Annotated in this window: 59 protein-coding genes (2 of these 59 cut by a window edge); 36 read left to right on the top strand and 23 right to left on the bottom strand. The window is 53.7% G+C overall.

Going from position 1 to position 57,671, the window contains the following annotated elements; genetic code table 11:
* The 9 genes from HS100_07475 to HS100_07435 form a co-directional block, all read right to left on the bottom strand.
* Positions 1-1,314, bottom strand: partial view of a hypothetical protein gene (locus tag HS100_07475; protein MBE7433741.1) — the 5' portion only. 693 nt of this gene lie to the left of the window's left edge; the window shows 1,314 of its 2,007 coding nt (coding positions 1-1,314); the start codon lies at positions 1,312-1,314; the stop codon falls past the left edge of the window.
* Positions 1,315-1,364: 50 nt separating this feature from the next.
* Positions 1,365-2,186: a class I SAM-dependent methyltransferase gene (locus tag HS100_07470; protein MBE7433740.1), complete on the bottom strand. Its 822-nt coding sequence runs from the start codon at positions 2,184-2,186 to the stop codon at positions 1,365-1,367.
* 49 nt (positions 2,187-2,235) lie between these two features.
* Positions 2,236-3,876, bottom strand: a complete 1,641-nt coding sequence (locus HS100_07465) for a hypothetical protein (GenBank protein MBE7433739.1) — start codon at positions 3,874-3,876, stop codon at positions 2,236-2,238.
* Positions 3,877-3,927: 51 nt separating this feature from the next.
* Positions 3,928-5,217 carry an ABC transporter ATP-binding protein gene (locus HS100_07460; protein MBE7433738.1) on the bottom strand — a complete coding sequence of 430 codons (1,290 nt, stop codon included), beginning with the start codon at positions 5,215-5,217 and terminating at the stop codon, positions 3,928-3,930.
* Between the two features lie 34 nt (positions 5,218-5,251).
* The gene (locus tag HS100_07455; protein MBE7433737.1) at positions 5,252-5,614 is read right to left on the bottom strand and encodes a four helix bundle protein; all 363 of its coding nucleotides are present in this window, start codon (positions 5,612-5,614) and stop codon (positions 5,252-5,254) included.
* A 63-nt stretch (positions 5,615-5,677) separates the two neighbouring features.
* Entirely contained in the window at positions 5,678-6,523 is an 846-nt protein-coding gene (locus tag HS100_07450; protein ID MBE7433736.1) for an ABC transporter permease, read from the bottom strand.
* A gap of 107 nt (positions 6,524-6,630) precedes the next feature.
* The gene (locus HS100_07445) at positions 6,631-7,602 is read right to left on the bottom strand and encodes a GDP-L-fucose synthase (protein ID MBE7433735.1); all 972 of its coding nucleotides are present in this window, start codon (positions 7,600-7,602) and stop codon (positions 6,631-6,633) included.
* A gap of 113 nt (positions 7,603-7,715) precedes the next feature.
* Positions 7,716-8,726, bottom strand: coding sequence for an NAD(P)-dependent oxidoreductase (locus HS100_07440; protein ID MBE7433734.1), 1,011 nt, complete (start codon positions 8,724-8,726; stop codon positions 7,716-7,718).
* Positions 8,723-9,199: a winged helix-turn-helix transcriptional regulator gene (locus HS100_07435; protein MBE7433733.1), complete on the bottom strand. Its 477-nt coding sequence runs from the start codon at positions 9,197-9,199 to the stop codon at positions 8,723-8,725. The genes HS100_07440 and HS100_07435 overlap by 4 nt, the downstream gene beginning before the upstream one ends.
* A gap of 197 nt (positions 9,200-9,396) precedes the next feature.
* Here HS100_07435 and panB point away from each other — a divergent pair, with 197 nt between their 5' ends.
* Positions 9,397-10,257 carry a 3-methyl-2-oxobutanoate hydroxymethyltransferase gene (panB, locus tag HS100_07430; protein ID MBE7433732.1) on the top strand — a complete coding sequence of 287 codons (861 nt, stop codon included), beginning with the start codon at positions 9,397-9,399 and terminating at the stop codon, positions 10,255-10,257.
* Between the two features lie 12 nt (positions 10,258-10,269).
* Positions 10,270-11,166, top strand: a complete 897-nt coding sequence (locus HS100_07425; protein MBE7433731.1) for a 2-dehydropantoate 2-reductase — start codon at positions 10,270-10,272, stop codon at positions 11,164-11,166.
* 88 nt (positions 11,167-11,254) lie between these two features.
* Here the strand turns inward: HS100_07425 and HS100_07420 are convergent, their stop codons facing one another.
* The 3 genes from HS100_07420 to glgP form a co-directional block, all read right to left on the bottom strand.
* The gene (locus tag HS100_07420) at positions 11,255-12,850 is read right to left on the bottom strand and encodes a DUF4173 domain-containing protein (GenBank protein MBE7433730.1); all 1,596 of its coding nucleotides are present in this window, start codon (positions 12,848-12,850) and stop codon (positions 11,255-11,257) included.
* A gap of 448 nt (positions 12,851-13,298) precedes the next feature.
* Entirely contained in the window at positions 13,299-13,643 is a 345-nt protein-coding gene (locus tag HS100_07415) for a sulfurtransferase (protein MBE7433729.1), read from the bottom strand.
* Entirely contained in the window at positions 13,633-15,810 is a 2,178-nt protein-coding gene (gene glgP, locus HS100_07410) for an alpha-glucan family phosphorylase (protein ID MBE7433728.1), read from the bottom strand. Before glgP ends, HS100_07415 begins: the two co-directional genes overlap by 11 nt.
* A gap of 274 nt (positions 15,811-16,084) precedes the next feature.
* Between glgP and HS100_07405 the strand changes: the two genes are divergently transcribed.
* The 6 genes from HS100_07405 (at position 16,085) to HS100_07380 (ending at position 21,901) form a co-directional block, all read left to right on the top strand.
* Positions 16,085-17,065 (top strand): fasciclin domain-containing protein, encoded by a 981-nt coding sequence (locus HS100_07405; protein MBE7433727.1) that lies wholly within the window; start codon positions 16,085-16,087, stop codon positions 17,063-17,065.
* 149 nt (positions 17,066-17,214) lie between these two features.
* Positions 17,215-18,690 (top strand): hypothetical protein, encoded by a 1,476-nt coding sequence (locus HS100_07400; GenBank protein ID MBE7433726.1) that lies wholly within the window; start codon positions 17,215-17,217, stop codon positions 18,688-18,690.
* A gap of 77 nt (positions 18,691-18,767) precedes the next feature.
* Positions 18,768-19,370, top strand: coding sequence for a hypothetical protein (locus HS100_07395; protein MBE7433725.1), 603 nt, complete (start codon positions 18,768-18,770; stop codon positions 19,368-19,370).
* 6 nt (positions 19,371-19,376) lie between these two features.
* Entirely contained in the window at positions 19,377-19,826 is a 450-nt protein-coding gene (locus HS100_07390) for a hypothetical protein (protein MBE7433724.1), read from the top strand.
* 3 nt (positions 19,827-19,829) lie between these two features.
* Complete coding sequence (locus tag HS100_07385; protein ID MBE7433723.1) at positions 19,830-20,858, top strand: sulfotransferase; 1,029 nt, start codon at positions 19,830-19,832, stop codon at positions 20,856-20,858.
* A 47-nt stretch (positions 20,859-20,905) separates the two neighbouring features.
* Complete coding sequence (locus HS100_07380; protein MBE7433722.1) at positions 20,906-21,901, top strand: Gfo/Idh/MocA family oxidoreductase; 996 nt, start codon at positions 20,906-20,908, stop codon at positions 21,899-21,901.
* A 29-nt stretch (positions 21,902-21,930) separates the two neighbouring features.
* On the opposite strand, the gene HS100_07375 is transcribed toward HS100_07380, so the two are convergent.
* Entirely contained in the window at positions 21,931-23,535 is a 1,605-nt protein-coding gene (locus tag HS100_07375) for a hypothetical protein (protein MBE7433721.1), read from the bottom strand.
* 148 nt (positions 23,536-23,683) lie between these two features.
* On the opposite strand from HS100_07375, the gene HS100_07370 reads away from it, so the two are divergent.
* The 14 genes from HS100_07370 to HS100_07305 all read left to right on the top strand — a co-directional run bounded on the left by HS100_07370 (position 23,684) and on the right by HS100_07305 (position 34,762).
* Positions 23,684-24,541 (top strand): VOC family protein, encoded by an 858-nt coding sequence (locus HS100_07370; protein MBE7433720.1) that lies wholly within the window; start codon positions 23,684-23,686, stop codon positions 24,539-24,541.
* 10 nt (positions 24,542-24,551) lie between these two features.
* The gene (locus tag HS100_07365) at positions 24,552-24,950 is read left to right on the top strand and encodes a hypothetical protein (GenBank protein ID MBE7433719.1); all 399 of its coding nucleotides are present in this window, start codon (positions 24,552-24,554) and stop codon (positions 24,948-24,950) included.
* A complete protein-coding gene (locus HS100_07360; protein ID MBE7433718.1) occupies positions 24,951-25,112 on the top strand; it encodes a hypothetical protein in 162 nt (53 codons plus the stop codon).
* Between the two features lie 135 nt (positions 25,113-25,247).
* Complete coding sequence (surE, locus tag HS100_07355) at positions 25,248-26,012, top strand: 5'/3'-nucleotidase SurE (GenBank protein ID MBE7433717.1); 765 nt, start codon at positions 25,248-25,250, stop codon at positions 26,010-26,012.
* A gap of 81 nt (positions 26,013-26,093) precedes the next feature.
* Positions 26,094-26,375 (top strand): hypothetical protein, encoded by a 282-nt coding sequence (locus tag HS100_07350; protein ID MBE7433716.1) that lies wholly within the window; start codon positions 26,094-26,096, stop codon positions 26,373-26,375.
* A 144-nt stretch (positions 26,376-26,519) separates the two neighbouring features.
* Positions 26,520-27,215 (top strand): hypothetical protein, encoded by a 696-nt coding sequence (locus HS100_07345; protein ID MBE7433715.1) that lies wholly within the window; start codon positions 26,520-26,522, stop codon positions 27,213-27,215.
* Positions 27,205-28,725 carry a hypothetical protein gene (locus HS100_07340; protein ID MBE7433714.1) on the top strand — a complete coding sequence of 507 codons (1,521 nt, stop codon included), beginning with the start codon at positions 27,205-27,207 and terminating at the stop codon, positions 28,723-28,725. The genes HS100_07345 and HS100_07340 overlap by 11 nt, the downstream gene beginning before the upstream one ends.
* 49 nt (positions 28,726-28,774) lie before the next feature.
* Positions 28,775-30,289, top strand: coding sequence for a hypothetical protein (locus HS100_07335; GenBank protein ID MBE7433713.1), 1,515 nt, complete (start codon positions 28,775-28,777; stop codon positions 30,287-30,289).
* 12 nt (positions 30,290-30,301) lie between these two features.
* Positions 30,302-30,667 (top strand): MGMT family protein, encoded by a 366-nt coding sequence (locus tag HS100_07330; GenBank protein ID MBE7433712.1) that lies wholly within the window; start codon positions 30,302-30,304, stop codon positions 30,665-30,667.
* Positions 30,668-30,676: 9 nt separating this feature from the next.
* Positions 30,677-31,066: an MGMT family protein gene (locus HS100_07325; GenBank protein ID MBE7433711.1), complete on the top strand. Its 390-nt coding sequence runs from the start codon at positions 30,677-30,679 to the stop codon at positions 31,064-31,066.
* A 76-nt stretch (positions 31,067-31,142) separates the two neighbouring features.
* The gene (locus HS100_07320; GenBank protein MBE7433710.1) at positions 31,143-32,039 is read left to right on the top strand and encodes a CPBP family intramembrane metalloprotease; all 897 of its coding nucleotides are present in this window, start codon (positions 31,143-31,145) and stop codon (positions 32,037-32,039) included.
* An 18-nt stretch (positions 32,040-32,057) separates the two neighbouring features.
* Complete coding sequence (locus tag HS100_07315) at positions 32,058-32,336, top strand: MGMT family protein (GenBank protein MBE7433709.1); 279 nt, start codon at positions 32,058-32,060, stop codon at positions 32,334-32,336.
* A gap of 53 nt (positions 32,337-32,389) precedes the next feature.
* Entirely contained in the window at positions 32,390-32,998 is a 609-nt protein-coding gene (locus HS100_07310) for a hypothetical protein (GenBank protein ID MBE7433708.1), read from the top strand.
* Entirely contained in the window at positions 32,999-34,762 is a 1,764-nt protein-coding gene (locus HS100_07305) for a hypothetical protein (GenBank protein MBE7433707.1), read from the top strand.
* Between the two features lie 13 nt (positions 34,763-34,775).
* Here the strand turns inward: HS100_07305 and HS100_07300 are convergent, their stop codons facing one another.
* The 5 genes from HS100_07300 to HS100_07280 form a co-directional block, all read right to left on the bottom strand.
* Positions 34,776-35,237 (bottom strand): rhodanese-like domain-containing protein, encoded by a 462-nt coding sequence (locus HS100_07300; GenBank protein ID MBE7433706.1) that lies wholly within the window; start codon positions 35,235-35,237, stop codon positions 34,776-34,778.
* 105 nt (positions 35,238-35,342) lie between these two features.
* The gene (locus HS100_07295) at positions 35,343-35,747 is read right to left on the bottom strand and encodes an STAS domain-containing protein (GenBank protein ID MBE7433705.1); all 405 of its coding nucleotides are present in this window, start codon (positions 35,745-35,747) and stop codon (positions 35,343-35,345) included.
* A 12-nt stretch (positions 35,748-35,759) separates the two neighbouring features.
* Positions 35,760-37,037 (bottom strand): ferric reductase-like transmembrane domain-containing protein, encoded by a 1,278-nt coding sequence (locus HS100_07290; GenBank protein ID MBE7433704.1) that lies wholly within the window; start codon positions 37,035-37,037, stop codon positions 35,760-35,762.
* 67 nt (positions 37,038-37,104) lie between these two features.
* The gene (locus HS100_07285) at positions 37,105-37,518 is read right to left on the bottom strand and encodes an STAS domain-containing protein (protein MBE7433703.1); all 414 of its coding nucleotides are present in this window, start codon (positions 37,516-37,518) and stop codon (positions 37,105-37,107) included.
* A 30-nt stretch (positions 37,519-37,548) separates the two neighbouring features.
* Positions 37,549-38,796, bottom strand: a complete 1,248-nt coding sequence (locus HS100_07280; GenBank protein MBE7433702.1) for a ribonuclease H-like domain-containing protein — start codon at positions 38,794-38,796, stop codon at positions 37,549-37,551.
* Between the two features lie 46 nt (positions 38,797-38,842).
* Here HS100_07280 and HS100_07275 point away from each other — a divergent pair, with 46 nt between their 5' ends.
* Positions 38,843-40,270 (top strand): MFS transporter, encoded by a 1,428-nt coding sequence (locus tag HS100_07275; GenBank protein ID MBE7433701.1) that lies wholly within the window; start codon positions 38,843-38,845, stop codon positions 40,268-40,270.
* Between the two features lie 47 nt (positions 40,271-40,317).
* On the opposite strand, the gene HS100_07270 is transcribed toward HS100_07275, so the two are convergent.
* The gene (locus tag HS100_07270; GenBank protein ID MBE7433700.1) at positions 40,318-41,997 is read right to left on the bottom strand and encodes a methylmalonyl-CoA mutase family protein; all 1,680 of its coding nucleotides are present in this window, start codon (positions 41,995-41,997) and stop codon (positions 40,318-40,320) included.
* A gap of 138 nt (positions 41,998-42,135) precedes the next feature.
* On the opposite strand from HS100_07270, the gene HS100_07265 reads away from it, so the two are divergent.
* Positions 42,136-42,663 (top strand): DUF3090 domain-containing protein, encoded by a 528-nt coding sequence (locus tag HS100_07265; GenBank protein MBE7433699.1) that lies wholly within the window; start codon positions 42,136-42,138, stop codon positions 42,661-42,663.
* A 90-nt stretch (positions 42,664-42,753) separates the two neighbouring features.
* On the opposite strand, the gene HS100_07260 is transcribed toward HS100_07265, so the two are convergent.
* Entirely contained in the window at positions 42,754-43,869 is a 1,116-nt protein-coding gene (locus tag HS100_07260; protein ID MBE7433698.1) for a substrate-binding domain-containing protein, read from the bottom strand.
* Between the two features lie 82 nt (positions 43,870-43,951).
* On the opposite strand from HS100_07260, the gene HS100_07255 reads away from it, so the two are divergent.
* From HS100_07255 to HS100_07220, 8 genes are all read left to right on the top strand, one after another.
* Positions 43,952-44,707: a hypothetical protein gene (locus HS100_07255; protein MBE7433697.1), complete on the top strand. Its 756-nt coding sequence runs from the start codon at positions 43,952-43,954 to the stop codon at positions 44,705-44,707.
* A 21-nt stretch (positions 44,708-44,728) separates the two neighbouring features.
* Positions 44,729-45,145: a nuclear transport factor 2 family protein gene (locus HS100_07250; protein MBE7433696.1), complete on the top strand. Its 417-nt coding sequence runs from the start codon at positions 44,729-44,731 to the stop codon at positions 45,143-45,145.
* Positions 45,146-45,174: 29 nt separating this feature from the next.
* Complete coding sequence (locus HS100_07245; protein ID MBE7433695.1) at positions 45,175-45,597, top strand: nuclear transport factor 2 family protein; 423 nt, start codon at positions 45,175-45,177, stop codon at positions 45,595-45,597.
* A 164-nt stretch (positions 45,598-45,761) separates the two neighbouring features.
* A complete protein-coding gene (locus tag HS100_07240; protein ID MBE7433694.1) occupies positions 45,762-46,832 on the top strand; it encodes a hypothetical protein in 1,071 nt (356 codons plus the stop codon).
* Between the two features lie 100 nt (positions 46,833-46,932).
* Positions 46,933-47,703 (top strand): hypothetical protein, encoded by a 771-nt coding sequence (locus HS100_07235; GenBank protein ID MBE7433693.1) that lies wholly within the window; start codon positions 46,933-46,935, stop codon positions 47,701-47,703.
* A 56-nt stretch (positions 47,704-47,759) separates the two neighbouring features.
* Complete coding sequence (locus tag HS100_07230; GenBank protein MBE7433692.1) at positions 47,760-48,602, top strand: hypothetical protein; 843 nt, start codon at positions 47,760-47,762, stop codon at positions 48,600-48,602.
* Positions 48,603-48,624: 22 nt separating this feature from the next.
* Entirely contained in the window at positions 48,625-49,332 is a 708-nt protein-coding gene (locus tag HS100_07225; protein ID MBE7433691.1) for an SCO1664 family protein, read from the top strand.
* Between the two features lie 69 nt (positions 49,333-49,401).
* The gene (locus HS100_07220) at positions 49,402-50,448 is read left to right on the top strand and encodes a homoserine dehydrogenase (protein ID MBE7433690.1); all 1,047 of its coding nucleotides are present in this window, start codon (positions 49,402-49,404) and stop codon (positions 50,446-50,448) included.
* Between the two features lie 45 nt (positions 50,449-50,493).
* Here the strand turns inward: HS100_07220 and HS100_07215 are convergent, their stop codons facing one another.
* Both HS100_07215 and mutL read right to left on the bottom strand, forming a co-directional pair.
* The gene (locus HS100_07215; protein ID MBE7433689.1) at positions 50,494-51,459 is read right to left on the bottom strand and encodes a GGDEF domain-containing protein; all 966 of its coding nucleotides are present in this window, start codon (positions 51,457-51,459) and stop codon (positions 50,494-50,496) included.
* A gap of 80 nt (positions 51,460-51,539) precedes the next feature.
* Positions 51,540-53,321 (bottom strand): DNA mismatch repair endonuclease MutL, encoded by a 1,782-nt coding sequence (gene mutL / locus HS100_07210; GenBank protein MBE7433688.1) that lies wholly within the window; start codon positions 53,319-53,321, stop codon positions 51,540-51,542.
* Here mutL and HS100_07205 point away from each other — a divergent pair.
* From HS100_07205 to HS100_07190, 4 genes are all read left to right on the top strand, one after another.
* Positions 53,300-53,977, top strand: a complete 678-nt coding sequence (locus HS100_07205) for a pyrimidine 5'-nucleotidase (protein ID MBE7433687.1) — start codon at positions 53,300-53,302, stop codon at positions 53,975-53,977. The genes mutL and HS100_07205 overlap by 22 nt on opposite strands.
* Before the next feature lie 3 nt (positions 53,978-53,980).
* Positions 53,981-54,223 (top strand): hypothetical protein, encoded by a 243-nt coding sequence (locus HS100_07200; protein MBE7433686.1) that lies wholly within the window; start codon positions 53,981-53,983, stop codon positions 54,221-54,223.
* Positions 54,224-54,376: 153 nt separating this feature from the next.
* Complete coding sequence (locus tag HS100_07195) at positions 54,377-55,645, top strand: S41 family peptidase (GenBank protein MBE7433685.1); 1,269 nt, start codon at positions 54,377-54,379, stop codon at positions 55,643-55,645.
* 14 nt (positions 55,646-55,659) lie between these two features.
* Positions 55,660-56,352, top strand: coding sequence for a zinc metallopeptidase (locus HS100_07190; protein ID MBE7433684.1), 693 nt, complete (start codon positions 55,660-55,662; stop codon positions 56,350-56,352).
* A gap of 242 nt (positions 56,353-56,594) precedes the next feature.
* Here HS100_07190 and HS100_07185 read toward each other — a convergent pair whose 3' ends face one another.
* Positions 56,595-57,671: the 3' portion of a (Fe-S)-binding protein gene (locus tag HS100_07185; protein ID MBE7433683.1), read on the bottom strand. It continues 249 nt past the right edge of the window; 1,077 of the gene's 1,326 nt are visible here — the last part of the coding sequence; its start codon lies off the right edge, out of view — the gene reads right to left on this strand; its stop codon occupies positions 56,595-56,597.

Here is a 57,671-nt window from a genome sequence, read left to right as displayed (position 1 = left end):
GCCGGGGGATGGATAATGAATCACAAGCGTCGCGCCGGGTCGAAGCGCAGGCGCACGCCAACTCACCTGCCGCCAGAAATTTTGCAATGCCTTTATCTCCGTCACAGCATTCGTCGCGATCGAAAAATGTGAAAGGACCGCAAAGCCGATGAGTGCATACAGGATCGTTGTCCGCACGCGTTGAAAGGAGATCAATTCGATAGCCGCTGCCATGAATACCGCCGCCGCAAGCGATGCGGGCAGACCATAATGCGAGAAGCCGGTGATATCGACATATCGATTCGCCATTACAACCGGGAGGACCCCGAAGACCATCCCCAGCCCGCCGAGGAGCAACGCTTCTTTCACGGTTTGAGTTTGACCGTCCTCCGTCGGCACTTGCTCCGCCGAAAGTTTAATACGTCTTTCCGCATAAACAACAAACAGGACTATCACGGCAACAAGCAATAGTCCAAACGCAATATCACGCTGGCGCATGGATTGAACGAATGGCGGAAATTGATCGATCCACGCAAGCACACTGAGATTCAACAGGCTTTTATAAGCCTGGAAGAACCAATCCACAGAGGCGGCAACCGGGTTGGCAATGAACACACTTAACTGTCCGCCTATATCCGTCGCTTTGCGTTCGTTGGCGAAAAAGAAGATGCGCCAGATCGCAATGCCCAGCGGAATGACAACCGTCCATGCCCAGGCTTTGATTGCATTCCAAAAGGCGTTTTTCGAATCGCGTTTCATTAATAAATATACCGCGATAAACCGAAATGCTTCCATGCCGATTGCATAATCCACAAGAGCGATGTAACTCCAACCTGTCAGGACCGCGCCGGTCCCATATGCCGCTCTTTCAGCGCCTTTTTCTGACTGTACCGCTTTCAATGTGAAATAGATCGAATACACCTGCAACGCCAAACTTGCGATCATCGGCTGGTACTCGATGGCGCTGATCCACCAGAAGTAACCTGGGTAGATCGCAAAGAGCAATGCGGCGATGAAATTGAATTTTCGATTTTCTTTCCAGAGGAGGTTGAAGATCCACAATGCGCCGATTGCAGCTAATGCCCGCCAAAAGAAAGCAAAGAGATGCCACGGCAAGGGATTTGGACCGAAACGGCTGTAAGCCCACTCGAAGAAAAAACCGCGCGCCGGGCGGTCGATGCGGAACATCTCATGGAATATCTTCGCCCCGCCCAGCATCCCATCGTAGATGTAATACCAATCATCCTTGTAATAGGTCAGGCTGCCAATGTGCGGAAGGAACACAAGGGCGGAGATGAGAAGGAGAAAAATACCGGGCTGGATGTTCTTTTTCATGGAGATTGGAGATTTGAGATTGGTCTCATGCAACAACCAATAATCATCTACTATTTATGAATTACGATCAACGGATACTGCCCATTCTCGGCGAAGAACTTCGGAAAGACGCCTTCCAGCCAGAAGACAAATCGCAGGAAGGTCCGCCCGCCGAAGGGGCGCACGAACCAGCGCATGATGCGGGTGCTCATGCTGCGCCACGGTCTGATATCGATGGTCATCTTCGAACCGACCTCTTTCTTCAACCATTCCGGCGTCATCTTTTGGACGAACGTCCCGGCGGGGTCTTCTTCGCTCAGCCATTCCTTCTTTTTCTTCTCGGAACGTCCGGACATCTTGCGCATCAACCCGATCAGCGGCTCTGCCATGCGGATCAGAAGCGGATTGTGCCAGCCGTTGACGATGGCAGCCGTCCGTCCCGGCGCAAGGACACGGTGGATCTCGGCATAGGCTTTGGGATGTTCAGGTAAAGCGAGGTGATGGATGGCGTGCATCGAAACCGCGCCGTCGAAAGAATCTTTCTTGAAGGGCAGATTCGCCAAGTCACCAACGACGAACAGACCGTGGTCACCAATGCGCGTCCGCGCCTCGCGTACCGCCTGAATGGAAATATCCAAACAGACGCGTTTTTCGTAGCCTGCGGAATAGGTCTTGTACTCTTCATATTGGACGGGACCAGACCCGGCGTCGAGAATGAAGCGACCGGTAGGGACGAGTCCATTCATCACGCGCAGGCGCGTCTTGTGGATGTATTCGCGCGAGACCGGGCGTAAGTCTTCATAACGGGCATTCTGGTAATGCCCGTCGTCCTCCTGCATCCAGCCGATATCATCATAAAACTCGCGGACTTTTTGTTTGGTGTCGTTGGTCATTTATTTTCTTCCGTAGGGGCGAAGCATGCTTCGCCCCTGCATGAGATAATTATTTCCAAGTAAAAGCCCTGCCCACAAGAAAATCGAATGTATCCTTGAATTGCGCCATGCCTTCGTCGCTCAATACTTTTCCGAGCGGATGCTCGGCAAGGTCATCCCAAAAATTCATCAAACGCCAGGGGAAGGGGCGCGGATATTCGAAAAAGAAGCGGTAGGCATAATTCCAGGCAAACTCGATCTGCTTGTCATTTAACCGATGCGAGGGAATATCTGCCAGGACTTGATCCAACACGGATAAATATTCATTCCACGTATGTACATCGAGCGTGAAACCGCGCCCGCGGTAGTGGGTCTGTCCGCACGAAATGACGGGACGCCCGTTCATCGCGGTTTCAAGACCAACAGTGGTGGTGTATGCCAATCCAACATCGGCAATCTCGATCAAATCATAAGTGTTGATCTTGTCCAATGCGCCAATAATGTGAACATGGCTTGGCAACTCAGGCAGCGCCTCTTTCACCACCGCAGCCATCGACTTGGCTTGCGGCACCAATTTTTCACCGGGGTGAACTCGGATGACCAGTTGCACATCTGTCCGCTTGGCAAAATATTGGACGGTCCTGGTGATCCACTCTGTCATGGATGAGGCGAAGATGTCACGCCCGAGGGTCAGGCTGTCGCCGAGCACGTTTGCGGCGAGCATGACGACAGGGCGGTTATCCAGCCCAAGCATATTGCGAGTCGTGTCCGCACCCTGCGATGAGACATACTGCCACAGTCGCTTGGACTTGCCCCACACCCTCGCGCCGCGGCGGGCATTTTCGAGGTCAGCTACGCGTTCGAACATCGCTTCGGTGACGGGAAGCCCGCAGCGCGCTTCAACGAGGTAATCCGTGTCCTGCTGCATGATGGACGAGTTCTGCGCCAGCCAGATCTGTTCGCGCTGGTCATTGAATTCGTAGGTTACAGCGTCAATGCCGAGATAGCGCGCCACGCGGAAGACAATACCCATTTCGAGGATCAATCCATTTGGGATCAAAACCACATCGGGCGTGTTCGCCTGCATGTATTGAAGAGCCGCTTTGGCGGCGAAGGTATTGCGTTCGACACGTAAATCATACAACGCGCGGTCAGACGGGTCGTTCATGTCCACTTCTTCACGCATCAGGGTGTATTGCACATCCCAAAGAGAAATTTCCTTGATGTCGGCTTGAATTATTTCGGGCAAATCGTTCGCCGCATGAGCACGCAGAGTTCCATGCGCCGCACGAGAAGAGGATTGCATATCCATCATCGAAACATGCTTCACCAGGGGAGACAACACCTTCAGCGCATCGTGGGTATGAAGAATGCGCTGGCGTTGTGTGAACTTGTCTTTTTCTTTGTGCCATTCAGAGTAGGGCAGGGTCAACAACGTAACATTGTGCCCCATGCCTGCCAACACCAAACCAAGATACGCCGATTGCTCGATCCAATAGTGCAGGGTGGCAAAGAACAAAACCTTCCTGCCTTTTGGAGCCTTTTCAGCATACGGTCTTACGACCTCCACCGCATCAGGCAAAGACTTCAACAAACGCGTCAGGTTGTAATGGTCCTTGCGCGGGCGGTTCTTCGACCGAAGCATCCAATCGATCTCGGCAGTAAAGGGCAGGTCGCCCAGAATTTCACGAAGCGGGTTTGATTTTGGCATGTTTTTCTGTAGGTCACGTTTGCAACGTGACAGTCACGCTACAAGCGTGACCTACGCAATCTTCTCGATCTTCCAATTCAATCGCGGTCGCACCGGACCCACACGCGGCTCGCCCCATTGCGTGCCGGGCGCGCCGGAAATATCCACGTTGAACGCCAGTGCGTTCTCATCCATGAAATAACGCTTCACGCCGAACGAGCTGGCATTCACGCCCACGGTGTAACGACCTTCGTTGAAAATATCCGCGGGCAATTCCGCGCGGCTGATGTAATGACCGACATTGCGCGAGTCAAATTTTTCGTACAGCTCAGGCGTATCGGTATCGAACGACGTGAAGACATACTCGCCGCGCATGGTGCTGACGTACAAACCAACCCGCAAGCCGGTGACAGGCGAGGATAATTTATATTCAAACTCGACTGTGACCGATTCTGTGGACCGGATCGTATCCACGACCTTTCCGCCTCTTTCTTTGACTTTGAGGCTGGTCGGCGTAAATGGCGCACTCGCCGCTGGTATCTCATCTGCCTCCCAAACCCGCTCCCCGGCTTGCGACTGTCCCGAGGAAAGATAGAAGTCCACCGCTTCTTGCGAAGGCGCGCGCATGATGAGTTGACCTTTGTTCAACACGATCGCTTCTTGAGTCAATCTCAAAATCGCAGACATGTTATGGCTGACGAATAAAACCGTGCGTCCCTGTTGGGCAACGTCACCCATCTTGCCGAGACATTTCTTCTGGAATTCGGCGTCGCCGACGGCAAGCACTTCATCCACCACCAAAATCTCAGGTTCAAGGTGAGCTGCAACCGCAAACGCGAGTCGCAGGTACATCCCGGATGAATATCTTTTGACGGGTGTATCAATGAACTGGCTGACTTCGGAGAAATCAACGATCTCATCGAACTTGGCATCGATCTCCGCTCGTTTCATTCCTAAAATCGCGCCGTTCATGTAAATGTTCTCGCGTCCTGTCAATTCGGGATGGAAGCCCGTCCCCACTTCGAGCAGCGAGCCGACCCGTCCGCGCACGGTGACGGTTCCCGTCGTCGGCTCGGTGACGCGCGAGAGAATCTTCAACAACGTGGATTTGCCCGCGCCGTTGCGCCCCACGATGCCGAGCACTTTGCCTTCTTCCAAATCAAAAGAGACATCCTTCAACGCCCAGACGTAATTCTGGTTCATGCGGCGGTCGGATTTGCCGATCATCGCCTTCGCCAGACGAATGGGCGCCGAGACTGTATCCACGATCACATCACGCAGCATGTTATAGCGGAACTTCGTCTCCGCAGCGCCGATCTTATATTGCTTGCCGAGGTTGTGTACGCTGATTGCTGTGGTCATAATAGGTGTCAGGTGTCAAGTATCAGGTGTCAGGTTATTTTGTGAGCGAACGTTTGAAACCACCAACAAGCGCTTTGGCTTTTCGTGCTTGTTCGTAATGTGTATCAAACTCACTTTGGTCAATGTACTCTACATCCAATGCCGCATAAAGCAAGGATTGCACTTCCACAGCAGAGCGTCTGGCAATACCAAGAAAACGGGCAAACTCAGCCCTGGATTCACAATCAAAACCTTCGGCAATATTATTCATCACTGAAACGGCTGCTCGCCTGATCTGATCTCTCATTCCAAAATCTTTCGAAAAATTATCTTTGTTTGTCAGTTTATAAATCATCTTCACAAGTACCCGTGCTTCTTGCCAGGCTTGTATATCTTCAAATTTCTGGATCATCGCCATAATTTTCTCCAATATTCAGGCATTATCGTAACCTGATACCTGACACCTCGCACCTGACACTTTTTATATCGTATCCGCAAAGGTCTTTTCCATGCTTCTGAAATAGAACAGACCTGAAACGAAGATCAAAACCGAAATCCCAATTGAGACCCAGAGCGCGGCGTCCGGTCCGTTGCCGACGCCGAGCAGCGCCCAGCGGAATCCGTTGACCACGCCCGCCATCGGATTAAGCGAGTAGGCGAGTTGCCACCTCTCCGAGATCACAGAGGCGGAATAAGCCACAGGTGTGGCGAACAGCCAAAACTGAGTCAGAAACGGGAGGGCTTGGTTCACATCCCGATACTGGACGTTGATCGCTGAAAGCCAGAGGGCGACTCCCAGCGCGGTGATGATGGCAAGCAGAAGGAAGAGCGGCAGAGTCCAGACGAGATGCCAGGCGGGGGTAACTTGATAGTAGAACATCAAAATCACTAGGATGACGAAGGCGATGAGAAAATCCACCATCCCTGCGAAGACCGAAGCGGTGGGAAGAATGAGGCGCGGGAAATATATCTTCGTCACCATGTTTTGATGCGCGACGAGCGAACGGCTGCCTTGATTGAGCGCGGTCACGAACAAACCCCACGGCAACAATGCAGTGAACGAAAAGACGGGATACGGAACGCCCTCGGTCGGTAATTTGGCAACACGGTCGAAGAGAAAGGTGAAGACCAGCATGGTCATGACTGGTTGAACGACAGCCCACGCCATACCGAGCAAGGTCTGTTTGTATTTCACCTTCACGTCGCGCCAGACCATGAAGAAAATCAATTCGCGGTAGCGCAACAGGTCACTAAGGTTTAACGCCGCCAGACCTTTGGACGGTTTGATATAAACGGTGTGGGGTTCGTGTTTGGTAAGGTCGGTCATTGTGTTTCCATGTCATTGCGAGGAGCGTTCTTGCTCTATGCGACGAAGCGATCCCCCACAGAACGGGAGATTGCTTCGGGCGTAAGAACCCCGCCCTCGCAACGACATTATTTTATTTTGTCTTGATTCGCCTTGAACCACTCGACTGTGCGCTTCATGCCCTCTTCGAACGGAACTTGCGCGCTCCAGCCGAAGAGTTCCTTTGCGCGACTCACGTCCAATCCGCGGCGAGGCTGACCGTTGGGCTTGTCTGTCTGCCAGACGATCTTGCCCTGGAAGTCGGTTAACTTCGCAACCATCTCGGTCAGGTCCTTGATGGAAATCTCGTAACCGGAGCCGAGGTTTACAGGCTGGTCGCCGTTGTATTTTTCTGCGGCGGTGATGATTCCATCCGCTGCGTCTTCCACATACAAAAATTCGCGCGTGGGGGAACCGTCACCCCAAGCGGGAAGTTCCTTGTCGCCGCGGTCCTTGGCTTCAATCGCCTTGCGGATGAGGGCGGGAATGACATGCGAGGTCTGCAAATTGAAGTTGTCGCGCGGACCGTAGAGATTCACCGGTAAAAGGAAGATGGCGTTGAAGCCATATTGCTGGCGATATGCCTGAGCTTGCACAAGCATCATCTTCTTGGCAAGGCCGTAGGGAGCATTCGTCTCTTCGGGGTAGCCGATCCACAAGTCATCTTCCTTGAACGGAACCGGCGTGAACTTGGGATAGGCGCAGACCGTCCCGATGGCGACGAATTTGCCAATGCCGTTCTTATATGCCTGGTGCATCAGTTCAACGCCCATCATCAGGTTGTCGTAGAAAAACTCGGCGGGATGTTCGCGATTCGCGCCGATGCCGCCCACATTGGCGGCGAGATGAATGATGACGACGTTCTTCGGGTCCACACCTTTGAGCGTATCAGCATAAAGACGCCTGATGTCATTTGGGTCGACGAGGTTGTAGTTCTCGATGCGTGGAATGAAGATATCCGTCGCGCCGCGCTGCTTCAATTTTTCAATAACGAACGAGCCAAGAAAGCCCGCTCCGCCGGTGACGATCACTTTTTTATCTTTCCAGAAATTTTCTGCCATGTTTGCTCCTTGGAATTCATCATTGCGAGGAGGGTGTTCTTCCCGACGAAGCAATCTCAAAATTAATTAGAAGATTGCTTCGTCGCTCCCTACAGTCGCTCCTCGCAACGACACTATTGAACTATGAACTGCGCATTCCTGTATCGGTCATCCGTCGGGTCTTTGATGAGACCGGATTTGAGCGCAAACAACACTTCACGCACGCCGTCGTCGACGGTCAGGGTCGTTTCAAAGCCGAGGACGCGCTTGATCTTCTCGAACGATACGGTGATATCGCGCATATCCCCGCCGAAAGACATATCTTTATATTCGACCACCGTTTCGGGCATGCGCCTCAGCACAAAGCCGACGATGTCGTTCTTGGAGTAGTTGCCCTTCTCCGTGCCGAGGTTGAAGACCTGCCCGCGGATCTTGCTTTGCTCCGCTTCGAGCCCCATGATGACGCCGCGCACCACGTCGCGGATGTGGACGAAGGAGCGCGAGTATCCGCGCTGGTAGATAATGAGTTGGCGTTTGGTGAAGGCTTCGAGAACAAACTGGTTGACGATCAGGTCGAAGCGCGTGCGGGGGGAAATGCCATAGAGCGTCGCAAAGCGAAAGAGCAAAGGCGCGCATGGCGAATCCTTTTGAGCAAGCAAATACTCTTCACCGGCAATCTTGGTTTCAGCATACAGAGACTGCGGATTCAACGGCGTTTCTTCAGTGACAGGTTTGCCGTTTTCAGATAAACCATAATTGCTGTAGGTGGATGCGAACACGAATCGTTCCACGCCCAGGTCTGCGGACTGCTCGAAGACCAGTTTCGTCGCTTCGAAGTTGTATTTCCATGCGACCTGCTTGCCCACCGCCTGGCAGGCTGGGAAGCCCACAATCCCTGCGAGATGAATCACCGCATTGGGAATCTGCCAGTCCTTTTTGACGGCATCGCGGATGGCGCGGTGTTCGGTCACATCCGCTTTGATGAAATGAAAATTGGGATGACTCATGAACGGCAGGATGCTTTCGCCGCCGAAGAGCAAAGAGTCCAGGAGTGTGACCCGGTATTTTTGCCGGAGCAGTTCCGAGGTCAGGAGAGAGCCGATGTAGCCCGCGCCTCCCGTGATGAGGATATGCTTATCCGTCATTCCAACCCTTCCAGCCGAATCTTGTATCCGTCCACCACCAGAGCGGGCGCGGACTTATCCGTCACAATTGCAACGCCCTGTTCCATGCAGGTCAGTTTGCAGATATCCGCCACGTCGCCCGAGCCGGTGATGCGCACACGGTCAAAGCCGGACTTACGGACTTTGGCGAGATGATCCTTGACGCGCTGGCGGGTGCGGCGATAAACGGAAAAAGAGTTCTCGACGTAATTGACCGCCAGCCGCGCGCGCAGGGCGAGACCTTCGGGCGTGATGATGTAACGCAGTTTCTTGCGTTCGGCGCGCGAGACCTTGACCGCGCCTTTTGCGATCAGGCGCTTGATGTGCCAGTTGACCGTGCCGACCGCCACGCCCAATTGCCGGGCAAGCGTGGACTGGTTGACATCGGGGTCGCTTTCGATCTGCTCGAGCAGGGTGAGTTCGCGGATTTCTTCGTTCGTCGATTCGACAGCCATGTTTCTTTCCAAAATTCAGTCGTTGAATTATAACCTCCTTCAACGAAGGGTCAAGTGGGGTTATAATTGAAATGCGGCGCGTATCCTTTTGAATGCGACTGCGTTAAATCTTATCGACCGAATGTGTGCGCATAACAGGGAGTCAGCGCACAACCCGGACTCTACCTTTACCGGAGGGTACCTTGTCAACAACAACCATTTCTAACAGTACGTCACAACGTAAAAAAGTGACGACTCTCACGTTCCGACAGAAGAAGGAACGCGGCGAGCCAATCACGATGTTAACCGCCTACGACTACCCCACCGCCTCGGCGATGGACAAGGCGGGCATTGACTGCATCCTAGTCGGCGATTCGCTCGCGATGGTGGTGCTCGGTTACGAAAACACATTGCCTGTAACAATGGAAGAAATGCTGCATCATGCGCGGGCGGTGGCGCGCGGCGCAAAGAGCGCATTGCTCGTCGGCGATATGCCGTTCATGTCCTACCAGGTCAATGCGGATGAAGCCCTGCGAAACGCCGGGCGCTTCCTGCAGCAGGGCGGCATGGACGCGGTCAAACTCGAAGGCGGTCGTGAACGAGCCGACGCGGTCAGGGCGATCACTGGCGCTGGAATCCCCGTCATGGGTCATCTCGGGCTGACGCCGCAATCCATACATCAACTCGGCGGGTTCCGCGCGCAAGGCAAAACTTCAAGCGCGGCGAAGCGACTTCTTGAAGATGCGCAGATCCTCGAAGAAGCAGGCGCGTTCAGCCTCGTGCTTGAGTCGGTCCCGGCACGGCTCGCGGAATACATCTCCAAACATATTTCCATTCCCACCATCGGCATCGGCGCGGGCGCGGGCTGTGACGGGCAGGTTCTCGTCACACACGATCTGCTCGGTCTCTTCGACCGCTTCACGCCGAAGTTCGTCAAGAAGTATGCGGGCCTGCATGAAACCATGAACAAGGCTTTCGCGGAATACATCGACGAAGTGGAGACGAAACGTTTTCCCGCCGAAGAACATGCTGTTGATATGAGCGACGAAGAATGGAACGAATTTCTTCGTATTGCGTAAAAGGATATTGAAATGAAGGAAGATATCTTACTGGTTGGCACAGGCGCATTGTCCACGCTGTTCGCGGCGCGGTTGAGCGAAGCGGGTCATCGCGTTTCGATGCTCGGCACGTGGAAGGACGGCTTGCAAGCCCTGGGCGAGAACGGCGCGCGCATCTCGGATGCTAACGGCGACGAACGCTCATATCAAGTCCATGCCACGAATGACCCGAATGAAGTAAAAGGAATCAAACACGCCATCGTGCTGGTCAAATCATGGCAGACGAAACGCGCGGCGGATCAACTCAAAGGGATTCTTGCGCCGGACGGAATCGCCCTCACCCTCCAAAACGGACTCGGCAACCGCGAACGGCTCGCGCGGGACCTCGGTCCCCGCCGCGTTGCCCTTGGTATTACCACCACCGGAGCCACTTTGCTTGGACCCGGGCTCGTCAAGGTCGGCGGCGAAGGAATCATTTCATTGGAAAGCAATCCGGCTCTTGCTCCCATCGAAGCGGCTTTGCGTTCCTCGAACTTCAATTTGCAGATCGTAAGCGATACCCGCTCCTTGATGTGGGGCAAGCTCGTCATCAACGCCGCGATCAACCCGCTGACGGCTTTGCTGCGCGTGCCGAACGGTGAGTTGTTGAACCATCCCTGGGCGCGCAAGGCGATGTCCGCTTTGGCGCGTGAGACGGCGCAGGTTGCTGAAGCAGAACGAGTAAGTCTTCCGTTCGAAGATCCGATCCAAGCCGCCGAGGAAGTTGCGCGCAAGACGGCGAAGAACCTTTCCTCCATGTTCCAGGATGTGCGGCGCGGCGCTCCCACCGAGATCGACGCCATCTGCGGCGCGGTAACCAGGCGCGGCGAGAAGCACGGGATCGACACGCCGTATAACCGGTCATGCTGGCAGTTGGTGAAATCGATCTAATGCGTGATGCGTAAAGAACGAATCGAGAAGTAATAAAACGCCGCGGAATAAGTCAAGTTCCGCGGCGTTTTGAGTCAGGAAATATTTGCTAATCGTAATAATACGGCGAACAGTAGTATTCCCTGCCGCCGGGCATGACAGCTTTGGTGGGATATTCTGAAGCGTCGATCACGATGGCATCCATTTCAGATTTGACGGACTCGAGAGCGCGGTCCGCGTTGATGCGGGAGAAATGGAAGGCTTGCCACGAGTATTCACGATCATTCTGTCGCAGGTCTCGTTGATGGCGGATACAAGCCAGGGCGGCGGTCACTTTCTCATGGACAGAATCAGGCAGGGATGGAGTCTGAAGCGCTTTGACAAGGGGAGGGATGGCGTCGTCGGAGAGTTGGGTGAAATACGGGGAATCCAAATCCTCGACGGCGGTCCCGTTCAGTTCGCGCCTGATGTTTTGATCCACGATGAAGGCGTCTACATTTAGGATGGGAAGGGAGGCGGCGAATCCAAATGAAGCGATGAGCATGGCGAAAGCGAACATCCGCTCCTTGCGAAGGATCTCAAGGCCGATGGTCGTGATTAGTAATAATCCGATCCAGATCAGGAATACGTGGGTGTAGGTGCGCAGGCGCGAAAAACCGTACGCCGCTTCGTAGAGATTCAACCGTTGATACGCAGAAACAAGCATGACAAGCAGGAGGACGACGAGCGCGATGCCAAGACCGGAATAGATTTTGCGCTGGCTTTCGGTCTCGCGTTTGGTCACGCCGCTCAAGGTCAGCAGCATCATCAGGGCGAAGAACGCCACAGCAACGAGTTCGCCAAAACCTTTGCGGGCATATTCGGCGTAGGTGTAACCTTCCACGTTGATGTTTGTCTCGCCGCCGAAGAAGTATTGGAATTGAATGACGACAAAAGCTGCGAAGAGGGCGACAACACTGCCAAGCACGATCGAGGATTCGATGAAGCCAAGAAACGGCGGGACGACCGGCTTTTCCCCGCCGGTCAGTTTCTCGTCCTTCGATTCGGTCGATGCATGAAGGAAAATCCCCGCAAGCGCATATCCGATGATGAGGATATAGATCATGCGGAAGATGTATTCAGGCAGGTTCTCGAGTCTGAAAGCTTCGATGAAATCCTCCAACCGTTGGTTGAAAACAACATCCGCAGAGGCGAGCAGGGAGGCGAAGATCATCACGATGGGAACGGCAATGATCAATCCGCGCAGGATGGGCATGAAATTGTATTTGGAGGGTTGAACGCCCGCTTCAGACCGGACTTTACGAGCTTCAGCGGCAAACCCAATGGGTCGGAGCAGGATGCTTCCCACCAGCGATAGCATTCTGGTCACGAAATCGGCAAAAGTGTATTGGATCCAACGGCCGCCAAGGTATGTGACGGCGAAGATTGTCAGCGTGAACATCGTAAAGGTATAGGCGAGAAAGGTCGTCATCGGCTCGGCGCGGATGAAGGTCACAACGGCGAAAAAGCCGAAGAGCGGAATCAGAAAAAGGGTGGTGCGATGCGGACGCAGTCCTTCACCAAGAAGCAGGAAGAACCCGCCAATGAGACAGGCCGTCCAAAAGATGGCGAAGTTTATCCCGGGGGCGTTCTTCCAAAAAAGAAAATCGAACAGCCAGCCGAGGATGAGAACGAGAATCCAAAGTTTGTTGGGGTTGGTTTTCATGGGCGCTCCTGATGCGTTGTTTTGCCACAAGGGTCTTAAAGGGTTTTTCAAAGCATAGTCCTGCGGGGCTTGCGGAAACTCTCAAAAGGTATCAGAACTTTGAAAATAATATCCCTCTTTGCAAAATTGCGCCTTGAAAGCGGACTGGAGAGCCCGTTTTCTGCTGAATGCGGCTGAATTACAAATTTGTGAGAATCCAAAATCGGGCTATTGACATCCATTTTGAATTGGGGCATACTTTCGCCATCGCAGACGGGGCAAACAAATTGAATTCGCCATCCTTATGAAAGGAGGAGGTGATGTCTAACATGGATAGTAGTAACAAACCCAGCGCTGTGGCATCCCTCCTCAAGTAAGAAGGAAGCCACAGCGCCCCACGATTGCCGCCCGAAAGGGCGGCAGTCTGGTTAATAAAGTAGGTCACGCTTGAAGCGTGACCTGCAATGTTTTAGTAGAAACCGACGGATTGGTCCACCTTTTTTGCGTACTCGTCGATCCCGCCGCGCACATTGAAGATATTTTTGTATCCCTGCTTTATCAGCCACATCGCGACCTGCACGCTGCGGTTGCCGTGGTGACATATGATGTAAACAGGGATTTCGCCCGACTGAACCGACTCGGACAACACAGTCGGTCCTTCGGAAGCCAGCCGGCTCGTGGGCATGACCTCGAGCCTGGGGTCTTCGATCCTTGCCTGACCCAACTCCGGCAGTTCGCGCACGTCGAGCAGGATGAACGTTTCATCCGATTTAAGCTTTTCACCGAGTTGTGTTACGGTTATTTCAGGCAGCATTTTTCAATCCTTGATAATCGGGCGCTTCATGCGCCTCCCCTGCGAGCGCCGGAAGATAGAATTTCTCCACATATTCCTTGACCATTCGGCGCGTGGAGAACTGCGGGATGACCGTTTTCATCGAACTTTTCATAAAGGCGATCCACGCGCTCGATCTTTCCTTGGGGTCGCGGTCGTAGAATTTCGGGATGATCTGATGTTCGAGCGTGCTGTACAGGCTTTCAGCATCGGCGGCATCCTGCGCCTCAGTGGATTCATATTCCTTTTCCTCGCCGATAGCCCAGCCGTTCCTGCCATTGTATGCTTCGCGCCACCAGCCGTCGAGAATGGAAAAGTTGGGCACGCCGTTGATGGCGGCTTTCATGCCTGAAGTCCCGCTGGCTTCATACGGACGGCGCGGGGTGTTCATCCACACGTCCACGCCCTGGACGAGATAGCGGGCAAGATTCATATCGTAATCTTCGATGAAGACGATGCGGCCGCCGGTCTCGGCTTTCTTGACCGTGCGATAAACCTGCTGGATCAACTTCTTGCCGGGGTCATCGGCGGGATGCGCCTTGCCAGCAAAGATGATCTGCACGGGATGGTTCGGACGGTTGATGAGCTCGAGCAGACGTTCCACATCCGAGAGAATGAGACTGGCGCGTTTGTAGGTGGCGAAGCGGCGCGCGAAACCGATGGTCAATGCATACGGATTGATGAGCACTCCCGAGGCAATGACTTGGACAGGATGAAATCCTCCGTGAGTCCAGCGGTCTCGGACGCGCTCGGTAAGATAAAACGCCATCTTGCGCTTGAGGTGGAGATGAACTTCCCACAATTCCTTATCAGGGATCTGGTCGATCTTTTCAATCAACCTGCGATCGTCGAGGTTATCATACCAATCCGCGCCGAGATATTTTTCGAGCAGGATGCTCATGCGGCGCGCCAGCCAGTTGCGGGTGTGGACTCCGTTCGTGACATGCTGAATGGGCACATCCTTCACGTCGCGGTCGCTCCAGAGAAACTTCCACATATCGCGCGAGACTTCGCCGTGCAATTCGGAGACCCCGTTCGAACTGCCGGAAAGCTTGAGCGCCAGCACCGGCATGGAGTAAGTCTCGCCGTGGGGGTGCTGCTGTTTGGCAACCTCCACGAATTGTTCGCGCGTCAGGCCGAGTTCGCCCCAATAGTTTGCAAGATACTTGTCTATGAGCCAGAGCGGGAATTCATCATTCCCGGCGGGGACGGGGGTATGGGTCGTGAAGATATTCTGTGGGCGCGTCTTTTCGGCGGCATCGGCAAAGGCGAAGCCCCCGGCCACGAGTTCGCGAATCCGCTCAAGGGTCAGGAAAGAGGCATGGCCTTCGTTCATGTGCCAGACAGCCGGCTCGTATCCCAGTGCTCTTAGCGCGCGGACTCCGCCAATTCCCAGGAGGACTTCCTGCATGACACGGCGGTCAAGGTCAGACCAGTAGAGGCGGGCAGTGAGCAGGCGGTCATAGTCGTCGTTGCCTTCGACGTTGGAGTCAAGCAAATAGAGGGGTACGCGCCCAACACGGACTTCCCAAATTTGGGCGGTGAGTCTTCTATCGGGGAGGTCGAACGAGATGGTGACGGGCTTGCCGCTTTTCTTGACGAGCGAAACGGGAAGATGCTCGACATTGAGGGGATTGTTGACCGCTTCCTGCCAGCCGTCTTCCGTGATGCGCTGGGAGAAGTAGCCTTGCGCATACATGAAGCCAACCGCAATGAATGGCAGACCGAGGTCGGAGGCTTCTTTGAGGTGATCGCCGGAGAGCACACCCAAACCACCGGAGTAAATTGGCAGGGTTTCGTGCAAGCCGTATTCCATCGAGAAATATGCGACCGGTTTTTTCAGGTCTTTTTGATTCTTTTGCGACCAGGATTCTTTGCTGAAGTAGGCGTCGAAGCCTTTGAACAGCTCGTCGTAATGTTCCAGATATTCCCTGTCGTTGGCAACCTGATTTAGGCGTGCGCGTCCGACCTCGTTCAACAGGCGGATCGGGTTATGACCGAGGCGTTCCCACAGGTCATAATCCAACCGACCAAATAGATGCGACGCTTCGGGGTGCCAGGTCCACCAAAGGTTGGTGGCAAGTTCGCCCAAGCGCCCGATGCGCTTTGGCAGGTCGAATTGTTGAGTGGGGGAAGTTAGGAATTCCATAGCGGCGAATAATACCTCATAGTTTTTTCGATTCAAGCTATTGTAAGGTGAATTAGTTTGCTGGTCAAACTAATTCTGGCCACGCGGATGGATTATGAGTTGAGAATGTGAACCATTAAGAGATGGATAAAAAAGATAAGAATAATAGATTTATGAGAGATTGTACAGATGCCATTGACTATCTGTGCAAAATATATACAATATCGACATTACATTTGCAAAACCTTTGCAAATGATGGTATAAAAATCTATTCGTAAATGGAGTAAAAGAGCTATGAAACGCAATTCCCTGTTCGTCGGACTGCTCGTCGGAGTCTCAATGGTGCTGGCAGCCTGTGCGCCCGCCGCCACCCCCACCCCGGCGCCCGAGCCGACCGCCATGCCCGAACCTACCGCCACCCCCGAACCCGAACTGGCGGATATCGTCGATACCGCTGTGGCTGATGGTCGCTTCACCACTCTGGTTGCCGCAGTCGAAGCCGCCGGTTTGGTGGAAACCCTCAAGGGTGAAGGTCCCTTCACCGTGTTTGCTCCCACCGATGACGCTTTCGCCGCGCTGCCTGAAGGCACTGTCGAAAGCCTGCTCCTGCCTGAAAACAAGCAGCAGCTCACCGACATCCTGCTTTACCATGTCGTCTCCGGCAAGGTCATGGCTGCGGATGTGACCGGTCTTGAAAGCGCCGCCACCGTGCTCGGCAAGGACATCGCCATCAAGGTCGATATGGGCAATGTCTACATCAACGAAGCCAAGGTCATCATCACCGACATCGAGACCTCCAACGGCGTGATCCATGTCATCGATGCGGTCCTCCTTCTGCCCTCGGATGAAGCCGCTGAATCCAACACCATTGTGGATGTCGCTGTCGCTGACGGCCGCTTTACCACCCTGGTTGCCGCTGTGCAGGCCGCGGGTCTGGTCGAGACATTGAGCGGGGAAGGTCCCTTCACGGTCTTTGCCCCCACCGACGAGGCTTTTGCCGCCCTGCCTGCAGGCACTGTCGAGAGCCTGCTCCTGCCTGAGAACAAACAGCAACTCACCGACATCCTCACCTACCATGTGGTCTCCGGCAAAGTCATGGCTGCGGACGTGGTCAATCTGACCAGCGCTCCCACCGTGCTCGGCAAGGACATTACCATCACCGTCAAAGATGGCAAGGTCTTCCTGAACGATACCGTTCAAGTCATCATCACAGACGTTGAAGCCTCGAACGGTGTGATCCATGTGATTGACGCGGTTCTCCTGCCGCCTCAATAAAAACTCTCCTCTTTGTTGTGTGTGCAAGAAGAAAGGACGGGCGTGAGACGCCCGTCCTTTCTCTTATTACAATGTCGTCTTTGAGAGAATCGTTGCGGGAGGGCTGTTTATCGCCGGCAGGGGCGAAGGTGAGATAAAATTTACCGGACATGAAACGCATCTTTATCTCAGCCGATCACGGCATGGCAATCATCTACTTCCTGCAAAGCGATGTCGTATCGACCCTGCTCGAGGCGGGCGTCGAAGTCATCCTATTAACCGACGACGAAATCGTTGCACAGCTTCGATCGCGTTTCACGCATCATGGATTAACCATCGAAGGTCTGCGCCTCAAACAAGCGAACGAATACGGAAAGATATTTCAACCAAGAATTCAATGGCTGCTCGCCTATCTGCGGCGCGTCGGCGGTTCGCGCCGCATCAACACCGAAGCCATGGACAGCCACATCTGGGAAGTCTGGGCGGAGAACTCGTGGAAATTCCGCTTGGGGGTTTGGATTCCCTCCGCGTTGATGATTCTCCTCCTGCGGAATTTTTCATGGGCAAGAAAACTTCTCGTGCGGATTCAAAACCGCTTCACCCCCAACCCGGGAATTTATTCTGACCTATTTGAAAGATACCACCCTGACATGGTCATCGCTTCGACTCCCGGCTGGCGCATGGATCGTTATCTCCTGCGCGAATCCGCGCGGCGCGGCACCCCGAACATGACCGTCATCGTCGGCTGGGACAATTCATCGTCGTATAACGTCTCCGGCGCGGATGTACAGTGGGCTACGTGCTGGTCGCAACTGCAAAAAGATGAACTGGTCAAAGGCTCAGATTGGGACCCTGAGCATGTCAACATCGGCGGCATCCCTTCTTATGACGGGTATTTTCGCAGCCAATGGCTCATGCCGCGCGACGAATATTTCAAACTGCACGGGCTCGACCCAAAACGCAAGTTGATCTCATACGCCAGCAGTTTTGTCCATTTTGCGCCGAACTTCCCGAACATCGAAGCGCTGGCAAAGTTGGTTTCATCGGACGCATTGGTAGAACCTTCTCAGTTGTTGATCCGTTTACATCCGAGCCATTTTCAAGACAAACCGAAGATCTTCGCAGAAGAACGTGCGCGTGTTTTCGAGTTGGAGAAGAAATATCCGCACGTGCATGTTGTCCAACCCGTGGCGTTGGGTGGATCGCTCGGCTACTACGGCGGCGAAGATATGGACGAGAAATCGTCCATGATGGCGTACTCGGATGTGGTGGTGACGGTCTATTCGACGATGCTGGTTGAAACCGCTGTCCACGATACGCCGATGATCGCCGCGACAATCGATGTCCCTGGCGGGTGGAACAAGAAGAATAAGTTTTCGCTGTCGCTGAAAGAGATCGGCGATTGGCCCACGCACAAACGCTTCAGTGAGGCGAAGGCGGGACGAGTCGCTGCGGATGAAAATCAACTGCGGGAAGCGCTGAACATGTACCTACGGGATCGAGGCGTCGATTCCATCGAGAGAAGGAAATTCGTCGAGAGTGAGATCACGTTCACGGACGCATCATCCGGCAAACGCACAGCGGAGTTCATTTTGAACGTGCTTGATGGATTCAACCGCAAAGAGCGCGAAGAACGCCAGGAATAAATCATCGATCTTCGCGACCCTGGCGTGCTTCGCGGTTAAAAGATATTTCATGGTAAAAATGAGGGCTGGAGAAACAAATGAAACAGAAATTCCTGATTGCTATTTCGATTTTAGCGATTCTCGCCCTGTCTGCCTGCGGAGGCGGGGATGCCACGCCTGAGTTCAGCGCAGAAGACCTTGCATCCACAGCCGTCGCCGAAGCGTGGCTCGTCGTCACCCAAACCGCGGCGGCCGCACCGACATCCACACCCGTCCCGCCGACGTTTACCCCGCAGCCGATCAATACCATCCCCGCCACATTGGCTTTGCTCCCGACGCTCCCGCCCGCAACCATTGCGGTTGCGGTATCGCCAACGCCCGAATGCAATCAAATTCCGCAGATCGAACCCAAAGGCACGCTGACCAGCGTCGAGTTCTACAACGAATCGGGGAGCAGCGTCAACCTGGCGTTCGGTATGCTGTCGCCCAACGATAAGGGAGAGTGCTATACGTATTCCTTTACCATCAGCGATAACAAAACAGAGTCTGCCAAGGTGCTGACGGGCTGTTATTGGGGCTGGGCTTGGGTTGGCGGAAACGAAGGTTCCATTGCGAAATCCGGCGATAAGGTTTTATGTCTCACCGACCCGGCGTTCATTCACAAGATCGTGATCACCGAAGAACGGGTGGATTTCAAATAATTTTCAATGACAAAAACCGGTTCGATGTTCCTGTTTTATTTTTCGATCACGCTCGCCATCGCCTCCAGCACGTTGTATCACTTCGTCGCCAAGAGCACGCCCGCGAACGTCAACTTTACCGTTTCTCTGCTGGTGACATACGCTGTCGCGTTCATTGCGACTCTCTTTACCTTTTCTTTCTTCCCGGTCGAAAATGGTCTTGGCTCGGAAATAATAAAATTGAATTGGGCGAGCGTCGGGCTGGCGGTTGCGATCGTGGGCATAGAATTCGGCTTTTTGCTCGTTTACCGTTCAGGTTGGAATTTGGGCATCGCGGCTGTGCTGGTCAATGTCGTCGCCTCTCTCATCCTTGTCCCTGTGGCGGTCTTCGTCTTCAGGGACAAACTTACCTGGGTCAACATCGCCGGGATCCTCGTCTGTCTTTTGGGCTTGTTGATGTTGAATTGGAAAAGATAGATCATGTTCTCCCGTTTCAAATCCGCCGCACGCATCCTTCTAAAGGGTGAACCTAAAAAGAAAAACCGCAATCCCATCCCCGCCATTACAAAGGAAGAATTGGCTGAGGTTAAACAATTCTTTCCGCGCGAGAAATTCTTCATTCTCGGTCATGCCCGCTCCGGCACCACCCTGCTGATGCGTCTCCTGCGGTTGCATCCCGAAGTTCATTGTAACTATCAGGCACATTTCTTCACGCGCAAGCCGCTGCTCAAATCGCTGGTCGACTCGGCCGAGATCGAGGAATGGCTCGCGCGCAAATCGAACCGTTGGAATCACGGGCGCGACCTTTCACCGCTCGTTCTGCGCGCCACAGCCGATTTCATCATGGAGCGCGACGCCGCCCGCGAGGGCAAAAATATCGTCGGCGATAAAAGTCCTTCGAGCGTGATCCATGGTCAGGTCGTGCGCGAGATGCATTCCCTGTATCCCGATGCGAAGGTCGTCAACATCGTCCGCGACGGGCGGGATGTTTTGATCTCGGAGCGCTTCCGCAATTTTGTCGAAGAATCAAAATTTTTGACCGCAGAAGATAAACGCATCATCTCGGACCTCAAAACGGATCCGGCTCCATTCGGCGACGGGCGCCGCTCGCTCTTCACCGAGACCTTTATCCGCAACATCGCCAAACGCTGGGCGGACGATCTGACCGAGATCGATTCCGAGGGCAAACGGTTGTATGAAAAAAAATATATCTCGCTGCGCTACGAAGATATGCTCGCCAAGCCTTACGTCGAATTATCCCGCCTTTGGAAATTTCTCGGTGTAAAGAAGATGGGCAAAACGTTGGAGAAAAAACTGCTGGCGGAAATGTCCTCGAACCCGGATGAAGAATGGCAGACAAAACGCAACGAAGGTATCGCCTCCTTCCTCCCGAAAGGACAGGCAGGCAATTGGCAACGATTGTTCACCTCACGCGATAAAGCATTATACAAAGAACTTGCGGGTGATGCTTTGGTCAAGTGGGGGTATGAGAAAGATTTAGGTTGGTAGTAGGGGCGAGGCGACCTCGCCCCTACTTTTCATAAAAGGATGGAACCATGAAATATCTAATCGCCGGACTCGGCTCGGTCGGACGACGTCATATGCGCAACCTGATCGCGCTTGGCGAAACGGATATCGTCTTATACCGAACTCATAAAGCGACATTGCCCGATGATGAACTTGAGGGCCATCCCGTCGAAACGGATTTGATCGAAGCGTTGAGGAAACACAGACCGGATGCGGTCATAGTTTCTAACCCCACGTCCATGCACTTGGATGTCGCCATCCCTGCCGCCAAGACAGGATGCGCCATTTTGCTCGAAAAGCCGATTGCCGCATCGATGGAGCGTGTGGATGTTCTTCAAAAAGCGGTTCAGAAAAGCGGGTCGAAGGTTTTGGTTGCTTTTCAATTCAGGTTTCATCCCGGCATGGTCAAAACTAAGGAACTCATCCAAACCGGAGAGATCGGACGGGTGGTTTCCGCTTCTGTCCATTTTGGAGAGTATCTTCCTGCGTGGCACCCCTGGGAGGATTACCGCAAGGGGTACGCGGCTCGATCCGACATGGGCGGGGGCGTGGTAGCAACTCAATGTCACTCACTGGATTATCTTCCATGGCTGGTTGGCAAAAGGGTCGAATCTGTTTGGGGATTTGCCGCCAAACTCAGCGACCTCGAAGTGACCGCGGACGACACTTCCAAGATCGGTCTGCGCTTCGAAGGCGGCGCATTGGGAAGTTTGCATCTTGATTACAACCAGCAGCCGCCGGAGCATGAATTCCGCATCATCGGCACGAATGGAACCATAAAATGGAATCTCGCCGATGGCGTGGCAAGGATCTACCGAACGGAGAAAAAGGATTGGGACGTATTTCCGTTACCGGCTGGGTGGGAGCGCAATGTCATGTTCCAGGAACAAACAAGGCATTTTATCGATATCGTCGAAGGGAAGGCTGCGCCATCCTGCACCCTGGAGGATGGCGTTCAGGTGCAAAAGATCATTTCTTCAGTCCATGAATCTCAGAAGACTGGCAGATTGATTGCGTTGAAATAAAAAAAACGGCGGTGTACCCGCTTTTTTTTTTAAGGAAGCGCGTCCCAGTTAATGTTGGAAGAGTCTGTTCTCAGAAATACTTTGACCCCGGGGGCGATCGCCCTGAAAACATAATCGGTCATGTAAGGGGCGGCTTCTTCGCTGGTATTTTCCCACAACGAAACGATCACATCCGGTTTGAGTTCGCCGATGGTATGTGTGTAGTCCCACTTCATGTGACCGGGACGCATGTTCGGGATGTCCGGAATCCCCATCGGCGTGCGGACGTTTTGGTGTGCGATGTACGGGTCCGCTTTGCCGAGGATGTCGATGGCGTATCGGTCTGGGAGAAGGTAGGGAATCGTCCCTGCGCCGACAACGGCAATCGACGCTCCCGGCTTTGTGACCTTTTCAAGAGAGATGGCGATCTGCAAATTGCGGTCGTTCCCAGCGACATAATCGGGGCGGCGGGTGAAGTTCCAGCGCTCGATGGACTTCCACTCGCCAAGCAGGGCGTTGAAGGTCAATAAGGAAAAAGCGAATAAGATCACAAAGATAGCTCGCCAGCCAAACTCAACCACAAAACCTTTGTGACCCTTAGTGTCCTTTGTGTTTAATTGATTTGCACCGCGTTTCAACCACTCGCCAGCTGCCCAACTGAAACTGACAAAATACAACGGCATGGCAATCACGATATAACGGTTTGCTCCACCATGATTCTCCCACGCATCGCCGCCGACATAAACGGAGTAGGCGACCTGCCCCGCGAGAAGGAGGAACATCAGGGTCACTTTCCAATCGCAGCGAAAAAGGAAAATGGATAACGGCAGGAGGAATAACACCCAATTATGGAAATAAGCAAACTGAATAAAGGCGTACATCCCGCGCAGGATGCGCAGGGTTGTGTTCCAACCTTCCACTTTGAGATAATAAGTGTTCGGTAGCCATTCCCCATAATAGGTGTAACGTGCGAGAGTCTGCCCGACGAGGAAGAGAATCAACAAGCCTAATCCCCAGACGAGATGTGATTTGTGGTTTTCCTTTTGCATCCAGACCAATACGGCAAAGATAACAAGATACGGTACTGCCATATCGAAACGGACAAGGGTGGAGACGGCAAGCAATATGTAAATCCAGATGTTGAATCGTCCGTCGCTTTGAACAGCCAGCAAAACTGCGGCGGTCAGTATCGATGTCAACAAGCTGACTTCCATGCCGAGCAAGCCGAAGGAATTGAGCGGCGCGTAGAACGCGGTCAATGCCACGGCGGAGAGCATGATGAAGAGGTCATCGCTAAAAACTTCGACCAACTTTTTGACGAGGAACAGGTTCAAAGTCAGGAGAGAGGCGCCGAGGATCTGGACGTAGAGTCCCGTTTGGTTCAATCCGATGGGGGCGAGGTGAATCAACGCCATGACCCCCGTCCACAAGGGATTGGTGATACCCTCCACGCGCTCGCCGGGATTCCACACCAGTCCGTTCCCGTGCGCGAGGTTGTAGGCGTAACGCATCGAGATCATCGCATCGTCGAAGAGGACGTACCAGGTTTTGCCATCGATCTCGAAACTGGTCGCGGCGATGTAACGCTGACAATAGAAAAGATAACCGACGGCGAGCAGGAGAAATGCGATGGTCCGTAATGTTTTCGAGTTCATCACGGGAAATTATACTCAGTATGAACGGGAAGGCAGGTAAGGAAATCGCTTCATGGGAGGTCTTCTTCAATGATAATGTTAAAAAAGATTGGAATGAAAATTGAACCAACCCACCCTCCAAAAATATTCGGTTCACCCCGCCACACGAATGGGACACGTCTCCCTGAACGTTGCCAACATTGAGAATCAGATTCTCTTTTACGAAAAGGCGATGGGCTTCAAAATCCACTGGCGCGAAGGGAATCGCGCCGGTCTTGGCGCCGGTGGCGCGGACTTGCTTCAACTCACCGAAGAGCCGAACTTGAAGCGTTATCGCGGCACGACAGGCTTGTATCATTTCGCCATTCTCTTCCCGAACCGCCGCGAACTCGCGAAAGCGATGGCGCGTTTGTTTGCGTTGAAAATTCCAAACTCGCCCACCGACCATGTGATGACCAAGACCACCTACCTCAGCGACCCCGAAGGCAACGGCATCGAACTGTATTGCGAGTCGCCCGAAGACGGTTCGTGGACGATCAAAGATGGCAACTACGAAGCCCGCTGGGCGGACGGTCGCTGGAGCGATGGACGCGAAGCCCTCGATGTCGACGCGCTCTTCAAACACATCAAAGACGACGACCGCATCGACACACCCGTACCCGCCGAAACCCGCATGGGTCACGTTCACTTGCATGTGAGCGACATAAATGAAGCGGTCGATTTCTACCATGGCGTGCTCGGTTTCGACGTCATGGGCATTTCAAGTGGAATCGGCATGGCATTTGTATCTGCAGGCGGATATCATCATCACATCGGACTCAACACCTGGAACGGACGCGGCGCGCCTCCCCCTCCGCCCGATGCTGTGGGACTGCGCTTCATGACCGTGGACTACCCGAATCCTTCCGTGCTCGCCGAAGTAACCGCCCGCGTGGAAGCTGCTGGTATCTCCTATAACAAGACGGACGATGGCTACCTGCTGCATGACCCCTCTCAGAACGGCGTGCTGCTCCGCTCGGTTGGATAGCAGACGATAGATGACAGACCATAGACCGTGGACGAATGTCCGCGGTCTCTTTATTTCTCATAAAGTTCTGTGTTTTCTTTGGCAAAACTTCCAGTACGAATTTCAAAACCCGTGTCGTCTCTACCGAAACGAAAGAGAGACTTCATCCGTGTACGCCCAATTTTCCGACCCACCTTTCAAGATCGTCTTCAACCCAGAAGGCAATGACTCAGGCAACGCCTGCATTGCCAATATTAGCCCGCGCGAACGCAAAAAACGCCGGCAATTCGGCATCATGCAGATATCCTTTGGCGTGATCTTCCTCGCCATACTGCTGCTTTTCGGCGTGGACAAGCCCTGGCGCTTGCTGGTCTTAATGCCTTTCGCCGCCGGAGCCTCGTCCATCTTCCAAGCCCTCGACAAAACCTGAGTGATCGAAGCTGCGCGTGGTACACGCCTCACAAAAGGAAAATCTGAAAAGATCGAAGACTTGAAAGAAGTGGCAAAGATCCGCTGGCAGGCGGTGAAAGTAATCGTCAAAGGCAATCTGGTCGCCCTTGCCATGACTGCACTGGTCATGCTGATTCCCTAGAAATAGTCCATCATCCCAAAAACGCTCTGCCCACAAAGCAGGGCGTTTTTCTTTGCCAATCGCATGGCGTATAATTCAATTACGAATTACCAGTCGTAAATCGTCAATCCAAAATCGCAAATCGGAAATCAACCCATGCATATTCTAGTCACCAACGACGACGGCGTAACCGCCCCCGGCCTCCTCGCCCTCGCGCAGGAAATGCGCAAACTCGGCAAAGTGACCGTCTTTGCGCCGGATAAAAACTGGTCTGCCTCGGGTCATGTCAAAACCATGGAGCGACCCTTGCGTGTAAAAGAAGTGGCTCTCGCGGATGGCACCTCCGCCTTCGCCTCAGACGGTGCACCTTCGGATTGCGTCGCGTTGCCCTTGCTTGGGCTTGTCGACGAAGCCATTGACATTGTCGTTTCAGGCATCAATCCCAACGCCAATATCGGGCACGACATCACCTATTCCGGCACGGTCACGGCCGCGATGGAAGCCGTAATTGCAGGTGTTAGCGGCGTAGCCGTTTCATTGGATTCGCCTGAGGGGCACAAAGGCTTACTCGACTACTCAACTTCTGCCGTGGTCGCGAGGCGCGTCGTCGAACAGGTCATCGCGGATGGTTTGCCCGAAGGCGTCGTCTTGAATGTCAATGTGCCATATCTCACCGAATCCGAACTCAAGGGATACATGATCACCCGTCAGGGACTCCGCGTCTATCGCGACGCACTCGACGTGCGCAGTGACCCGCGAGGCAAACCGTATTACTGGATTGGCGGCGAAGCCCCCACCGGCGTGGACGAACCCGGCACCGATTTTGGCGCTTTACGCGCTGGCTATGTGTCCATCACGCCATTGCATTTGGATTTGACCCACCTCAAGGCGATGGATGTGTTGAAGAAGTGGAATTTTTAGACCATGGACGATAGACCGTAGCCAATGGACTATCGCAAATCAACGGTCAATGGTCCATCGTCCACGGGTAGAAAGGCAATCATGAACTTTCTCAAAAAACTTTTCGCACCCCGTCCTGCCTACACCAAAAGCTATTACACCTTCACCGTAAAATGCAAACGCTGCGGCGAGACCATCACCGGGCGCGTGGACCTCGATAACGACCTCAGCGTGGAATACGAAGCAGGCGGCGATGTCTTCCACGCCCGCAAGGTTCTGATGGGAGAGAACAAATGCTTCCAGCGTGTGGAGGTGATCTTCAAATTCAATTCAGAGCGGCAGGTCGTCGAAAAAGAAATCATCGGTGGAGAATTCGTCGGGTGATTGAAATGATTTAACGCAAAAACCCGGAGGCGCAAAGGAAAGGCTTTGAATCCTGGCGTCCTGGCGACTTTGCGTTAACAAATCTTGACTTTCTTATTCAACGACTAGTGGAAATAACCTGGTTTATATCCTTGTGAGGTTGTCATGAAACGACCATTCATCCTTCTGCTTGCACTTTCCATATCATTCTCCATCCTCGCCTGCGGACGAGGCATCATCCCACAGGATTCATCCGTCAACGCCGAAGCGCCAGAACCCCCCAAACCTGTCGAAAAGACTCTCTCCACCTTCAATCCCATCCAGGGGACAGATTACCTCATGGCGGGAATTGTCCCGATCGAATTAACACGCGACGCCAGCCTCAATCCGTTCGAGTGGATCAGCAGCAGCGGCTATTCGGGATATTCCGCCTACGCAACCTACAACTACGTTTTCTTCAACACCCAAACCGAGGAATATCACCGCCTCCTGCCGGATAACAATTCCATCATCTTTCAAACCGCCGGGTTTCCGCAACTGGTCTACGACCCCAACGACCCTGAAAAACCCGCGCCTGTCATCGCATTCTGGATGTTCAACATCATCAAAGCCGACACCAACGGCGACGGCTACTTCGATTACCGCGACAAACTCACCATTGGCATCGCCGATGTCAGTGGCGCAAATTACACCGAACTGATCGCCAATGTGGATGCCATTCAATCGCAATACTACAAAGACACATCCAACTTCTTCATCATCTACAACGTCAACGACAAGAACTTCATCGCCAAGGTCAACCCCATCACGCGCGCGATCATCTCCACCACCGAAATGGACCTCGGAGAAGATGTCAAATAATCTTCAACGCATCACAACCTTCTTCCTCATCCTGCTTGCCGCCTTACTCATTGCACAGGCGGCATTCTCGCTCCAATGGCCCATCGCACACGACTCCGCGCCGCTCCTCTATGAAGCCTTCCTCATGCAGAGCGGGCGCATCCCCTACAAAGACTTCTTCGACTTCCAAATGCCCGGCAGTTACATCGCCTACTACCTGCTCGGTATCCTCAGCAGCTTCAACGCATATCGCATCCGCATTCTCGACATCGTCATCCTCACCGCCCTCGTCACCATCACCCACCTCGCCATGAGGCGCCTTGGCAAACTTCCCTCCTTCGCCGCGCCGATTCTTTTCGCATTGCAATATCTCGAAGGTGGTCCCGCCCTGTCACTTCAACGCGAATATCTCATTCTCATCTTCATTTCTCTTTCAATTTGGATCGGCGTGACCGACACCCTGAACTTTCGCAAACGCCTCATGCTGGGACTCTTCTACGGACTCGCCGCCACGCTCAAACCTCACGCCGCGCTCGGACTCCTCCCCTTCCTGTTCTTTGACATTGCAGACCTGAGAGAACGCCGGGAACTTTCTCTGCTATCGTTTGCCAGGCAAATTTTCCTACCCATAACAATTGGCTTCGCAATTCCCGTTTCACTCATCACTCTTTACTTAGCAATTACCTATTCCCTATTCCCTTTACTTGACATCATCCTCAACTACGTTCCGCTCTACACCCAGATCAATGGCGAGATGGTGATCATGCCTTCATCAGAACGGCTGACATATTTATTTAACCAGGTCTGGCGTTTGGGAGGAAGCGCTCTCTGGTTACTCCCCGCCGCCTTTGGCATCTATCTCAATCGCAATCGTCAAGCCTATCTCCTCGCCAGCCTCACCATCATCTACGCCCTCTACCCCGCCTTAACAGGACAATTCTTCCCCTATCATTACATTCCTTTTCTTTACACCATTATCCTCGTAGCATCGCTATCACTTTCCACTTTCCACTCACCGCCTTCCAAACAACCTTCTTTCCTCTTACCTCTTTCCTCCACAATCCTTCTCGCCACCATCCTCATCACCATCCGCCCTTCCCAAACCTTCATCCGCCAACTCCAAGGCAAAGACATCGCCATCGCCGCAGACCGGGCAACGCAAATCTCAACCTTTCTCGAAAAAAATCTCGAACCCGGCGACCAAGTCCAGCCATTGGACTGGACCGGCGGCTCACTGCTTGCCATATTGGAGAATCGCGCGCCAATTGCCACCTCATACGTCTTTGATTTTTATTTCTATCATCACGTATCCAATCCCTACATCCAATCCCTGCGTGCAGACTTCATGACTCAACTGCAAGAATCCAAACCGCACTTCATCATCGAAGTCACCGCCATAGACAAACCCTGGGTCTCCGGCGAAGACACCAGCCGTGACTTCCCTGAACTGCGTGCGTTTCTCGCTGAGAATTATTCCGTTACAATGGAACGCGAAGATTACATCATCTACGAATTAGACGATGGACAATAGACCACAGACCATGGTTCACTGTCCACCGTCCACCGTCCACTGCCCACTAATGAAACCCCTTTCATACATCTACCTCCTTCTTCCTTTCATCCTCTTCCTCTTCGGCTGGGTTCGTCTCGCCTTAGCACTTCCGCTTGCCCTCATCCTCCTCTTCGCCCTCTACAAATTACTATTTACCAATTACCAACCTTTTGACTTCGCTCAGGGCAAGTCTCCACTTTCCACTTTCCACTTTTCACTTTCCACTGTTTACTGGTTACTGATAACTGCTCTTTGGCTCCTCCTCTCCGGCATCGGCGGCTACGCGTTCCAAAACTGGGACCACAACTGGCGCAACGTCGTCTTCCGCGACCTCATGAACTTCGACTGGCCAGTCTACTATGCCCAACCCGAAAGCGGACCAGTCAAAATGCTCGTTTACTACGTCGGCTTCTGGCTGCCTTCCGCTCTCATTGCCAAATTCACCAACTGGCAAGTTGCCAATTTCGTTCTCTTCCTCTGGTCTCTATTCGGCTTGTTGCTTGTCACTCATCACCTCGCCTCTGCGCTCAAAACCTCGCCACTCAAAGCCACCCTGCTTTTCATCCTCTTCAGCGGACTGGACATCCTCGGCACGCTTTTTTTCCCGCAAGATTATCCGACCATCTTCCCGCCCATCACCCATCTCGAAACCTGGGCAGGGAATTTGCAATACTCATCGTTCACGACACAATTGTTTTGGGTCTTCAATCAAGCGATTCCGGCATGGCTGGTAATTTCTGTCATTGCAAACCTTGCAGAAGAAAAGCAATCTGACCATCGCAGCGAACTCATCTTCCTCTGGTCACTATGCTTCTTCTTCGCCCCCCTCGCCTCGCTGGGACTTCTCCCTTATATCCTCATCGAACTCATCAAGCAAACCGATTTCAAATTTCTGTTCAAAAACCTGCGCTGGGAACAACTCCTTGCAGCTCTAATCATCTTTCTTCTTTCCTCTTTCTTCTTCGCTTCCAACACCGCCGCCCAACAACGCGGATTCCAATCTCTGTCCCTCGATAAATTCCTAGCCTTCTTCCTACTCGAAGGGGGGATTCTCTGGTTCATCCTCGCGCCGTCCAAATACAAAGACCCACGCTGGATTGTCACTGGCGTTCTCCTCGCCATCATCCCCTTCATCCAAATCGGCAGCGACCGCGACTTCGTCATGCGCGCTTCCATCGCCCCGCTTTTCTACCTCATGCTGATGACAGGCGAAACCATCTTCAACAAATCCGCTCCTCGCTTTTTACTGGTCACTGTTTACTGTTTACTGCTCGTAGGCTCTTTCACTCCTCTCTACGAAATCAATCGCTCCCTATACCGCACTTACGATTATTATTTCATTCAAGATTCTTGTTCTGCATGTGATTTCTCCAGTGACCCCATCACGAAACTTGCTCAACCTGGCAAACCGGAAGAAGAACATCCCGGTACGCTCGCTGCTGATGCATTGCCCACGCTTCAATTCATGACCGATGAACTCTCACAGAATTTTATAGCCAGCGTCCGGCAAACATTCTTCTATAAATATCTTGCTTCTCGGTAACAAAGGAAATATATGTCTGAAATCCCAAACCTCCCAGATCCTCAAACCTTTTATGCTGAAGTCTGGAATATCGTCACTTTGATCCCCCGCGGAAGAGTCGCTTCGTATGGACAAATTGCCAGGATGCTGCGTCCGCCCACCGGTGTGGATGAAGCCACCTTTGCCGAGTTTGGCGCATTGTGGGTCAGCAACGCCGTCGCCGCCAGCCCGAATGAGGTCCCGTGGCAGCGTGTGGTTAACTCAAAGGGGCAGATCACAGAACGGGACGGGTTGGAGGCGAAGCGTCACAAACTCATCTTGGAAGATGAAGGTGTCTTTTTCAATCCAAGAGGTCGCATCGACATGAAGAAGTACGGCTGGTCTGGCAAACGTAAATAGGAGAATCTTATGCCATCTTTTTCATCTCCCCCCAACCAACAAGCGTATTACGAACAAGTTTGGGCGATTGCCCGCATGATCCCGCGTGGAAAGGTCGCCACCTATGGGCAGATCGCAAAAATGATTCCACCTCCCAACGGTGTGGAACTTGAAGCGTATGCCGCTTTTGGTCCGCGTTGGGTGGGCGGCGCGATGGCAAACTGCCCCGATGATGTGCCGTGGCAGCGGGTTATCAACTCGCAGGGCAAGATCAGCGAACGCCCCGGCGCGGAGAGGCAACGTCCGCTGTTGGAAGCGGAAGGCGTGGTCTTCGACGCCAAAGGTAAAGTGGACTTGAAAAAGTTTGGATGGAGTGGAAAAGATGAAAGCGACATCCCACAACAGCAGTCGCTTTTCTGACATCACCATTGGAACTTTTTCCGCCTGTTTTACGTATAAGCTCCATCCACCTCAAGGAAAGTTATAGGGCACATACATGAAACAGACGATCAATGATGTTCTCAAATCGCACGCTACATGGTTCCTTGCAGTAATTTGGTTCTCTTCTATTCTTTACTTGTTGATAACAGGAAATGGAGTGCTCGGCTCAAGCGCCTTTGCTTTGGGTATTCTGGTCTTTTCTGCCATCACGGTTGCAATCACCAAAGATGAGGCGGTGATCGCAAGTACGAAAACGCAAAAACCAATCTTGATGTGGGGGCAGCTGCTGGTCGTTCTTTTTTTCGTCCTGCTGACAGGCTATCACGGATTTATCTTCAATGTAATGCCTACTTGTTCCATAAGCATCCCTATCTGGTCATGGTTCGGAGATTGGTTCAGCAACCTTGGTGGACAATATTTATCAGGGTTTGTGGATCATTCGCCTGGTTTAGCTGCAGCCAATTTTGCCGGATACTTCTTAATTCCATTTATCCTTTTGTTGCTGCTCGGCACCCGCATATCTAATCTTGGCTTTGGTAAGGGGCATCGTGTTTGGCAGGTCGTTATCCTTTGGGTTAGTATTCCTATCATTTTCTTTATCATCAACATTTTGAACGGCTCTGCCACATTCATTCAATTGGTTCGCATGTTCTTTGGGAATCTCTTGCGTAATGGATTCTCGGAAGAGTTTCTATTTCGCGGCGCAATCCAAACACGGCTAAATCGATGGATGGCTTCAGATTGGGCATTGGTCATTCAAGCCTTGGTATTCGCGGTTTGGCACCTTGGCGCAGACGCACAATTCATGGGCGGTGACATTCTACAAGGTCTCGCCTTGGGCATTGCCTCGCACAGCATTTTCGGCATGGCAATGGGTATTATCTTTCAACGGACACGGAACTTGATCGCACCTTCCATCGTGCATGTAGTCATCAACATGTTTGGAAATTAAAATGGACAAATCGCAAAAATGATTCCCCCGCCCGACGACGTGGAGATCGAAGCCTACGCCGCGTTCGCTCCGCGTTGGGTGGGCGGTGCGATGGCAAACTGTCCCGATGATGTGCCGTGGCAAAGGGTCATCAACTTGCAGGGCAGGATCAGTGTAAGGCCCGGGGTGGAGAAACAGCGTCAATTGCTGGAACAGGAAGGGGTGCAGTTCGATGCGAAAGGTCGGGTCGATCTGAAAAAATATGGCTGGAGCGGCAAGAGCGGGGAGGAAATCCCGGAACAGCCATCCTTGTTTTGACCTGCATCTCCATCGATGATATGGGCGGGTTTGAAAATGGTAGAATGATTGCGATGTTTGAATCTCTTCGCTCGCCGAAAACATCCCGTGTTCTTTTCGCGGGAATTTTTCTTGCAATCCTACTGGCTTGTTCAAGTTTTGGCGGAACGCCCGCCCCCACGTTGGAACCGGTTTCCATCGGTTATTGCGGCGCGCGAATGACGGAGTTATGCGTCGTGTCGTTCGGGCGCGATGCCCTCGGCAATGCCGTGGTGAATTTGTTCGTGCCGCGCATGAGATATCCTGCTTTTTACATGAATATCATCAGAAGATCGGGGACGGATCCCTACGAATGCATGTGGAGCAAGATCGAAGAAACGAGCGCATATTGCATCGGAAAACCGCTCATTCTCGGTGAGGGTATCGAGATCCAACTTCTCGCAAAATTGGATGACCGTGTGCTGGCAAAGGGAACGTTTACGGTGAATGCGTTCCTTGTCACGACGCCTTTCGTGGAAGAAGGTATCGAAAGGGAAGAATCGGGCATCGGGTCCGGCACAGGCGGAGGCGCAACATCGACCCCCGAGGTTTTTCATGAAACAGAAACCGTTGAACCAACAAATGAACCGTCGAGCGCTGGCGGGACGACTGAGCCATCTGACTCATATCCGAATTACCCGTAAATGAATCCCTGGCGTGATGGTCTTGCGGCTCTGGCAGATCATGCCGGAGACGCATTCATTTTATTTTTCGTCATCGCGTGGGGAATTTTCATCATGCGCGGAATCCTGTTGCGTTTTTTCGGTGATTTGCTGGATGAAGCAGATGTTCTTTCGCTCAGCTCAGCAGGGTGGGTCCTGCCTGTTCTCCTGCTCTCCCTGCTTACCCTTGGAATATCCATTCTTACCAGCGTGGCGATCGGTGTTGTTCTTACCCTTGCATTGATCTTCATCCCTGTTTTCTTTTTTGCCGGGAAAAGACTTGATCCTTTCCCTTTATTTGCCTCATTTGCCGTTTTGATTCCAACCGTTATCTTGCGATTTGCCTTCATCCGCGACCTGGTTCTGCCCTCTTACTTCGACTCGGCGCAGCATTACCGTCTTATCAATTCCTTCATCGAATCCCATCGAACCGGAGTCCCTGTCATTCGCATCGAAGGCGGATACTTCCATCTCGGTTTCCATTCAATCATTGCAGGCATCGCTCAATTCACAGGCGAAGATGTGATCGACCTTATGCTTGTCGCGGGTCCGTTATTTCTGGCTTTCCTCCCCATTACATTCTTTTTCATCGTCAAACGTGAAACCAATTCCTTGCCTGCCGCAATTCTTGCCTGCCTGCTTGCAGGGTTTGGCTTTCACATGCCAGCACATTTAATGAACTGGGGTAAATATCCCGCCTTGCTGGGTTTGTTCTGCATGTCTTTTGTGCTAATCCTTGCATATCTTGCATATCGTAATAATTCGAGCCTTATTCGCAAATCCGCCCTGATTTTATTGGGATTTGCCCTTCCCGTATCGATCCTGATCCATTCACGGACGTTGATCGTCTACGGTTTGGCTCTCATCGCCGCCTTCCTGACCGCTGCATGGAATCGTTTACGGATGCCATACCGAATAACCGGTTTTATTATCCTCGTCTTCCTGCTTCTCGTTGAAATATTCGCACTTCAAAACAACCCCGCGCTCGAAACCCCGCTCGACGGCTATCTCAAGAACGATTCCTGGATTCTCGTCCTTGTCTTCCTGCTTGCCTTCCTCTCCGCCGCTCATTTCACCGAACCCACATTCTTTCTCACCGCATTCCTCGCACTTTGCGCATTCTGCCTTTTCTTCCCCGTACCGCTTCCGGGGATCGGTGTTCAAACCCTGCTCGACCGTCCCTTTGTGCAGATGCTGGCATTCATCCCCTTATCCCTTTTGGGAGGATTAGGATTCGCAGGTTTGATTCGCACGACAGCGCGCCTCTTCCTTAAATCGAAGTTGATGCAGCCCTTCGCGATCTTTTTTGTCTTTGGCTTGGTTCTTCTTAATACCGCCCTGCATTACGACTTCCATCCCTCCGATTGCTGCCGTTTCGTCAATCGCGACGATCTCGCCGCCTTCTCCTGGATGGACGAATTTCTTCCCCGTGATGCGACCGTCCTGATCGCTTCCACAGGTTTGTATGTAACTGCATTTGAATCCCCACAGGCGCAGACCGGTGTGGATGCGGGGATCTGGATTCAGCCCTTGCTTTCCAGGAACGTTGAACTCACCGACTCGAATATTCGCTTCGATCAGGAAGATTCTCACCGAACCTTGTGCAACCGCGGAGTCGATTACATCTACGTCGGCTCGACATTGCAAAGCTTCGACGCCTCACAACTCGAAAGCCAGCCCGACCGGTACCTGCCATCCTTCATCCTGCCGACTGCAAAGATATATCGATTGGCAGAATGCAAGTAATGCCTCCTTCCCCTTATTTCGGCGCGCCCTCGATGGGATAACCTTTCGCGTACCACTCTGACAAGCCGCCCGCCATGCTGGTTGCGTTGAAGCCCGCCGCGAGGAGGATATCGCGTCCCTGCTGGCTGCGGTTCCCGGAACGGCACACTACGACGATCTCGCGGTCTTTTGGCAATTCACTCAATCGGTTGGGTAACTGATCCAAAGGGATGAGGGTGGTGTTCGGCGCATGGTATTCATCCCACTCCTCCTGGGTGCGCACGTCCAATACGAACGTCCCAGCCTGATACAACTCGTGTGCCTGGTCCACGCTGATTTCCTCTGCCAGGGTGGTCGGAGTGTTTCCCCCTGCGCTGGCAGCAATCAAATAGACGATTAATGCCACCAGGGCAATGGCGGTCAACTGACCGGCGGGTGTCCGCAAAAATCCGGAGAGTCCGCTACGATTTTGACCCGATCTTCTTCTTTTCGACATTCTATCCTCACATGAAAAATATTGACGACGACGGTTCGGATGCCCCCACCCCGCTTTTGCTTACCGGAGGAATGTCATTTAAATCCCGGATGGGTCTCCCTCATATCAGGTGAATGATTTGACGCCCGTATCCAGATCCGTATGGATCTCGAAAAATTGCTTCAAACCGATCACGTCCAGAACCTGCTCCACCGGCGCCTGCGGATTAAGCAGTTTGAACCGTTCGCGCGCGGATGCATCTTCCTTCGGGTTGATGGAGCGGAAGACGGGTCTGCTGCCTTCCTTGCCCTGGATGGAATGCCCCGCAAAGATGCGCGCAATGGTATGGAACGCCATCAGCCCGGCGCTGCTCACATAGGGGACCTTTTCCAGGTCAAGCAGCAAATTACGCGATCCTTCGTCGTAGACCGCCTGCGCTCTGACAATGACCTCTGTATAGTTGGACGAGTCCACTTCCCCCACGACGTGCATGACGGTAACATTTCCGTGTTTCGAAAAAGAGATTTGCATGAAGGTCTCCTCTTACCTGAAATTGAATTCCTCGTAGTGAATGTTCCCGGCGTTTGCCCCCGCTTCGAGAAATTTCTTTTCGAAGGCTTGCACCATGGGCAGGGGTCCGCACATGTAAATGTGATGAGAGGCGATGCCGCCTCCGGCGTTCTTCACAATCTCATCCACCGTCAGGGATCCATGGGCGGCGGAATGTCGGATGTGCGCTTTCAAACGCGGATGTTTTTTGGCGATCGCTTCGATCTCGTCGGAGAAAACCGCCTCCTCAGGATGCCTCACCGTGTAATAAAAATGCACATCGAAGGCAAGCTCAGTCTTGAGGTCCCGCAGGAACGAAAGGAAAGGGGTGATCCCGATCCCGCCCGCGACCCAGATCTGTTTGTCTCCGCCGTTCTTGTAATTGAACAACCCATAAGCACCTTCCACGACGGCGTCCATGCCGGGCTTGAGGTTCGCAAACAAATGCCGGGTGAAATCGCCAACAGCTTTGATGGTGACCCGCAGTTCGCCTTCGTGCGGCGCGCTGGATATGGTGAACGGATGCGCCTCATCAAGCATCCTGTCGCCTTTGAAACGCACGAACAGGAACTGCCCCGCATGAGCGTGTTGAATGGCTTTGCCTTTTGGCTTCATGACCACTTCGGTGACGCTATTGTTGGGATGATTTACGGCTGTGACCGTATATGGCAGATATTTGCCCACCCAGCCGCCGAGGAATTCCGTATAGACATAGGAAACCGTGCCAAGAATGAAGAAGAGCTGCACCCAGTTGATTGCAATGAAGGCGCTCAGCGCGTCAATGGTCAGGGCATGGATGTACCCGGCGATGAAAAATATGCCGATGAAGCGATGCAGTTTCTTCCAGCCGTCGTAGGTGGCGTTGGTAAGTTTGCTCAAAAAGGGAATGCGCGGCGCAAGCGTCGGCAGGACGATGGCGACGATGCCCAGAAAAGCAACATACGCCAGATAATTCCCCAGCCGCAAATTAACCAGGGTAATCGGCACCACCAGTAAATGCACCAGCATCAGTAAAAAGGCGCTGGTTGCCACGGTGCGATGCGTCACGTACATCTTATCCAGGCCGCCGAAATATGGTTCCGCCCAGCGCGGGCGTGTGGAAAGGAACAATGCGAACGACATCAGGACGATCAACAGCGAGCCAAGCACTTCTCCCATATATGTGCGGATGAAATCTTCGCGCCCGTCATTGATCGGCGGGAAGATCGCCCACACCACCACCGTGGCCAGAATCAAAATAATAAAGACGATATTTCCAATATTGCGTTTCATGGGGTGCACCTGCGAGGAATGGAATCAACAGCGATGCAGTCACTTCCGCATCGCTGTCGTGGGAATCTTATGAAAATGATTCGAGCGCTTTCTTGCGGTCGGTGAAGATCGCAAAGAAGGATGAAAAACCGACCATGTCCAGAACATTCAAGACTTCGACGCGCGGATTAAGCAGTTTGACGTGCTGCTGAACGCCGCTCTCGCGCGACTTGTTCACCGACCTCAACGCCGCCCAGCCATTCTCAAGGTCGGGCATGGCTTCGCCGCGCAAAAGTAGGGCGATGACATGCAGGGCGACCAATCCCGCGCTCGAGATGAACGTCAGGTCTTCGAGGTCAAGCAGAATGCTCTTTGTGCCGCCCGCCATGGCTTCCTGCGCAGCAGTGATCAGGGATTGGTAGGATTGCCCGTCCAACTGCCCGGATACCTTTACCACCGTGACCGGCACACTCCCCTTTTCCTGTGAAATGTTGATATCCATGATACTCCTCTTCAAGCATTAATTGCCCAATTATAAACCCGCTTTACGCGCCAGCCGTTCCAGCCTGTGGTCGATTTCCTTCAGCCAATGCTTGCGTACATAGGCAGGCAGGTCGGCTTTTTCGGCTTGAGCGCGCGCAGACTTCGCCCACCTGAGCGACTTCTTTACATCGCGCATCTTATGTTCGTAATACTTCGCGAGTTCGATGTGAGCATAGATATGACCCTGCTTCGCCGCCGCCTTCCATAACTCGACTGCGCGTTCCATGTCTCCGCGCTTCTTTTGCAGGATGGAGATGCGCTTCACCGCCACGCCGAAATCTGCCTCATCCAACCCGGGTGCTGATTCCGCCGAATGGGCAAGTTCGAGTCCGCGCTCGAACAAACGCGCCGCCTCATCCCAATGACCGAGGTCCTCGAACAACTTGCCGAGGGCGATGAAATCGAGCCCGTGCTCCACGCGTCCGTTGTATGGGTCTGCAAGAATCTCGCTGACGTGAGCGAGCAAAGCCGCCATCGCAACCACATCCATCGCATTATGATAGAAAACGCCGCCCAATGGACGGGCATCGCCGGTCCGCAGATAATCGAAATACAGCCAGGGAATTTCATAACCGGGCACTTCCTCCGAAGCCCGCGTAAAACCCATCACGTGTTCTTCGAGATATTTCAAAGCGCGCGAAGGCAGGCGGTCGCGCCAGAGGCGCCGCGCCAGCGGAAGCAGATCGATATGGGCATAATCCTTGAACGGGACCGGGATGCGGTGCAGTTTGTAACGCGTGGCGAGCAACGGGGCATCGAAGGCTTTGCCGTTGAATGTGACCAGCCCATCACAGGGCGCAAGGAAGTGGATCAGCGCATCGAGCATGGTCGGTTCTTCCGCCGGGTCGCGCATGAAGAACTGCTTGAGGGTGAACCTCCCTTCGACGAATCGCGCCGCGCCGACGAGGAAGGCATATGTGCCCGTGCCGCCGGAAACGCCGGAAGTTTCGGTGTCGAGAAATGCGAACTTATGGATGGGCATATCCGCAATGCGCGGGTCGCTTGCCCATTGCGAAATGACGGAGAGTGGAAACTGGGAATACGGGGATGTATTGCCGTGTAGATAGTCCGGGTCGTAAATCTGCTCGGCGACAAAGGTCTCGCCGCCGTTTGGAGAGGAGATGAAACTCCCGGCGACGACCGAGTCGATCGACCGCGATTCATGCCTCGGCTGGGGTTGAAGCGTGTTTGCCGTCTTGACGCCGAGCGACTTTAATTTATCCGCCAGGGATGTCATACGGGTATTATATCCATGTTACACTTGCGCGGATATTCGCGGTCTTATGAGTAAAAGACTTCCATTCTGGCTGAAAGCTTTTTACGGTTCGGGGGATTGGGGCATCGCCAGCATCAGCATGATGCGTTCCATTTTTTACGCAATTTATCTTACCGATGTGGTCGGCATCGAGCCGCGTCTGGCATCTCTGGGCGCGTTGGTCGGTATCGTATGGGATGCCGTCAATGACCCGCTGATTGGAATGTTGAGCGATCGTGTAAAGTCGAGGCTCGGCAGGCGCAGACCTTTCCTGTTATGGTTTGCCTTCCCGTTCGGGTTGAGTTTTGTGATGTTGTGGTCCGCGCCAAATTGGGAGAGCCAGGTCGGGCTGCTTATCTATGTAACATTGGCGTTCATGATCTCGGACACGCTCACGACCCTTGTGGCTGTGCCGTATCTTTCGTTGACCCCCGAACTGACCCAGAATTACGACGAGCGCACATCGCTTTCGAGTTTTCGCACCGTGTTCCAACTCGCATCTGCGATGGTGGTGGTGGTCGCCGCGCCCATGATCGTGGACTCGGTGATGCTCGGCGGCGGCACACAACAGCAGGGATTCATGACAGCTGGCGCGGTCTTCGGCGCGATTGGCTCGCTTCCTTTGTTTTTGATCGGTCTGTTCGTGCGCGAACGGTTTGCATCCGCGACGGCGGAACAGGAATCGCTTTCGTTCCGCGAGACCCTGAAACTGGCATGGCAGAATGTACCCTTTCGCTATGCTGTTGGCATTTACATGTTTAACTGGTCGGCGGTGGACATGGTTGCCATCACCTTCCCGTTCTTTTTACAATACTGGGTGGCGCAGGGCAACCTGCTGGCGAAGATCACCCTCTTCGGCGTGGACCTTGCGTTGGAGTCCGCTTTCTTTGGGGTATTGATGGGGGCATGTGTGTTGTTCGTGCCATTCTGGTTATGGGTTTCCAAAAGACAGAATAAGATTCGAGCATACATTGCCGGTATGGCAGCATGGATCGTGGTGCAGCTGCTCATCTTCACCATTCAACCCGGCGAAACGAGTTACATGCTCACCCTTGCCGCTTTTGCCGGCATTGGCGTTTCGGCGGCGTATATTCTGCCCGACTCCATTTTGCCCGACGTGATCGAATGGGATGAACTGCGCACAGGCAGGCGGCAGGAGGGGATCTATTACGGCATCCGCACCCTCATCCGCAAGCTGACAGGGGCGGGGGTTATCTTTGTTACATTGCAGATTCTAGGCTGGTCGGGGTATCAGGCTCCGCCGGAAGGCGCACTACAATTTCAGCAATCGGAGTCAGCCCTGTTCATGATTCGCATGATGGACTCGTTCATCGGCGCAGTGATCCTAATGGGGACGATCGCCATAGCGTGGTCATATCCGCTGACGCGCGAGCGTTATCAAAAGATCCAAAAGTTGTTGGCGGTCCGCCGAAATAAAAACGTGGAAACGACATAACCACCGCTTCCACGTTAACTTGAAACCTGAGACTCGAGACCTGAAACTCAAATCATCGTCGGCTCTTCGTACTTTCCAAAGACCTTCGTCATCACACCGATAATCTCCCCAAGCGTGCAATACGCGCGCACACAGTCCAATATATAAGGCATCGTGTTCTCGGTTCCTTCGCAGGCAATGCGCAGGGCATCCAATGTTTGTCCCACGCGTCCGCTGTCGCGCGTCTTGCGGACTTCGTTCAGGCGGGATAGCTGACGGCTGTATCCGTTCGGGTCCATTTTCAAGATGGGAATGGCGGCAGGCTTTTCATCAAGATAGGCATTCACACCCACGATTCTTCGGCGATTCTCATCGATCTCGCGCTGATAGCGATACGCGGCATCGGATATTTCGCTTTGCATGAAACCTTTTTCCAAAGCCGGGATGACTCCACCCAGGTCCTCGATTCTGCGGAAGTAGGCGTACGCATCCTTCTCCATTCGGTCTGTTTGCGCTTCGACGAAGAAACTACCCCCAAGCGGATCCACCGTATTCGTCACGCCGGATTCTTCCGCGATGACCTGCTGCGTGCGCAACGCAACTTTGACCGCGTGTTCAGAGGGAAGCGCGAGGGCTTCATCCATGGAGTTGGTGTGCAGGCTTTGTGTGCCGCCCAACACCGCCGCCAGCGCTTGTATCGCCACACGGACAATATTGTTCTCAGGCTGCTGCGCGGTGAGAGAGACTCCCGCTGTCTGTGTGTGGAAGCGCATCAACCACGAGCGCGGATTCTTTGCCTTGAAGGTCTCGCGCATTTCACGCGCCCAGATTCTCCGCGCGGCGCGGTATTTGGCGATCTCTTCGAAGAAGTCGTTGTGGGCGTTGAAGAAGAACGATAAACGCGGCGCGAACTCGTCCACGTCCATGCCGCGCGCGATTCCCCATCTGACGTATTCCATGCCGTCTGCAAGGGTGAACGCCAGTTCCTGCGCCGCCGTCGAACCTGCTTCACGGATGTGATAACCCGAAATGGAAATGGTATTCCACTGCGGGACATGTTTCGAGCCGAACTCCATCGTATCCACCACGAGACGCATGGATGGTTCCGGCGGGAAGATGAATTCCTTTTGCGCGATGAATTCCTTCAAGATGTCGTTTTGGATCGTTCCGCGTAATTGATCGAACCGCACACCCTGTTTTTCGGCAGCGACAAGATACATCGCCCAAATGATGGCTGCCGGCGAATTGATGGTCATGCTGGAGGAAACTTTATCGAGCGGAATGCCATCCAGCAGGATTTCCATGTCTTTCAAAGAAGAAACCGCCACGCCGCATTTGCCAAATTCACCAAGAGCTTCGGGTTGATCGGTGTCGTAACCCATCAACGTGGCGAGGTCGAAGGCGATGCTCAAACCGGTCTGACCCTGCTCGAGCAGATACTTGAAGCGCCCGTTCGTCTCCTCTGCCGTGCCGAAGCCAGCGAACATGCGCATCGTCCACAGTTTGGAACGATGAAGCGTCGGGTGGACTCCGCGCGTGTAGGGATACTCACCTGGCAGTCCGAGTGAGGCGGCGTAATCCAAATCCGCGGTATCGAGCGGTGTATAAAGTCTGTTGATCGGTTCGGAGGAGGTAGTGATAAATTCGTCGGCGCGTTCGGGAAGTTGGGTCAACGCTTTATTGAGGGAAGTCTGCTCCCATTTGGAAAGCGATTGCTGTAACTCATCGAGTTTCTTTTTATCGTACATGGCATCTCCTTTGGCGAATTGATGGGATTATACCTTCTTGAAGGGTGGATGACACACCGTTAGTCATCGCCAATCATCCATCGTCAATGGTCAATCGTCAATGGTCTCTTCTGGTATACTCTCAAAAAAGGTAACACCATGCCCCGCACCGATATTGACGTTGACCCCTGCGACCACATCACCGCTGACGCCATTGGGAAACCCGGTCAGCGTGTTTTTTATCTGCACGCCTACTCAGATCGCCGCACGTTCACCATCATCATCGAAAAAGCCCAGTTGATCTCGCTTGCCATCGGCATCGAACAATTCCTCGGGCAGTTGAGCCAGCAATATCCCGACCTTGAAGAAGCCTCCGCCGATTACGTCGAAGACGTGATGCGGATCAACCCCCCCGTCGACCCGCTCTTCCGCGCCGGTGAGATCGGTCTCGGCTACGACAAAGACCGCGACCGTGTGGTCGTCTTCGCCAAAGAACTCATCACAGAAGAGCAAGACCCGAACGAAGCATCGCAGATACGCTTTTGGGCAACGCGCACCCAGTTACGCCAGCTTGCGCGTTGGGGGCAGGAAGTCTCCTCGCGCGGACGCCCCATCTGCCCGCAATGCGGCCAGCCCATGGAGCCGACCGGGCATTTCTGCCCGAAGAAGAACGGGCATTTGCATTAACGTAATTTAAAACGGGGAATTACAAATACATCCTTCCAAATTTAAAGGACGGCTATTTCTGGCTGTTTCACCATCATACTGTCCAGCAACTTAACACCCGCAACTCTTGCGGACGATCAGTTCCGTGGAAAGGGTGATCCGCTTCTTTTCCACAGGACGGTTGGTTCGCAGTCTATTGAGCATGGTCATCGCCTGGACTCCCATTTCATAGGTCGGCACGGATGCGGTGGTGAGCGGCGGGTCCATCAGCGCGGTCACTTCGATATTGTTGTAACCTGCGACAGCGATATCTTCGGGGATGCGCCGACCTCTCTCTTTGATTGCCTGTACCACGCCAACGGCGATGATATCCGCCGCGGCTAAGATCGCCTGCGGCGGCGATTTCATTTCCATCAGATGAGTTGCGGCTTGATAACCTGCATCCGGGGAGAAGAACGGGATTTCAACCACCAGGTTTGGGTCAAATTCGATTCCCGTTTCGGACAGAGCGCGGTGATATCCGTCATAGAAGTCGCGGACGTTCTGCCACGCAATCGGCGGGGTGATCAGCGCGATGCGGCGGTAATGATGTTTCTTGACGAGATGTCCGGCTACTTGATACGCCGCGCCTTCGTTATCTATCACAATCGAATATATTTTTTGCACCGGGTCGTCTACGTATACGACGGGCGGCAGGTTTTTGGGGAACGGTCCGCCCCCCGCTTGCAGAATCGCCGACTCGAGTGAGGTGGCGATTATGCCGTCCACGCCTTTGGCGATCAAGCGGCGGGTGTAATGGTCGGGCGATTGCTTGTCGAAGTGGGTATAGCAGGTAAACAACAAGTCGTTCGACTTGCGCGCCTCGTCTTCGATGCCCTGCAGGTAGGGCGAGTAGAACGGATTCCGGCTTGGGACGAGGACTCCGATTGTGTTGGTAGGCAGGTTTGAGGTCCGCGCCGCGAGGCGGTAAATATCCGTGGATGTCACATAGGTTCCGCGCTTCCGCCGCGTCTCCACCAGTTTATCCGCTTCGAGGGCATGGTACGTCTGGCGGACGGTGTGCATGTGAATGCCGAGCTGGTCGGCAAGGTCACGGATGGGCGGCAGTCGGTCGCCGAGTTTCAATTCGCCGCTGGCGATCAGCCAGGTGATCTGCTGGCGGAGTTGGGCGTAAACGGGCAGGTTCGATTTGGGGTCGAGGCGCAGGGGGAGGGACGTGGTCATCATGGCTCGGAAATTTTAAGGCACATTCAATTTCTTTTGTTATATTATATTATAACAAAAGACCTTCCCGCCAAAGGAGGCAGACTTGAAACACTGGCTGAAATTTGCGTTGGTATCGCTTGCGGGGGCATTGACGCTCGCCGCCTGCGCGAAAGAGAAATGGGAATACGTTTCCATCGGCGGAGACTTCACCTACGCCATGCGCTGGAACGAGGCGTACGCGGCGTACATTGAAGAGGACTTGAACGTCGAAGTCACGCTGACCGATGTCTCTTTCCATTCGCGCAAGACCCTGGGGGAGATGCTGGAAATATTACAGACCGACATGGAGTTTCGCTCACTTGTGGAAAATGCGGAGGTGGTTACCTTCGATGTGCCAACCGAGTCTTATCTTGGGGGCGCGGAGGGCAGGTATATGAGCGAGATGTGTGGGGGAGATGACGGCGAAGAATGTTTTCGCATCGCGCACGAAAGGGCGGTCAAAGAATTGAGAGCCTATCTTGACGAACTGACCAGTCTTGCAAACCCGTCCAACACCATCGTGCGGACGTTCGCCTACGGAACGCTGGACGCGTATTTGGCGGCGGCTTTCGATACCGAATTGACGGAGGATGAGGTGCGCGTCTTCACAATTCATGCGGACTTGATGAATGAAGCCATCCGGGAAATTGCCATGGAATACGACATCACGATCATTGACATTGCGCCTTACTTCCAGCCGAACGGTCCCGGTACGCCAGCCAGCGAGGATTTTGTGACACGCCTCGGATTCACGGATAAAGCGGTGCTGACTGTTGCGGACTTGTTGCGCGCGGCGGGATACGCGCCGTTAAAACCATGATTGGAATGAAAGGAGAATCTCATGAAAACCCTGTTTCAAATCCTCGGTTACCTTGTCCTATCCCTGAGCCTCGCGGCTTGTGGGGGCGGGGCAGGCGGCGCGACGGCTACCGACCCCGAGTCCGTGTTGGAGGCGCTCGAAGCCGCGCACAACGCCAAGGATCCGGACGGCGTGGCGGCTCTCTACGCCGAGGACGGGTACGAGGTCAACAACGCGGGCACGTTCACCGGGCGTGAAAAAATCCGAAACCTCTACGCGCAGGCAGTGAAAACCTTCAGCCTGGACTGTGACAATTACGTGGTCGAGGGGAGCAAGGTAACCTATCAGTGCGTGCTAACGGCATATTCCAGCGGCGCGAAAACCGGGGAGCGCTACGAAGCGGTCGTCGAGAACGGGCTGATCAAGAGCAACGTCCTGACGGAAAAGTTTACGCCGTAAAGCGGCAGTAAATAATAAAGGAGAATCCCATGAAATCCCTGATTCAAATCCTCGGTTTACTTGTCTTATCTTTGAGCCTCGCGGCTTGCGGAGGCGGCGGGAGCGCGGCAGAAGCCGACTCCCCGGAAATCGCCGTGGTCAAGGCGTCTGTAGCGGACTGGAATGCGGAAGACCTCGAGGCGGCGCTGTCCCACTATGCGGACGACGCGGTGGTGGTCAACCTGCTTGGGACATTCGCTGGCAAGGAGAAAATTCGTTCCCTCTTCGAGAGCGCCATAGACGAATTCACAATGGATTGCCGGAATTACAAGGTTAGCGGCAACACCGTCTCGTATGAGTGCGCGCTGTTGGGAAGGAGCGATGGCAAGGTCTTCGGCGGCGAGAAGTATGAAGTGGTAATCGAAAACGGCTTGATCGTGAGCGACAAGTATGTCGGCAAATTCGGGCCATAAGTATTCGGTAGTATCGCCGTCCTGAGCGGACGCTGAGCGAAAGCGAAGCGGGAGACGAAGGACGGGTTTCAGGTTTACCTGCTGTTTAACAGTGGACCCGCCCTTCGACTACGTGGCGCTTTCGGCGCCACTCCGCTCTGGGCGAATAATTTAAGGAGAACCACATGAGACCCCTGTTTCGCATCATTTTATTAACCGCGCTGATTGCGGGTGTCTCCGCCTGTGCCCCGCGCGAGACCGTTGAGTTGGTCGTGATCGGGAACGCCTTTGGGTCGAATACGATTCCACAACTCTACGAAGCCGCCGTCGCTGAAGATATGGACGCGAAGGTCAATACCTTTCCTTGGATGAAACCCGCCGCTCACCCGCCGACGTACCTGGAGAATCTGCGAACCGAGACCGAATTGCGGAGGGCGGTCAAGAATGCGGATGTGATCCTCGTGGCATTTTCCCCCAGTTGGGGGGACGCCGCGGAAAACATGTTCTTCAATGATTTGTGCGGCGGCGCTGACAACCTTGATTGCCTGCGCAAAACGACCGCCAAGGCAATGCGTGATTGGATCGGCATCTTCAATACAATTGCGGAACTGCGCAATGGACAGCCGGTCGTTTTGCGTGTCCTCATTTGGGGAGATTGGGTCTATCCCGCGTATTACGGCGATAAGATAACGACGGAAGAAATCGCCATCCTTGCCCCGTACTTTCACGAATACCAGGACCTGCAAGCCTCGACACCGGGCGTCAAAACCGCGTTGGTCTTTCCACAGAAGCATGAAGAATTGCTTTCGATGGGATACTTTCAGGAAGACGGGCTACATTTCTCCGAGACGGGAAGCGCCGCCGCAGTGGATATTCTCCGAGGCTTGGGCTATGAATCAGCGGGAATCGAAGGACTCGCCGACCTGACCGTGACATTCAACCAAACGGGATGCACGGTCACGCCGCTGGAAGGGGATATACCCAACCCCATCTATATTCGCGTCGAAAACCCGACAGACGGCGACAATGCGGTCATCATCTTTACCCTGGAAGAGGGAAACGACGCGCAGGATGTATTGGATTTCAAGGGCGACGGGTTGCCGCCCTTTGTGAAAGATTTCGTCACCCACCTCGCTCCGGGCTTGAATGCCAGCGACTTCTATGAAGTCACGTTGAACGATGGGGGCGAGAATTATGTCGTCTGCGGACAGGATGGAGTTGGCGCGCTGGCTGTGCCGCTGATCTTGAAACCATAGAGACAATTTCTTATATGAAAAAGACCTGACAGGTTTCCGCAGACCGTGAAACCTGTCAGGTCTGTAAACTGAAACTCTCTCTTATGCAAATCATCTTGTCATGAAATATTTCCTTCGCGCCGCGCTCCTTTTTGTTCTGCTTGTCCCTTCATCCTGCATGAGCGGGAAAATCAATCTCGTCATCATCGGCGGCGGATTTGCCGGAAACAACATCCCGCAATTGTACGAAGCCGCCATCGAAGAGCGGATGGGAGTGGAGGCAAACACCTTTACGTGGATCAGGGTCAACGAGAAGCCGGATGGGTTTCTCGAGAATATGCGCGTCAACCCGGAATTGAGGGAGGCGGTTGCTGATGCGGACATCATTCTCCTGAACGTCAGCCCCAATTGGAGCAATTCGGCGGAACTCCGTTATACACTTGACTCATGCGGTGGGAAGGATAATCAGGATTGCCTGCGCGAAACCCTGGTGAAAACCAAGTGCGAATGGAAGGGCATCATGGATTCCTTCGCGGAGTTGCGCGCCAGCCAGCCGGTCGTTTTTCAGGTGGTCCTGTGGAGCGATTGGGTCTTCCATGTCTCTTATGGCGGCGACGCGACGCGCGAACAGGTTTCCGTCATGGCCTCGTATTTCACCAGGTTCCAGGAATTTCAGGCAACCACACCGGGAGTTCAAATCGTTACTGTATTTTCGAAAACATACGAAGAACTGCCGCCTGAATTTTTCAAAACAGACGGCTCACATCAATTCTCGGAGGAAGGCAGTCGCGCCGCCGTTGAGTTGATCCTCAGCCCGGGGCTTGAGCCGTCCCAGCCGGGAATCCCGGAGTTGACAGAAGCAAATGCGGATTGCGGATCCATTTCGCAATAAAGTTACAGTCACCTCGCAGGTGACTGTAACTTTGAATGACAAAAAGGAGATTTGCCATGAAACAATCGCTTCTAACGCTCAAAGCCGCCGTCCCCGGCGGCGTGTTGCGCAGAACCCATGCGCCGGGGACGGCGCAGGGAGCAACCTTGAAACAATCATTTCGCTGGATCGTTCTGTTCGCCTTGTTATTGACCCTTCCTGCCTGCGCCAGGCCCGAGACCTGGGATTACCTCGTCATGGGCGTGATGTCGCGCGCTGAAACGAGCGATATCCCTGAACAATTCGCCGCATACGTCGAGCAGGAAAAGGGGGTTGAAGTCGTCATCCACGAGCAGGAGAGGTGGGAGCCGTATGAGATTCTCGAAAACATGCTCACAAACGAGGAATTGCGCGGGTTGGTTCGGAAGGCCGAGATAATCACTTTCGACTTTAACATCGAATTTCTCAACGCCCCCGAGTCGAGATATGCAGGCAAAATTTGCGGCGGCGATGACAACCAGGATTGCCTGCGCGAAGCTTTGCAGAAAGAAAAGGAAAACTACGCCGAAATTATGGATTTGCTGGCGGAATTGCGCGCGGGGTCGCCGGTTCTGTTGCGCGTGTTCATCACCGACGATCACTATTACCACTTTACGTTACCCGGCGCGACGACCCCGTTGGTAAAGCCGGAAACAGCAGTGGTGATGAAAACTTACTACCATGATCTTCAGAAATTTGTCGTGGACGAGGGGCGCGCTCGCGGCATCATCACGGTGCGCGCCCTGCCCGACCCTTACTTTCAAGACTCAAAACCCCCGGCGGAATGGTTGGACGGACTCGGTCATTACACGGAGTCGGGGAGTCGGGTGATTACCGATGAGTTGATCAAGCTGGGTCTCGGGTTGACGGTGTTGAAGTAAAATCATGAAGTAAAATCATCGGGTGACTTCCGATGCCCGTCAACTTCAACGAGTCCTTCAACACGGCGACTACGAACTTCGTGGTCAGTTCATGCTCGGTTCGAACTACACTTTTCTCGTCGACGTGCATCACGAAGGTGAAATCATCAAGGCTGTGTACAAGCCAAGCAAAGGCGAACAACCTCTTTGGGATTTTCCCGATAACACGCTCGCCCTGCGCGAGGTAGCCGCGTACGAATTGAGCGAAGCGCTCGGTTTTCATATCGTGCCCTTCACGGTCTATCGCGATGACGGTCCGCACGGTCCCGGCTCGCTCCAGCAATATCTCGACTACGACATCGAATACCATTACTTCAACTTTACGCCCGAAGACAAGCACAAACTCCGCCCTGTTGTGCTCTTCGATCTCCTTGCCAACAACGCCGACCGCAAAGGCAGTCATGTTTTCTTTGAAGAGGAAACCCGGCACCTTTACGCCATCGATCACGGGATCTGTTTTCACGAGGAGCCAAAACTCCGCACTGTACTATGGGACTTTGCCGGTCAGCCCATCCCCGACGAATTGCTCACGCCTCTTTCCTCCACCCAAAGCTGGTCCGGTGTACTCGAGTCTTATCTCAGCCCGAAGGAGATCCGCGCCCTCATTCGCCGCGCGGATGAATTATGTAAAACGAAGGTTTTCCCCCGCCCCGCGCAGGGACGCAGGATGTATCCATATCCGCCGATATAAGTGTCAGGTATCAGGTTCTAAGTGTCACGTGCCTGACACCTGATACCTGACACAGGAGAACCTATTTCCATGCACTACAACCTCTGTTTTATCGGTTTCGGCAATGTTGCCCGGTCGCTCGTCCGGTTGTTGGAACGAAAACGTGATTTGCTGAAATCAAAATATGATGTCACATATTCGATCACGAGCATCGCAACCGGGAGCCATGGCTTTGCGGTGAACCCAACCGGGCTCGATGCTCAACAAGCATTGCATAAAGTGGAAAGCGGAAAGTCCATTTCCCCACTTTCCACTTTCCAGGTCGAAGATTCCATTGCTGTTATTCAGAAATCATCCGCAAACGTCATGTTCGAAAACTCGCCCGTTAACACACAGACCGGTCAGCCCGCGCTGGATCACATCCGCCTGGCGCTGAACCTGGGGATGCACGCCATCACCGCGAACAAGGGCCCGGTGGTGCATGGTTATCGTGAATTGACTGCGTTGGCGGAATCGAAGGGAAAAAAGTTCCGGTTTGAATCTGCGGTTCTGGGAGGTGCACCCGTCTTCTCGGTCATGCGCGAGGCGTTCCCGCTCGCAGAATTGGAATCATTCAAAGGCATCCTCAACGCCACGACGAACGTCATCTTATCCAGAATGGAAAACGGCGAGACCTACGAACAAGCGCTCGCGTACGCGCACAAGATCGGACTGGCTGAAACCGACCCCACCAATGATGTGGACGGCTGGGATGCGGCGATCAAAGTTGCGGCACTGGTGACCGTGTTATGGGATGCGCCGATGACGCCCCAGCAGGTGAATCCCACCGGCATTCGCGGCATCACGTCCGGGATGATCGAGAAGGCAAAGGCTGAAGGGAAACGTTATAAGCTTATTTGTTCCGCAGAAAAAAGGGATGGGAGAATCGTCGCCGGTGTTTCGCCACAATTGGTCGATTCGTCCTCGTCGCTGTACGGCATGATGAACTCAAGCACCGGTGTGACGTTTCGGACGGATGTTATTCTCGATTATTCGATATCTCTCTCAGAAAAACCCGGCATGACGGGCGGGCCTGAAGAAACCGCATACGGCCTTTTTGCAGATTTTGTGAGCATTTGTGAAGACGCCGTTCAATAATCCCTGGGGGATTTAGTTCGGAAAATTCAAACAGCAGGCGTTGGATCAATCCCCCACGACCCAGCGGTCGCGGCCGAGGTTCTTGGCTTCGAACATGGCATTATCCGCCCGCTTGAGCAGGCTGTGCCACGAATCCTCGCCGATGCGGAATTCCGCGATGCCGATGCTGATGGTCACCTGCAATTCGAGTTCCTTCACAAACAATTTTTTATCGCGGAGTTCCCGGCAAAGGCGCGCGGCTTGCTCGACGGCGGCGTTCCGGTCTGAATTGGGCAGGAGGATGATGAACTCCTCGCCGCCGTATCGACCAACCACATCCGGGTGGCGGATTCCATCCCGCAGGTGGATCGCCACATGCCGCAGGACCTCGTCACCGACCGGATGGCCGTACGTGTCGTTGATCAGCTTGAAGTTGTCGATGTCCACGACCGATATGGAAAACAAGGTGCGGTAACGCTCCGCCCGCATGACTTCGTTCTGCATGTCCTTTATGATGGTGCGGCGGTTCGGAAGGAAGGTCAGTGGATCCACATGCGCCACTTCCTCAGCCTGGGCAATGACCGCCTCCATTTCGATCTGCTTGTTGCGCGCCAGTTTCTTCGAATATTCGCTTTCCACCTGGAAGAGCCTCACCTGTTTGCGCAATTTTTCCACCATGTCCTCGGCGTCCGCCTCCGACTCGATGCGTTCGGCAATGAAGAGCATATGCTTGTCGTCAATCGGCACCAGCCAGAAATCGCAAAGCACAGCCGCATCCGTTTCGGTGACCGCAAACTCGCCCGCCCAGTGATCCTTGATCCCCTCCGCAAGTTTTGAGCGGATCACGCCCGCATCCTTTTGCAGGAATAATTCCTTTAGATTGTTTGCTTTTGGAAACTGGCTTTTACCCGCCTCGAACGCGGAATTCCATGAGATCAACTCCCCTTCCCGATCCACGAGCGCGATGGCGGCCTGGATGTGATCGAACAGTATTTTGAGATCGCGTTTGGATAGGTCAGTTAGATTCTTCATGAGATAATTGTAGCGTATCCGCTTGAAAAAATAATTCAACCTTACAAAATTAGCAACCCCGGCACCTTGCAATTTGATGGCTATCTTGCGCCTTTGCGCCCGAACTGACGCTCCAGCATATCCACGCTGAGATGGATCATCGTGGGCCTGCCATGCGGACATGTCCGCGGGGATTGGCATGCCTCCAGGTCGTTCAACAGACTCCTTTGCTCTTCGGAGGTGAGCGCCTGCCCGGCTTTGACCGCCAGCCGTTTGCAGACCCTCGCCGCAAGCCGCGCCTCCACCTCCGCCGCAAGCGGATTCTCGTCCTCCTCGAAGTCCTCCACCAGAGCCTTGAGCGCCGAAGCCGGGCTGCCGCCAGCGAATAATACCGGCATCGCGCGCACCTGAAATGTATTCGTCCCAAACTCCTCCACCTCGAATCCAAAATGATTCAGGAAAACCAACTGCTCGACCAATGCCTTCGATGACTGCGGCGGCAGGGTCACGATCTCCGGAGTTAACAACGATTGCGCTGGAATGCTTTTATTTTCATGCTGGGCCATCAATTTCTCGAACAAGACCCGTTCATGCGCCGCATGTTGATCGACGAGATACAGTCCATCGGGTCCCTCCGCCACAAGATACGTCGCGCCGATCTGACCGATGAGACGGAGCAAGGGAACGCCGGTGGAGAAAGCAGATTGAGAATTGGGAGATCGGAGATTGGAGACTGGAGACCCGTCACTCGCCGACTCCATACTCGTCAACACGCCACTTTCCACTTTCAACTCTTCATCATGCCCAATACTCCAATCGATTCCCACTTCTCTTCTTGGAAGTTCATCCGTCCGCGACCTTGATCCCCACAACTGCGGTGAAACAGCCGGGACGGGGGTATATGCCAGCAAAGCTTTTCTCACCGAACGCTGAACAAAACTAAAAACCTTGTCCTGTGCGCGGAATCTCACCTCCGCTTTCGTCGGGTGGACGTTCACATCCACCTCTTCGGGAGCCATATCAAGGAACAAAGCCGTGAGCGGATACCGTCCCACCATCAATAGCGTGTGATAGGCCTGCAGCAGGGCTGAGTTGAGCGAAACCTCCTGCACCCAGCGTCCGTTGATGAAGAAAGTGATCTCCTTGCGATTCGAACGGGTCAACGAAACGGGGCTTATAAAACCTGTGAGCGTCATACCCTCTTCGCCAGCCATCACCTCCAGCATTTGTTTGGCGACGTCCACGCCATACAAAGCTGCTAGGATCGCCCGCCTGTCGCCATCTCCCGCCGTTTGCAATGTGGTTTGCTTTCCATCCATCACTCTGAAGCGGACAGTCGGATACGCCAGGGTATAACGCGTCACCAAAGAATCGATCGCGCGGCGTTCGGTCACATCGGTCTTCAGGAATTTCAAACGAGCAGGCACGTTGTAAAAAAGATTCTCCACGCGCGCCACGGTCCCTTTCGGCGCGCCCACCTTTTCGACCTTTCCCGACACGCCTCCCTCCACCTTCAAACGCGCACCTTCTTTGGCGGATTCCACCCGCGACGTGATCGTCATGTGCGAGACCGAGCCTATCGAAGCCAGGGCTTCGCCCCGGAAGCCAAGGGTCCGGATGTGGAACAAGTCCCCGGATTGGACCAGTTTCGAGGTCGCATGACGCGAGGCGGCTAAAGCCAATTCATCCGCTGGTATTCCAGTGCCGTCATCCGCCACCTCGACCAGAGTCCGCCCCGCATCCATTATCGAAATGGAAATATTGGTCGCGCCTGCATCCAATGCATTTTCCGTAAGTTCTTTGACCACAGAAGCGGGCCTCTCCACCACTTCACCAGCGGCGATCTGCGACGAGACTTCGGATGAAAGCAATCGAATTGGCATGGCACGATTATAATCATCAAATGCGCTTTACCACCATCTTCTTCGACCTCGACGACACGCTCTACCCGCCAGGCACAGGGTTGTGGAACGCCATCAAGGAACGCATGACCGCGTACATGCGCGAGCGCATGGGTTTTCCCGAAGAACAGATCGCGCACATCCGTGAAAAATATTATCTGCAATACGGAACGACCCTGCGCGGATTGCAAGCCAATCACGATATCGATCCGCAGGATTTTCTCGCTTATGTACATGACCTGCCTCTGAAGGATTATCTGACTCCGAATCCGACCCTGCGTTCGGTCATCGCTTCACTCCCGACCCGCAACCTGATCTTCACGAACGCAGACATTCCCCACGCCAAAAGAGTCCTGACCGTTCTCGACCTGCGCGATTTGTTCGACGTCATTGTGGACATCAATGCCATCTCACCCTATTGCAAACCCATGCCTGAGTCATTCCGGGTCGCATTGAAAGCGGCAGGGGAAAAAGACCCAGCTAAATGCGTGATGATCGACGACATCCATCGCACCACCAGCGCGGCAAGCCAGGCGGGCTTGTTCAGCATCCTGTACAACGAAACCTTCCCCGCCGAAAGCGCCGACGCTCACCTGACGAATTGGAACGAACTGAAGGATATTCTGGAAAGGCAATGACCCATGGAAGAAAACAAGATCCTCATTGGCGCGCTGATCTTCTTCGGGCTGATCCTTGGCTCGAACCTCATCATGTACGCCATTGCGCGCGGAGCGGCGCGCCCCGGCGGGGGGCATTGGCTGGATGTGATCGCCAAATCCCTGACGGCGAATCCGGCGAAAAAAAGGGACGATATGGATGAACTGCGGCGCTCGGTCCGGGAATTGAGCGAAGGCGGGAAGGAATCAGGCAAAGAACCCGAATAAAAAGCCGTTCTTACACAAATCGTATGATTCATTCAGCAATCCTTAATAACCAATTGGTATCTTTCCGCGTAAAGGTAGACATGGGCGGCTCGTCAATATACGCGAATTGCCAGCCGACCTTTTATTGATGAAAAAGCCGAATTGGAGGCACTTGTGAATAAAACTTTAAAGGCAGTCCTGCTCGTCCTGGCTGTCCTCATCGTGGCACTTGGTTCGTTTGCCGGGGGCTTTGTAACGGGTCATCTCCTGCCTTTCGGGACCTTCCCGATGGCTGGGATTACCGATGTCCCAACCGAAGCCCCGCCATCGACTGCTTCGCCAGAACAACTGGCAGCCACGCCCGAAGAACTTCAAACCCTTTTCGCCCCGTTCTGGCAGGCATGGAACCTTATCCATGAAAATTATGTCGACCAGCCCGTGGACGACGTTGCTCTCATGCGCGGCGCCATCGACGGCATGATGCAGGCTCTCGGCGATGAGCACTCCACGTACATGAACCCGGAGGAATACCAACAGGCAAATGAAAGCCTCGAAGGTTCTTATGAAGGCATCGGCGCATATGTGGATACGACGACAGATTACCTGACCATCACCAGTCCCATCCCCGGTTCTCCCGCAGAGGCGGCGGGGCTGCTTCCAGGCGATAAGATCGTCGCCATCGACGGCGAAGACATGACCGGCATCGACGCCGAACTTGCCCGGCGCAGGGTGCTCGGTCCCGCCGGGTCGACGGTCGTGCTCACCATCGTGCGCGAAGGCGAAGAATCACCGCTCGAATTCACCATCGTTCGGGCGCGCATTACCATCGCTTCAGCCGATGGCGAAATGCTCGAAGGGAATATTGCCTATATCCAGGTGACGACATTCGGTCCCAACACCATGCCGGAGCTGAACTCGGTCCTGGAAGAGTTGATGCCGCAAAACCCCAAAGGCATCATCCTCGACCTGCGAAACAATGGCGGGGGGTTTCTGCAGACCTCTGTGGATGTCACCTCGCAGTTCCTCGAGCAGGGAGTCGTCCTTTACGAACAATATGGAGACGGGAATCGCATTACGTTTGAAGTCGTTCCGGGCGGCGCCGCCACCGATGCGGACATCCCGATGATCGTGCTCATCAACGAAGGATCTGCCTCCGCTTCCGAGATCGTGGCGGGTGCGTTACAGGATTCAGGACGCGCCAAACTCCTTGGCACGGTATCCTATGGCAAGGGCTCGGTGCAAATTTGGTATCCCCTTTCGGAGGAGAACGGCGCAGTGCGCGTCACCATTGCGAAATGGCTCACACCGAATGGAAATACCATTCATGATATTGGCCTCACCCCCGATTATCCGGTGGATCTCACAGAGGACGACCGGATAGCGGACCGTGACCCGCAATTGGACGAAGCCGTTCGTATTTTGCTGGAAATGATCGGACAATAACGAAAGGATTGAAAATGTTTTTCTTCGACCCCACCTATTTGATCTTTATGATCCCCGCCTTTATCCTCATGGCGCTCACATCGTGGTATGTGAAGGCGGCATACAACAAATGGAGCCGGGTGGCCGCCGGCAGTCGCTTCAGCGGTTATGAAGCCACTAGAAGGCTGATCGCCTCCGGCGGGCTTCACGGTGTGAAGATTCAAGGCACGCCGGGCGAAATGACGGACCATTATGATCCGCGCGACAAGACCGTGTATCTTTCGCAGGGTGTGGCAAACAGCCCTTCGGTCGCCTCATTGGCGATCGCCGCGCACGAACTCGGTCATGCCCAGCAGGATGCCGAGGATTATTTCCCGCTCAAGTTCCGCGGCACGCTCGTTCCGTTGGTGAATATCGGATCCAATCTCGGCTGGATTCTGATCCTCATCGGCCTGATCCTGCAATGGACACAACTGGCATGGATCGGCGTGCTGGTCTTTTCCGGAGGCGCATTATTCGCGCTGGTTACCCTGCCTGTGGAATTCGACGCTTCAGCCCGCGCCCGCCGCATGCTCGCCGAAAGCGGCATCATCCAGACCGACGCCGAGATGCGCGGCGTCAGCAATGTGCTCAATGCCGCCGCATTGACTTACGTGGCAGGCCTGGTCACGGCGATCCTGCAATTGCTGTATTACGTCTCGCTCGTCAGCGGAAGAAGCCGCGACTGATAAATTTTAATTAACCCCGATCCTGTTCAGAGTAACACAAATCACCTTACAAATTGTCACCCTGAGCAGCGCTAAAGGCGCCGCGAAGTTTACCGAAGACGATCGCAGAGATGCTTTGCTGCGCCCAGCATGACACCTTAAAGCGTAAGGCAATTAAAGTTATCCTGAATAACTGCTCTTAAAAACATAACTCATCCACGAAATGTAGGTTTCGCGGGTGAGTTATGTTTTGTCACATACTTTTATCTTGGGACCTCAACCTGTTCTCCTTCGAACAGATGCTCCGCCTCCATGCCGGGCAACGGCTTCGGCAATCGCATCGCCTGGACAACCAGGTCCGTCAGCGCTGTAACATGAATGTTCAAGTTGTAATGTTCGTTCAGGTCACCGATCTGCAAACGGCAGTTCTCACAAGCCGCGACCACGGTACGCGCGCCGGTACTTTTGATTTGATCCGCCTTGGGTTTGCCAGCCGCAATCCTCCGCTCGGCATATTCGGCGAGGGCGACGATCCCGCCTCCGCCGCCGCAACATAAGGCTTCGGCTTTGTTGGGCGTCATCTCGCGGAAGTCCCTGACGATGCTTTTCAACACATAACGCGGTTCTTCCAACAGCCCGCCATTGCGCGCCAGATTGCATGAATCGTGATAGGTGACAGACCCGGGAATTGCCGTGGGATCGACTTTGATCTTCCCATCCGAGATATACCCGGCAAGCACTTCAATCAGCGATCGGACTTTGAAATCGAATTGACCCGCGAACCAGTTCGGCACATCCCAGCGGTAACATGCATAAGCGTGCCCGCATTCGGAGATGACGATTTCCTCCACACCCAGCCGGTTGGCTTCATCCACGATGCGTTTGGCAACCTGTTTGGCGCGGTTCACATCCGCCAGAAAGACGCCATAGTTCGAGGCTTCGAAGATCGAGAGAGTCCAATCTTCTTGTGCGGCATTAAATACAACGGCGGGAGGCAGGATGGTATGCGCACCGGCAAGCGGAACGTATAGAATCTTCGCGCCCTGCTTTTCCACAGGAATGGTCGCGTTCTCGTCGCCTGTGATGTCGCGCAACTGTTTTTCCATGTCCGCGATCTGTTCGAGAAACATTTCCTTGTAGAACGAGGGATCTTTCCCCTTCTCGATCGCCGCGTCCGCCAGCATTATCAGTATTTCAGGCGCGGTCCCGGCGGCGGTTGCCATGGCGCGGATGGCACGCATCATCAACGGCGTATCCACACCCAGCGGACAGTTGACCGTGCATCGCCGACATAAGGTGCATTGGCTGAATGCAATTTCAGTCAAATTCGCAAGTGTCGT

The organism is Anaerolineales bacterium (genome assembly GCA_015075725.1).
Lineage (GTDB): Bacteria > Chloroflexota > Anaerolineae > Anaerolineales > Villigracilaceae > Villigracilis.
Note: the sequence above shows the minus strand (reverse complement) of the source record. Positions and strands in the feature narration are given on the sequence as shown.

What these genes read in the sequence shown, in the direction of transcription:
- HS100_07190 (MBE7433684.1), top strand. Translation starts at nt 55,660, where the DNA reads ATGTTTTTCTTCGACCCCACCTATTTGATCTTTATGATCCCCGCCTTT.
- HS100_07420 (MBE7433730.1), bottom strand. Translation starts at nt 12,850, where the DNA reads ATGAAAACCAACCCCAACAAACTTTGGATTCTCGTTCTCATCCTCGGC.
- HS100_07465 (MBE7433739.1), bottom strand. Translation starts at nt 3,876, where the DNA reads ATGCCAAAATCAAACCCGCTTCGTGAAATTCTGGGCGACCTGCCCTTT.
- HS100_07405 (MBE7433727.1), top strand. Translation starts at nt 16,085, where the DNA reads ATGAAACGCAATTCCCTGTTCGTCGGACTGCTCGTCGGAGTCTCAATG.
- mutL (MBE7433688.1), bottom strand. Translation starts at nt 53,321, where the DNA reads ATGCCAATTCGATTGCTTTCATCCGAAGTCTCGTCGCAGATCGCCGCT.
- HS100_07240 (MBE7433694.1), top strand. Translation starts at nt 45,762, where the DNA reads ATGAGACCCCTGTTTCGCATCATTTTATTAACCGCGCTGATTGCGGGT.
- HS100_07280 (MBE7433702.1), bottom strand. Translation starts at nt 38,796, where the DNA reads ATGACATCCCTGGCGGATAAATTAAAGTCGCTCGGCGTCAAGACGGCA.
- HS100_07390 (MBE7433724.1), top strand. Translation starts at nt 19,377, where the DNA reads ATGACAAAAACCGGTTCGATGTTCCTGTTTTATTTTTCGATCACGCTC.
- HS100_07350 (MBE7433716.1), top strand. Translation starts at nt 26,094, where the DNA reads ATGAACTTTCTCAAAAAACTTTTCGCACCCCGTCCTGCCTACACCAAA.
- HS100_07325 (MBE7433711.1), top strand. Translation starts at nt 30,677, where the DNA reads ATGCCATCTTTTTCATCTCCCCCCAACCAACAAGCGTATTACGAACAA.
- surE (MBE7433717.1), top strand. Translation starts at nt 25,248, where the DNA reads ATGCATATTCTAGTCACCAACGACGACGGCGTAACCGCCCCCGGCCTC.
- HS100_07435 (MBE7433733.1), bottom strand. Translation starts at nt 9,199, where the DNA reads ATGGCTGTCGAATCGACGAACGAAGAAATCCGCGAACTCACCCTGCTC.
- HS100_07260 (MBE7433698.1), bottom strand. Translation starts at nt 43,869, where the DNA reads ATGATGACCACGTCCCTCCCCCTGCGCCTCGACCCCAAATCGAACCTG.
- HS100_07250 (MBE7433696.1), top strand. Translation starts at nt 44,729, where the DNA reads ATGAAAACCCTGTTTCAAATCCTCGGTTACCTTGTCCTATCCCTGAGC.
- HS100_07370 (MBE7433720.1), top strand. Translation starts at nt 23,684, where the DNA reads ATGGGACACGTCTCCCTGAACGTTGCCAACATTGAGAATCAGATTCTC.
- HS100_07230 (MBE7433692.1), top strand. Translation starts at nt 47,760, where the DNA reads ATGAAACAATCGCTTCTAACGCTCAAAGCCGCCGTCCCCGGCGGCGTG.
- HS100_07285 (MBE7433703.1), bottom strand. Translation starts at nt 37,518, where the DNA reads ATGGATATCAACATTTCACAGGAAAAGGGGAGTGTGCCGGTCACGGTG.
- HS100_07385 (MBE7433723.1), top strand. Translation starts at nt 19,830, where the DNA reads ATGTTCTCCCGTTTCAAATCCGCCGCACGCATCCTTCTAAAGGGTGAA.
- HS100_07340 (MBE7433714.1), top strand. Translation starts at nt 27,205, where the DNA reads ATGTCAAATAATCTTCAACGCATCACAACCTTCTTCCTCATCCTGCTT.
- HS100_07445 (MBE7433735.1), bottom strand. Translation starts at nt 7,602, where the DNA reads ATGGCAGAAAATTTCTGGAAAGATAAAAAAGTGATCGTCACCGGCGGA.
- HS100_07415 (MBE7433729.1), bottom strand. Translation starts at nt 13,643, where the DNA reads ATGCTGCCTGAAATAACCGTAACACAACTCGGTGAAAAGCTTAAATCG.
- HS100_07380 (MBE7433722.1), top strand. Translation starts at nt 20,906, where the DNA reads ATGAAATATCTAATCGCCGGACTCGGCTCGGTCGGACGACGTCATATG.
- HS100_07320 (MBE7433710.1), top strand. Translation starts at nt 31,143, where the DNA reads ATGAAACAGACGATCAATGATGTTCTCAAATCGCACGCTACATGGTTC.
- HS100_07205 (MBE7433687.1), top strand. Translation starts at nt 53,300, where the DNA reads ATGAAAGCAATCGAATTGGCATGGCACGATTATAATCATCAAATGCGC.
- HS100_07300 (MBE7433706.1), bottom strand. Translation starts at nt 35,237, where the DNA reads ATGTCGAAAAGAAGAAGATCGGGTCAAAATCGTAGCGGACTCTCCGGA.
- HS100_07440 (MBE7433734.1), bottom strand. Translation starts at nt 8,726, where the DNA reads ATGACGGATAAGCATATCCTCATCACGGGAGGCGCGGGCTACATCGGC.
- HS100_07470 (MBE7433740.1), bottom strand. Translation starts at nt 2,186, where the DNA reads ATGACCAACGACACCAAACAAAAAGTCCGCGAGTTTTATGATGATATC.
- HS100_07460 (MBE7433738.1), bottom strand. Translation starts at nt 5,217, where the DNA reads ATGACCACAGCAATCAGCGTACACAACCTCGGCAAGCAATATAAGATC.
- HS100_07345 (MBE7433715.1), top strand. Translation starts at nt 26,520, where the DNA reads ATGAAACGACCATTCATCCTTCTGCTTGCACTTTCCATATCATTCTCC.
- HS100_07245 (MBE7433695.1), top strand. Translation starts at nt 45,175, where the DNA reads ATGAAATCCCTGATTCAAATCCTCGGTTTACTTGTCTTATCTTTGAGC.
- HS100_07215 (MBE7433689.1), bottom strand. Translation starts at nt 51,459, where the DNA reads ATGAAGAATCTAACTGACCTATCCAAACGCGATCTCAAAATACTGTTC.
- HS100_07295 (MBE7433705.1), bottom strand. Translation starts at nt 35,747, where the DNA reads ATGCAAATCTCTTTTTCGAAACACGGAAATGTTACCGTCATGCACGTC.
- HS100_07455 (MBE7433737.1), bottom strand. Translation starts at nt 5,614, where the DNA reads ATGGCGATGATCCAGAAATTTGAAGATATACAAGCCTGGCAAGAAGCA.
- HS100_07200 (MBE7433686.1), top strand. Translation starts at nt 53,981, where the DNA reads ATGGAAGAAAACAAGATCCTCATTGGCGCGCTGATCTTCTTCGGGCTG.
- HS100_07265 (MBE7433699.1), top strand. Translation starts at nt 42,136, where the DNA reads ATGCCCCGCACCGATATTGACGTTGACCCCTGCGACCACATCACCGCT.
- HS100_07375 (MBE7433721.1), bottom strand. Translation starts at nt 23,535, where the DNA reads ATGAACTCGAAAACATTACGGACCATCGCATTTCTCCTGCTCGCCGTC.
- HS100_07450 (MBE7433736.1), bottom strand. Translation starts at nt 6,523, where the DNA reads ATGACCGACCTTACCAAACACGAACCCCACACCGTTTATATCAAACCG.
- HS100_07310 (MBE7433708.1), top strand. Translation starts at nt 32,390, where the DNA reads ATGTTTGAATCTCTTCGCTCGCCGAAAACATCCCGTGTTCTTTTCGCG.
- HS100_07395 (MBE7433725.1), top strand. Translation starts at nt 18,768, where the DNA reads ATGAAACAGAAATTCCTGATTGCTATTTCGATTTTAGCGATTCTCGCC.
- HS100_07330 (MBE7433712.1), top strand. Translation starts at nt 30,302, where the DNA reads ATGTCTGAAATCCCAAACCTCCCAGATCCTCAAACCTTTTATGCTGAA.
- HS100_07400 (MBE7433726.1), top strand. Translation starts at nt 17,215, where the DNA reads ATGAAACGCATCTTTATCTCAGCCGATCACGGCATGGCAATCATCTAC.
- HS100_07275 (MBE7433701.1), top strand. Translation starts at nt 38,843, where the DNA reads ATGAGTAAAAGACTTCCATTCTGGCTGAAAGCTTTTTACGGTTCGGGG.
- HS100_07365 (MBE7433719.1), top strand. Translation starts at nt 24,552, where the DNA reads ATGACAGACCATAGACCGTGGACGAATGTCCGCGGTCTCTTTATTTCT.
- HS100_07220 (MBE7433690.1), top strand. Translation starts at nt 49,402, where the DNA reads ATGCACTACAACCTCTGTTTTATCGGTTTCGGCAATGTTGCCCGGTCG.
- HS100_07425 (MBE7433731.1), top strand. Translation starts at nt 10,270, where the DNA reads ATGAAGGAAGATATCTTACTGGTTGGCACAGGCGCATTGTCCACGCTG.
- HS100_07315 (MBE7433709.1), top strand. Translation starts at nt 32,058, where the DNA reads ATGATTCCCCCGCCCGACGACGTGGAGATCGAAGCCTACGCCGCGTTC.
- HS100_07290 (MBE7433704.1), bottom strand. Translation starts at nt 37,037, where the DNA reads ATGAAACGCAATATTGGAAATATCGTCTTTATTATTTTGATTCTGGCC.
- glgP (MBE7433728.1), bottom strand. Translation starts at nt 15,810, where the DNA reads ATGGAATTCCTAACTTCCCCCACTCAACAATTCGACCTGCCAAAGCGC.
- HS100_07270 (MBE7433700.1), bottom strand. Translation starts at nt 41,997, where the DNA reads ATGTACGATAAAAAGAAACTCGATGAGTTACAGCAATCGCTTTCCAAA.
- HS100_07335 (MBE7433713.1), top strand. Translation starts at nt 28,775, where the DNA reads ATGAAACCCCTTTCATACATCTACCTCCTTCTTCCTTTCATCCTCTTC.
- HS100_07305 (MBE7433707.1), top strand. Translation starts at nt 32,999, where the DNA reads ATGAATCCCTGGCGTGATGGTCTTGCGGCTCTGGCAGATCATGCCGGA.
- HS100_07235 (MBE7433693.1), top strand. Translation starts at nt 46,933, where the DNA reads ATGAAATATTTCCTTCGCGCCGCGCTCCTTTTTGTTCTGCTTGTCCCT.